This is a genomic window from Leptospira venezuelensis, from assembly GCF_002150035.1.
GTDB classification, from domain to species: Bacteria; Spirochaetota; Leptospiria; order Leptospirales; family Leptospiraceae; genus Leptospira_B; species Leptospira_B venezuelensis.
This window is the reverse complement of the sequence record NZ_NETS01000007.1, coordinates 57,672-115,342: the sequence shown is the minus strand read 5'-3', so window position 1 is coordinate 115,342 and position 57,671 is coordinate 57,672. Positions and strand designations below refer to the sequence as shown.

Here is a 57,671-nt window from a genome sequence, read left to right as displayed (position 1 = left end):
CTGCAAACAAACAAATCCAGTTCCGATTTCAAATGGATTATTTTAATACTAGCTCTTCCAAAGTGATCATGGATATTTTGGACAATCTCCAGAAATATCATGACAAAGGCGGAAAGGTAGAAGTCGAGTGGCTTTATAAAGAAGACGACGAAGACATGCAGGAAACCGGAGAGGAATTCTCATCTGATTTGTCCCTGCCTTTCAAAATGAAATCTTATAAATAAGATTTCTTTCGTGCGGAACAAGTGGAAAAGAACGAACCTTCGAAAGAACAGAATACTTTTTTCGAGCAGGAATTTAAACTTCTCTCGGATGCTCAGTCTTTTTTAGAAGATTCGAATACCAAAGAGGATCCTAAACAAAAATTAAAAGCCATTGTAGGATCCTACGAGTCCCTTCTTAAACAATCTTCAAAGATCATGAAGATTGGGGACTCTACTCAGCATAGACTTCTCAAAACCCAAGAAGCATTAACCGATTCTAATATAATGTTAGAGGCCGCTTATATGGACCTCAAACTTGTAACAGAGATCGGAAAGATCATCACTTCTTCTCTCGAACCTAAAGTTATCATACAATCTGTTTATGAAAATACTAAATCCATCGTTCCGATGGATGTTCTCGCGTTCGGAACCTACGACGAAGAGAAGAAAGAGATCAAATATAAGTTTTGCGTAATAGATGGAAGATATGTACCGGCTCCTTCTGTGGATTCTTTGGAAGAGGATAACCCTTCTTCCTATTGTGTAAAACAACAGAAAGAGCTGATCACTTTAGATTTAGAAAAAGACTTTCCGAATTATTTAGCAGATATCAGAAAACATTTCGGAGAGAATTCCCAATCTGCATTATATTTCCCGCTCAAAGTAGAAGAACGTTTGATCGGGATACTCACGGTCCATAGTTATTCTAAAAATGCATTTCAACCGAACCAGCTGAACATTCTAAGAACTTTGGCAAACTATGTGGCAATCGGCGTGGATAACGCGGACGCATATAGAACTCTTTCCAAAAGAAACAAAGAACTAAAAGACTCTTTGGAAAAGATCGAAGTATTAAATAAGAGCATAGAAGAAGAAAGGCAGAAGTCCGAAAATCTTCTATTGAACATTCTTCCCAGAAGTATCGCAGACCGTTTAAAAGGAGGAGAAGGTGTTATTGCAGATTATTTCCCTTCTTCGACCGTACTATTTGCCGATATAGTCGGATTTTCTAAGTTAACCACCAAGATCCAGACTCCAACTAGACTTGTAGAGATCTTAAATCGTATTTTTACAGAATTCGACGTGATCGCCGACAAATATAAATTAGAAAAAATTAAAACAATAGGCGATTGTTATATGTTAGCGGGTGGAATTCCTGTCCCAACGGAAGACCACGCGCATAAAGCGGCTCAGGCAGCACTCGACATGATACATCGTTTGAACGAATTAAAACCTGAGTTAGAATTCGAGTTTAATGTTCGTATAGGACTTCATACTGGCGAGGTCGTTGCCGGAGTGATCGGAAAGAATAAATTCGTATATGATCTTTGGGGCGATTCAGTCAATACTGCTTCTCGTATGGAGTCTCATGGAACCACAGGAAGAATCCATGTTTCAGAATCCGTCTATCTTGCCTTAAAAGATAAGTATAATTTCGAAGATAGGAATGTGATCGAGGTAAAAGGAAAAGGCCCGATGCACACTTACTTTCTAGAAGGTATTAAATAATTCAGATATAAAAAAGGATCTCCTAAGAGATCCTTTTTTTCGATCTTCAGCCTAATGCTTCGATCACTTCTTTAGGAGCTTGGACAAGCTCTACAAGAACTCCCTCTCCGCAAAGTGGAAATTCTTCATTTCCTTTCGGATGAATAAAAGTCACATCATGACCGCCGGCACCTTTACGGATACCGCCTGGAGTAAAACGAACTCCTTGAGCGCTTAACCATCCTACAGCTTTATGGATATCATCTACCCAAAGTCCGATGTGATTTAGTTTTGGATCATTCACTTTTGGACTTTTACTTGGATCTACCGGTTCCATGATATCCACTTCTACAGCGTAAGGACCCTTTCCCATCTGTAGGATATCCTCATCTACGTTCTCTTTTTCACTTCTAAAAGAACCAATGTTTTGCAATCCGAGAGTATCCACCCAAAATTTTTTGAGTTTATCCTTACTGTCTCCGCCGACTGCGATCTGCTGCACTCCCAGAATTTTAAACGGTCTCATAATGCCCTATCTTTCGTTTTTTTCCAAATTCTTGCACTTATAGAAAAGAGCAAGGATTTGTCCGATCGGATTAACGAGATTCCAGGGAGAAGGTCCCCTCTAAAGGAAGATGATCGCTTGATTCAATGGCCTCCCCTTCTTTTAAAACGTTATATTCTTTCTTAGTTAAACCCTTAGAATAGAACATATAATCAATGGTCCTATCGGGTTTTGCGATTTGAGGATCGTTCGGAACATGGGTATAAAATTTTTCCTGATTAGGTCCGTTCAATTCTTCTAAGCTTGCTGTAGAATTCCATTTATTGAATAGAGGTGAAATTTCCTCATCGTCGCTATAATAATAAGCTCCGTTAGGATGTAATTGTTTTCTGGAAAATCCCGGAGGAAGAAGATTAAAATCCCCTGCTAAAACCCATTCCGATTTTTCTGAATCTAGTTTTTCCAATAAATCAACAATGAATGCAACCTGTCGTTGCATTGTGTCTGTCCCCATAGAGAATGCATCCAAATGTGTATTCAAAAGGACCAAAGGTTTTTTATCTTTTACATCTATCGAAGCTTCTAAGATTGCACGTTTTAACTGCAATTGTTTGGTAATAGGATCCGCGGGAGGAGTAGGAAGCTGATGGCGAGAAGCAGAAAGAATTTTATATTTACTGAATATAGTAAGTTTCATTCCAACAGATCCCATTATCTTTGGATGAGGAACAAAACCTGCCTTCCAATAAAATGCTTCCGTTTTGCAGGGATATTTGTCTGAAAGTAAAGGAAGAATTCTTTCCGACTGATTTTCAGAATAAGTTTTTTTAGCTCCGTCATCTACTTCTTGGAATAATACAAAATCGGGATCTCTTTCTAAAATAACATTCGCTACTTTTTTGAGAGTAGATTCTATTTCTTCTCTGGACGGTCCGGTATCTGGCCCTGTTTCATCCGGAACATCATACCAAAATACACGATTCCTACCTGCGAAATATTGTATATTCCAAGAGAATACCTTGATCGGTTTAGTGGACTCCAAGCTCGGAGCACCTTCTTCACATTTTACTTGTACTGATTCCAAGTCGGATGGATGGAATGTAGAAAAGTAAACTAACAGAAGTAATAATGCGAAAACACTTAGCAAAACCAGAAGGATTCTTTTGAATAATTTCAAGGCGGCCTCTTTCTATTTATATCACTCTTGGCCTTCCTTTCTAACGAAATTCCCCACATTCGTCCACAATTTTAGAGTTTTCGGATACAAGAATCAAGACGGAAAGACTTTCCCTTTTTCAGGGGATAAGAAACATTGGAATCGGTCCCATGCAGAATAAATTTCTAATCCTATTCTTTTCTCTTTTTATATGTTTTAGCCTATCTCCCTTGTTTGGGGAGGAACTTGAACTACAGATTGTCCTCAAAAACGGAAGCACAGGCGGACCAGGCTCCGCAGAAGGGATCCGTCTTTTCGCTTTGGAAAGACAGATGATGCCTTTACCTCTTCCTGACCAGGGTCCAGTAAGAGGAAGTTTCAAACTTCCTAAGATCAATGCTCCAGATGGATTACCGATCCTTCTCCAAGTGACTTATAATGGAGTAAATTATAATAAGATGATCCCTCCGGTACCTATGATGAGGTCCCGCCCCCAAGAGGTCACAGTCTATGATAAAACATTAGATCGTTCAGTAGTTAAAACAAAGTCCCTTCTTCAAGTAGTAAGAGAAAAAGAAGCATTAGTAATTTCTAAAGTATCTATTCTTACTAATAATACAATCCCGCCTAAAAGTTTTCAAAATCCTAATGATCCTTTGGAAGTTTATGTTCCAGAGGGAGCGTTAGAAGTAAGCGCTCAGTTGACACAAAGTACCAATAAGATGGCGATCCCTATCCAATTGACTAAAGGGAAAAACGGTTGGGTGATCGATAGGGCAATTCTTCCGGGAACTTCTCAACTATTCGTGAGTTATGTGATCCCTTCTAATAATTTATCTCCTACTCAATTTAAGGATAGATTATTATTCGAGAACCAAGAAGGAGAGAAGGTAATCTTTTCTAAACCTAAGGATATGCAGGTTTCTTTTATTGGCCAGAAGGGAACACGCCCTGTTTCTGTAGACGCTCCGCCTGATGTAAATTCGAATATAGTCAGTTATGCGGGTCCTCAGTATGAGATCACTCTTTCAGTGATCGGAGGAGAACCAATTAACGAGACAGCAAACCAAGAAAGAGAGATCAATAATGGCAGCATATTCGTTTCGACTGAAAAAACGATTTATGGCGTAATCGGGATACTTTCTTTCTTATTCTTCCTTTCGTTTACGATCACTTATAGATTGAGAAAGGAATAAATAAGAAAGCCTGGTGCACACCAGGCTTGGATTTGTTCATTTGATGGATGTTGGAACTCCAACATCCGACCAAAATTACTTTTTCTTTGCGACTGCCTTCTTTTTAGGAGAGGGTTTCGATTTGGCAGATTTCTTAGCGCTAGCCTTTTTGGGAGCAGACTTAGCTCTTTCCGGCACCAGAGAATCCATGAATTCTTTGATATCCTTTAGGACCTTCTCTCTTTCTCCAGCAGGTTCATTCATAAGTTCATGGTAAAAACCTTTATAGGTTTTCATTCTTTTATTCTTATAAACCAAATGATTATAAAATTCTAAACTTCCTGCAGGATCGGCGATCCCATCCGCTAAACCATGTAAAATTAAAATAGGAGTCCTTAAGATCCCGGCCTTTCTATTTGCAATTGCTCCTTGCTGGAACAATTCATAACCCATGGAGAATGAAACTTTACCGTGAACCATTGGATCATCGATATAGGCCTGAACAACTTCTGGATCTCTACTCACCAAATTTGTATCCAGGTTTGCATCCAAGGTGGTAGAAGGTGCAATCTTGCGTAAGAAGCCAGCCACAGAGATCTGGAATCTTTGGAATGGAGTAGTAGGAATTTTTAATGCAGAAGAGCAAGCTACCACACCATAGATATAATCTTGGTTGATACCTTCCAAGGCGTAGCGAATGACGACTACTCCTCCCATGGAATGTCCTAAAAGTAGGATCTTATCCCTATGTTCTCTTTTACGGACCTCTTGCACGAAGTCAGCTAAATCATCCACAAATGCTTCAAAACCGGATGCATGTCCTCTTTTACCTTCTGATTTTCCGTGACCTCTTAGGTCCAAACCGTAAAAATTAACATCACTATCTTTAAAATATTGGATGAGGTTAGAATACCTACCACTATGCTCTCCGAATCCATGACAAAAAACAATTACACGATTGGCTCCGGATTTGGTCCATGCTTGACCGTATAATTTGGTATTGTCTCTGGAAGATTGGAAGAAGAACTCTTTATGTTGGTAGGCCATGCTGTTTGGCTCCATCTAGGTTAGGGGCAATAGCCCTCGTAGTCGGACCGAAGCTATAGACAAGTAAACGTCGGGTCAAGTATTTATTCCAAAATGGAAGAAAGAGGATGTTCTAGGTCAAAATCGGACCTCTCTTTCTCTCAAACCTCCGACAGTAAAATCACATTTTCGTTGCCGATTCCTTTTCCCCTCACCAATCTGTCGCTTTACGTGCTTCTTATAGAAGCCGACATCAAACAGAAACATAGTGGAGAGAATTGGATGTCTCAACCGACCTCGGAAAAAAGCCTGCTTCGATATTTCGGATTAGGCGAACTTGCCGCCCATGGAGGAAACGCGATCCTCGCCTTTTGGATGATCATGGGAATGGCCTTCTTTCTATTCGCGGACCAAAACCTGATCGCACCGAATCTCAGAAATATTGCAGGCTCGTTCGGGATAACTGATCAACAAGAGATCGATTGGAAATTGGGAGGACTCATCCCAATCTGCTTCTTCGTTTTAGGAGGACTGGTTTCGGTTTATATGGGTTATCTTACTCAAAGATTTCCTAGAAAACCTTTGGTTATCGGAACTGTATTACTGGGAGAGATCCCTTGCCTACTTTCCGGATTCGCAAGAAACTACGAAGAATTTTTAATCCTCAGAACTCTAACAGGTTTCGGCTTAGGAGGAAGTTTCCCTCTTTTATTCTCCTTAGTGGCGGATTATTTTTCTGACAAGTCACGTTCCACCGCAGCGGGATATTTATCTCTTTCCATGGGATTAGGAGTCGGCCTAGGCCAAATGGTAGGAGGAACTTTCGGTACCTCTGATCCAATCAACGGATGGAGAGACAGTTTTATTTATATGGCTGCTCCTTCTTTCTTATTCATGTTAGTTTACGGATTATTCTGTAAAGAACCTGCAAGAGGGGGAAAAGAGAAGGAATTGGTGAATATATCCACCGACGTAAACTCAGAAACTGTTCGTTTAACATGGAAGGATATCAAAACTCTATTCTCCACCAAAACCAATATAGGTATCTTCATGCAAGGTATCCCAGGTTGTGTGCCTTGGGGGGTATTCTTTGTATTCTTGAATGATTATTATGAGTTCCATTATGGAATGCCTAAAGATTCTGCTTCCGCTATGGTGATCTTTGCGGCAGTAGGGATCTTTATAGGAACATTCTTTGGTGGGGTTGTTGGCCAAAAAATATACGACACTAATAAAACATTATTACCAATCTTCTGCGGTAGTATGATCCTTATCGGGATCCTTCCTACTGTGTATCTATTACACGCGGGAAGTGTTGCAGGAAGCTCTGCATTCATTTTCATTAATATACTAACGGGGATCATCATCTCTGTGACCGGACCGAACGTAAGAGCGCTGATCATGAATGTGAATCCTCCTAAAAGTAGATCGTCCATGTTTGCTCTTTATAATCTTACGGACAATTTAGGAAATGGGCTTGGACCTGCAATGGCAGCATTAATCCTTACAGTATTGCCGGATAGAACACAAGCATTTACGATCGCGATACTTTTCTGGATACCTTGCGGACTCGCATGGCTCTATATCCTGAAAAATTTCAAACACGACGAACAAAAAATGCATGAAGAATTGGCAGCAGAAGCTGGAAGGATCAAAAGGACTGCTTAATTGGAAAAAGAAAACACCGAGTTATATTTATTCGATATAGAGGGAACAACTACGCCGATTGAATTCGTGCATAAGGTTTTATTCCCCTACTCGGTCCAAAACTTCCAATCATTCTTCTCTGAAACCTCGGCGGAAACAGGCTTCGCCGAGGAACTCATTATTGCTTCTAAAAATGAGAAGGAATATACGGAAGAAGTTTCCGAATCTCCAGAATCACTTTCCAAATTTTGCAAATACCTAGTATCTAAAGATCGTAAATTAGGGATTTTGAAAGAGATCCAAGGAAGAATCTGGAAGAAAGGATATGAATCTGGGGAATTAAAGAGTACAATCTTCTCAGACGTCCCTCCCTTTTTAGAAAGGATCAAAAAATCAGGAAAACGTGCGGCAGTTTATTCTTCTGGAAGTGTAGAAGCCCAGGTCTTAATCTATAAATATTGTGAAGCAGGAGATCTTACTGTATATTTCGAAAATTATTTCGATACTGCAGTGGGAGGGAAAAAGGAAGCTTCAAGTTATATAAAAATAGCCGAAAAACTTTCTCTGTCACCAAGCTCTATCGTATTCTTCACAGACATAAAGGAAGAAGCAGATGCAGCAACCCAGGCGGGAGTCAGACCTATTATAGTTTCTCGTCCGGGGAACCATCCTCAAGCTGAACATAAGTATCAGGTGATCCAGGACTTTAGTCAGATATTAGCCTAAACTTAATTCTTATGCAGAAGCACAAAGACATGGAGGGGTTGAGATGTTGGAGTTCCTACATGAATTTGATGCAGAGGATTTCGTTGACGAAATAAGGATTTTATGATAGGCGTGTAAACGCTCTCCCACGAACCACTCCCCCCTCCCGAATCGTTTCTGTCCGACATGTTGCAGCTTGTTTGATTTAAACTTTAGCTTCGCTTTGCTCAGCTACCCTTTCGGGAATCCCACTTCCTATGGGTCGCGGGATTGGGTGGGGGCGATTTACAGCCAAAGTAGGAACTCCTACATTAGGAAAGTTTAATCAGCATCACTCGGGTCCCTGCGACAGCGATGCGCAGGGTTTAGTCCGAAGGACCGAAGCGAACGCGTAGCCCGTAGCAGCGCGGCCCGAACGTATGTGAGGGAGTTGCCCCAAACCTTAAATTTATAGATTGTATCTCAAATTAAAGATTCAATCTCCGTCGAAATAGTTTAAATTCTTATATTGGTCGGCTCCAATCCGGCCGAAAATAAAACCATGGCCCTAACCCGACCAGTAATCATTCTATTACTCTGCGCTTTTTCCTCTTCTATCTTCTCCAAAGAATTCGTGTATGCGTTCCGAGATATAGGAATGCCTAAAAACACGGGAAAAGATGGAATGCCCAGAAAAGAAAAAATGGTCTTAGTCGGGGAGACCATTATGTTCGATAAGGTAAAACCAATCGAATATGAAGGGAAATACAAAAGTTTCGAATTAGGATACGATACAAGACCAGATATAGTCACTGTAAAAGTGCATTACGATCCGGGAATTCGCCCGGGGCAAATTCTCTATTTGATCGAAAAAGATTTCGATCATGAGACATTCAAAGACGGAAGTATCGTAGGACAAATCGAAGTTAAATCCATCTTCCAAACTGCATTTACAGGAAAACAATTAAGAGGTGTCGGATATTTGGGGATGGCAAAGGAGAAGGTTCTTACCGTTGCCTATCCGGTCTCTTCGGAATTAAGCGGACCTGCATTAGTAGAACGTAAAACCGGAGATTATCATTTCACAAGAGATGAAATCCCAGAAGCGATCCAGTCTTTTCGCAAAGCAATTCGTTTAGATCCGATGTCTCCTGTACCACATTACAGATTAGGAATGTTGTATTTGAACGAGGCAGGAGTTGACTCCAAAGAACCAGTATGTTCAGGCATTCTGCCAATGAGCGCTGGAGCAGAATTTTCTTCCGCTTGGAAAAAAAGATCCAGGTTTGATTCAGACCAAGACTTTATTAGATTTTCCAGAGAATATGTTTCTTTCTTAAATTGTAAATCGGACCAAGCCCCAAGCTTTTCGAAAAACAGTTTTGTTCCGGAAGAATTGGAAAGAGCACAAGAAGTTGCTAGAGAAGGTTTCAGACTTTCCAAAACAGATTATGAACTTTTGATCAGAAGTGCGGAGACCTATTATAAACTATATGTTTCTTACTCTTCCAGCAAAAGACCTAAGGGAACTATCTCTCCAGAAGAAGAGCCAAAACTTAGAAATCGCCAAGAAAAATCTTGGGAGATTGCCGGGAAACTTTTGAAAGAAGCGGGCCTGGATAATATCACTGATTATAGACTTCATAGATTGACTTCACTTCTATACGGTAAGAGATATATGGAACTTTCAGGTGGAGCAAAGTCCACTACGATCAGTGAAGAAGCAAACTTCTTAAGAACAAAAGCAGTAGAATCCATTCAAGCCTATAAACTTCATAGACCTAAGAATGTTCCGGGGGATAAAGATCTTTTGATATTAGAGAAAGATCTAGGGCTTTAGGGAAGAAGTCGCTGAACTTGGCGCTTCGCTTAGTCCGCAATGTAGGAGCTCCTACATCAATCCTCTAACTTCAACTTACCGCTTTGGATACTTTCCTCGATCGCTCTAAAAGTATCTCCGTATTTTCCTACAATATTCCAGACAACAAAGCCATCACTATCGCTGTCGACGCTTGCTTCTATCTGGGCCTTAATATAATCTTTTAAAGATTTGCCGGAAGGACCAAGACTCATTCCAAAACCCTGGATCCAACCAACAACTTTCGTAGTAGATAAGGATCTTTTTCTAGTGTTCTTCAATCCATCATAAACAGTTTGGTACGGATTTGCTATACGACCTGGTTGGCCATAAAAATGCGAAGGATATAACATGGGATAGATCACATCTACAAGTTGGGCAAAGTTTTCAACCTTCTGCCCGATCTGATCGTCTCTATTAAAAGGAATTCTACCGAAGATATCCGCACCTAAGTATGGAAGCTTTTCACATTGGTTTGCTTCTCCGCGAATACGAGTTACAATCTCGCTGATATTACTATATTTTTCTTTCAAAGAAAGATCTATATCAGTAACATCCGCGTAGCGAATATAATCCAGCTGAACTTCCGGAAATCCGGAAAGACATGCTTTTCTAACATAACCCAAAATAGAATTTAATCTTTCAGGACTTGGATACTTAGTCTTGAGACCACCGTCGAAATTAACGAGCCTTCCCACCGGATAAAAGCCTAACTCCTTAATACGAGAGATCTCTTCCGGAGAAGGAGTTTTTGGCTGAAGATCGATCACTAAAACATTCACCCCATAGCCTGAAGCATCTTTTAATAAAGACTCCCATTCGTTCTTTCGGGACTTATCAGAGATCAAAGAATTATTCACATAAAGGCCACGATAGAATTTAGGGCGATCTCCATAGCTGCCCTTGTTGGCAGGTCTTGTAAAAAACTTTTTAAGTTTCTCTTTAGGAGCTTCCTTTTCGCTTTCCTCTGAAACGTTTCTAGAAGAAAGTCGTATCTCCTTCTTCTCCTTCTCTTTAGAAGCTGATTGGAGTTTGGTTTTACTATTTGGAGAAGATTCTAAAACGGGAATTTCCTTCTTAGACGAATTTTCTGGATAAGGTAAAGTGAACTCTGCACAGACCGGAAAAGCGGTAAGAACTAAGATAGGAAAAAGTGAAAACGGTTTGCGCACAAATTTACTCCGGAACTACTATATAATATCGAACCGGAGACCTAGTTACTTGTCCTCTTTGTAGGACTTCCAACAAAAAACGGGAGAAGAAAATGAAACTCGGCTACGCCTATGACGATACGTTTTTATTGCATGATACCGGAACATTCCACCCCGAATCACCCCAAAGATTGGAATCCATACTCAATCGACTACATAAGACCTCCTACTTTAAGGACTTACATTGGATCAAACCTAACAGACTACCATTAGAATTGATCGAATCCGTACATAATCATAGACATAGAGAAAGATTTTCAGTCATTCAAGGCAAAAGAGGAAGTTTCGACGGAGACACACCCTATTCAGAATCCAGTTTTGATGCCGCACTTTTAGCGGCAGGAAGCGGAGTAGATCTCGTAAATAAAATAAGATCCAATGAAATAGAATCAGGGATCGCACTTGTAAGACCACCAGGACATCATGCAGAAACAGGAAGATCCATGGGTTTCTGTTTGCTGAATAATATTGCAATCACTGCAGGCTATCTACTTACCCAAGGAACAGAAAGAGTTTATATACTGGATTGGGATGTTCACCATGGAAACGGAACCCAAGAAATATTTTACGACTCAGACAAAGTATTCTTCACTTCACTTCACCAATATCCATATTATCCCGGAACAGGTTCAGTCCATGAAAAAGGAGAAGGCAAAGGAGAAAACTTTACATTAAACATCCCATTACCAATGGGTTCAGGGGATAAAGAATACTTACATTATTTCCAAGAAACAGTAGTTCCTTCCATATTGGAATTCCAACCTGAGTATGTATTAATTTCCGCTGGATTTGATGGACACAGACGAGATCCGTTAGCAGGTATGAACCTAAGCACACACGCATTCGCGGAATTCACACGACTCATATTATCCGCAACAAAACAGATCGGCGCCAAAACAATATCCTTCTTAGAAGGAGGCTATGACCTAGACGCTTTAGCCGAAAGTGTAGAAGCCCATGTAGCTGTCCTTGCGGGTTAACCACCGAATTTCTTTTTTATTTCAGGCCGAAAATTCCTAGAAAAAATGCCTCTTCAAGCTTCCGCCAGCCGATATGAAAATCATGCAGGAACTTTCCTCAAACACCGACCTGGCCCTGCGATTCAGAAACTACGTGATCCTATTGGACCGACTGATGAGAGAGGTCGAAGAGGAACTCCAACAAAACCAATCTGTCCGAAACGAATGGTCCGAATGGCATTCCAATTGGAAAAACGTCTGGCTCACTCCCGCTAGCAACAACTCTTCTTCCAATCTAAAAGAAAGATTCTCAGTTAAAAGAAGACTCGGATAATTTTCGGGGCGGCTATGGCGTCTCCTCGCTTAAAGAGGACCGGGCTACTTCGGGTTCGCGCATTCGCGCTCATCCGGGCTTTACCCGGACTTCCGCCCTTCCGCATTGCCCCAGCTAAATTTCACTCAGAGCCGCGAAGACGCAAAGATTTGATTCTTCTGTCGCGGCAGCGATGCGTAGATCTTTAGTCCGGGACGCGAAAGCGTCACGGATGAGCGGAACGCAAAATCGAAGCAGCGCGACCCGCAAAGCGGGGGCCGCCCAAATGTAGGAGCTCCAACCATGAGTGCAAGACAAGCCCCACCCTTTGTGGGTGGGGGCCGGAGCGTAGCGGTGGAGAAAAATGGACATTTTCATAAAACGCTGATTTTTACAATCCGATTTATCACCTTCAAGCTTGTAGGAGCTCCTACAAAATCTTGGTCATTAATTGCTTGTAAGAACGACAAAACCATTATAGAAGGCCTGAAAAATAGGTTGAAATTATGTCTCTTAAGCGGTTCTATCGACAGAGAGGATTAGAATGGGGAGACGTACGCAAACAAGACTTTTTGTTTTAGTCCTACTCTTAGGAATTCTTACCCAATCCGGATGGTCCGAGCCCCTACCCAATTTCGGACTAAAAGAAAAAGAAGCCAAAACATTCTTCAAGCGAGGCCTTGCTTATTATAATAAGGGAGAATTCGCAGCGGCGAGAGAAAATTTCGTCCGGTCTCTTTCCATCAAACCAGATTTCGTTCATCCTAAATTCTTTCTTTCGGAAGCATATTATTTGAGTGGCGACTGGCAGGAAAGTCTTTCCGAATTGGAACAATTAGAATCTTCTAATAAACTCAATTTGATCAGCAAGAATCGTTTAGACGCCCTTAGATATAGATTGGGCGGCGGAAATAGAAAGGATAATTTAGAATATTATAAATCAATTTTCGGAGATGACCTAAGAAGATTCCGTTTCAGAAACCCTGCAGACTTAGCAGTAGACGAAGAAGGATATCTTTACGTTGTAAGTTTCGATACAGCTAACGTAGTGAAATTTGATGCGAACGGTTTTCCAGTCGAAAATTTCAAAGGTTCTTTCGGAAGAAATTTAGAAGGACCAGTCGGGATAAGTATCCGCGGTAAATCAATCTTCATTGCAGATTATGCCGGAGATAAAATTTACGAATTCGATACTAGAGGTACTTACCTAAACCGTTTTGGTTCTACCGGAAAAGACCCTGGAAGTTTTCACGGACCAGCGGGACTTTATTTCACAAAAGAAGGATTTTTGTATGTTTCCGATATGGGCAATAATCGAATCCAAAAACTTTCCAGAACCGGAGAAGCTCTTCAAGAAATTGGTGTTGGCATATTAAAACAACCTGCAGGTATCAAGGTCAACAATCGTGGGGAAATTTTCGTAGCTGATCGAGGAAACAAAAGAATTGTCGTATTCGATCATGAAGGAAATTTTTTAAAAGAGATCAATAACCCTTCTTTCAAAAGGCCACGAAATCTTTCTATCAAAGATAATAAGTTAGTCGTCGCAGACGAAACCGCAGGGCTTTTTATTTATGATTCCGTTTCTAAAAATTGGTCAGGCTTTGATAACTTTAAGGATTCAAAAAATACAGTTCGAAATTTTGACCAAGCATTTTCAGTTACTTTTGATTATACTGGATCGATGTTTGTTGCTGATTTTAATAGACATCGAATCGAATCTTTTTCTCCGAAAGGACAACTCTCTTCCAACTTAGATCTGATTGTAGAAAGAACTATCAGTTCTGATTATCCTGATATCTCCTTAGTTCTTCATGCAAAAGACAGACATGGAGTTCCGGTAAAGGCAATCCCTCGGGATTCTTTCCGTATCTATGAGATGGATAATCTTTCTCCGTTGATCGGTTTGACAGATATGAAAAAGTATAATAATCGAGTGAGCGTTTCTATCATTGCAGAAAACTCTCAAATCGTATCTGAATCTTATGCTACAATCGAGAAAGCAATCCGTCCGTTTTTGTCAGAGATCAGAGTAGACGATAAAATCCAACTTCTCCGTTCGGGAAGAGACACTCAAATCGCCTACCCTTTCGGAAAAAGTATGTATGATATTCTGAAAGCGTTACGCTCTTTTGTTCCGGAAGAAGAATCTCAGATTGGAAAATCTCTCCAAAGAGGGATCACGGATCTATTAGATAGTTTAGGTCCAAGAGCAATCGTTGCAATCGTTTCCGGAAAAGATTCTAAAGCAGCTTTCACACAATTTTCTCCTACAAAGATCATTCGTTTCGCCGTTGCTCATGATATCCCAATCTACTTCCTATGTTTAGGAGAAAATGGAGAATCAGTTTCTGTATATAAAGAGATCGCGGAAAAAACGGGAGGAAAATTTCTAACAATTCCTTCCGGTGGAACTGAGAAGAATCTAAGAAGCTGGATAGATTCTAAAAAAGACAGAAGGTATCTTCTTTCTTTCAAAAGCAGAATAAATCCAGACGAAATGGATGTCTATGTCCCCGTTGTAGTAGAAGCTATTTTCAGAAACTCTAATGGAAAAGCGGAGACCGGGTTTTTTACACCATGATATTCGGATCCAAAATCTCAAATAAACATCTAAACTTGAAATTTCTTTTTAGGAAGTTTGCGATTCTTTTTGTTTTATGTTTTTCCTTATCAATTTTCTCCAAACAAACTATAGATTGGATCAAAGAAGGAGAAGGCGCGTTAGCTTCCAGAAATTATCCTGCTGCTTATGATTCCTTTAGAGAAGCAGTAAACTTAAATCCACTTTCCGTGCGTTCCAGATTAGGACTTGCAGATGCCGCATTAAAACTTCATAAAGAAAAAGAAGCATTACAATCGTTGGATAAGGTTCTCGAGTTAGAACCGAAAAATAAAAAAGCGGTCCGCGAGAAAGCAATTACACTCGCAAAATTAGGCCGCTATGAAGAAGCATTTTTAATCTTAAAACCTTTCTTAGAAGAAGACAGATACGATTCTGATTTATTTCCAATCTATATAGAAGTACAACTAGCTTCCGGGAAAACCCAGAAAGCAAGTTTCGAATTCCATTCCGCCTACTCCAGAATTCCTAAAAACAAAGAAGTAAAAACCTTGGAGGCAAAGGTAGAAGCTTTCGACGGCAATTTCACAAAAGCTGCGTCGCTTAGAAATCAATTGGAAGCAGAAAGCTCCGATGATCCAGGGATATTCTTAGAGTCGGGAAAATTTTTATTAATCTGGGCAGAAAAATCCACAGGAAGTAAACGCGATTCTAAAATTGCGGAAGCTGCTGAGAAATTCGAAAGATCCGTATCTTTACATCCTAACGAAGAAGAAGCACTTAAACTTTTAGCAAAGACTCGGATCTACTTCGGAAGATACCAAGAAGCAGAAGAATATCTAAATCGTTTATTAGGCCTGTTCCCAAATTCAACGGAATATTTATACCTACGCTCCTATTCAAGATTGAAAAAAGATCCTGCTTCCAAAGAGGCCCGAACTGATTTAGAAAAATTAATCTCCTTGGATGATCTTGATCCGATCGCAAGAAATCGCTCAGAATTATACGCGTTGGAGAACCTACCAGAAGGTAATTCACTCAGAAGAACCTTGGGAGAATATAGGCTCCAAAGATATAGAGCGAATAAAAATGCATTCTTATATGATTTAGCCTGGTACCATTTAATCCGAGCCAAAGAACTTCTCCCCAACCGCCCAGAAATCTTAGTCCTTACATTAGAAGAATATAAAAGAAGAGGTTTTTTCCCAAGCTACTTTAACTTACTTCTACTTTTAAGAGATAAATTCCCTGATAATAAGAAATACGGTTATTCCGTAGAGAATAACTTAGAAGGCTTTAAGACCTCCTTAAGCTATCGAGAGGGATTAGTAAAAATTGGAGAGTTCGGTATCCAGGAAGATTACGGCAGGACTCCACCTGAAGTCCTTGTGTTCGATCCAGATGGAGAAGATTTCTTAGCAAAACATACAGATCTTCCCGCGTTAGCCGGAAAAGTTCTTCGCCATTTCTTGAATTCTGATCCAAGAATTCGCAGTATCGATCTAGATAATATTAGAAAATCCGAAAGTTTAGAGTCGGAACCCTATTCAGGAGCCATTCACAAAACGGAAAGAAACTATTCTTCTATCAAGAATTCGAGAGGAGAAAACATTCGTTTCGTTGTTAGTGGAAAAATTTCCTTTCAAGACAATAACTTACGCTTGGAATGGAGCCTCAGGGATCATAAAGAAGAGAAAATTTTAGGGAAGTTTAGGATCTACGCAAAAGGTAGAGATGCTCTCGCAGAAGCTACCTTACGAGCAAGAGATAAGATCTTAGCATTAATCCCTGCAAGCGGGAAAGTGCATAGAGTAAAAGAAGACTCGCTGATTGTAAACGCAGGTACTATCGACGGACTCAAAAAAGGAACTACTGTTTACTTCTTTAACTCAGCAACCCAATTAGGCGAAGGAACAGTAACCGAAGCTGATCTTTATACGGCCAAAGTTGTCCCGAAAAATCAAGACGCTGTTTTAAGAAATATCGCAGTCGGAAATAAAGCCTATTGGAAAAAGACGGAAAGCCCATCTACCAATTGATTACAATCTGATTTATTAATATTTTAGGAAGTCTTGTGATATTCATCTGTCGTTCTGAATTCGATTGTAAGGTTTCCGAGTTATTTGGATTTCATGCTGGTCCAGATGGATTTGCCTCTCTCGTAGGCTCCTCTAAAAGAGCTGAAGTCATTTCCTTTCCCTCATCTTTGGAACCAGGCTCAAAAGCTGTTGTAAGAGTGAAAATTTTTCCAGGAATTTCTTTTCAATGGATAGCTTTACATACTGAGCTAGATCCACAAAAACGTTTCGTTGATATCCAGGAATCCGGACCTTTCGCGAAATTTCAGCATGAACATATTTTTATCCAGACCGAGAAAAATACTTCGATCTTGGAAGATAGGATCACTTGTATTCCTCCTTGGTATGTGAATCACAGTTTGTTTGAATTCCTACTTGAGAAAATCATGAAGAATGAATTTCATACTCGGCATAGAATTACTGCAAAACAAATAGGATGCCAATACAGGACCGAGTTCAGTGGGAGAGTAAAAGGGCCCCCACCCTGAGTTCGGGTGGGGGGTGGGTTTGTGGGAAAGCTAAATCCGCTATATCAGAAAACTTGATTTTCTTCAACTCTATTATATTATATAAATCTGTTGGACCTCCTACAAAATCTTCTATATATATTTGTTGTGTTATGCGCTCATCTGTGGTAAGGAAATTTTTCCGATGGGTATCGGGTACCACCGCACCGGCCCCCACCCAATGAGGGTGGGGACTTCCTTTTCCTTCAATTATTGCCCTGTACCAAAAACAAATCCCTTTTCAGAATCCGCCAAGGATACGAAGGGCTTTAGTCCCGCAGGGACGAGGGCAAATGCCCGAGCCCGTAGTAGCCTAATCCTTGCTTTGCAAGGAGGCGGCCAAAAAAAGAACTTGCTTATTAATAACGATTTATCATTATTGAAAAAATGAGATCCTGGGCAGGAAGACACAAAAATGGGCTTAGGTCCCTCTTTGCGTTGTTCGCATTTTGCGGCGGACTTTTGCTTACCAGTGCCCACTCACATTTGGATATATCCGAAAAGGGAATATTTTCAAAACACTCTCCGAAAATTTCCTCGGATTCCTGCCTCGTTTGTATTCATACTCAAATAAATTCCGGAGCGGACTTCGCTCAAGGCCTAAGGTCGGAACAACCCGTTCTGGAATATAATGAATTTATAATTTTACATCTCACCTTCATTCAAATTTTTCTTTCAGGAATTGCAAGAGGAAGAGCCCCTCCCTCTTTCTCCTAATCTATCTACATCTACTATTTTCAGCGGATGACATTTGCGATCCGTTTTGAATTCTATTTTGTATATGAAGAACCCGACCCCTGAGCGGTCTGGAGTTTAGGAAGAATGAAAAGTATTTTATATAAACTTAATTTATTACCTGTTTTTATTGGCTTATTTTTGCCTTTTTCAGAAGTTTTTTCCCTGGATGTAAATGTCCGAGGAATCCTTAAAGATTCAGAAGGACGTCCCGTTTCGGGTGCCAAACTTTTCCTTACGGAAAACAAGTTCGTGTCCAGATCAGGCAAGGATGGTGGTTTCGAATTCCAACACGTTTCTCCTGGGAACTACACGTTAGTAGTCTCTGCTCCAAACTATGAATTGAAAACGGAAAGATTCGAAGTGAAAGACTTGGACAAAATTTTAGATATCGTTTTAAAACCATCTCTCTTAGAAGGTATAGCAATCAATGTTACTGCCAAGACCTTAGCTTCTGATTTTTTATCAACTCCACAACCAACAACGGTTTTAGAAGGGAGACAATTACAAAGAATGAGGGGACAGAACGTTATGTCCGCCTTAGAAAACACTCCGGGAACTGCGACATTAACTACCGGTGCGGGAACTTCTAAACCTGTGATCCGAGGTTTAACAGGCCAAAGAGTTTTGGTGATGACCGATGGAGTAAGGCAAGAAGAACAACAATTCGGCGACGATCATACTGTGGACTTAGATGCATTTAACGTGGATAAAATGGAAATTGTCAGAGGTCCTGGATCGGTTCTTTACGGTTCCGATGCTCTAGGAGGTGTGATAAATGTAATTCGCTCCAAAGCACCTACTGCAAAGGATGGTGCTCCCCTTTTAGGAGGGACGATTTCCACGAATAGTTTCACTAATAATAAACAAGACGCAGGAGCTATCTCTCTCTTCGGTTATCATAAGGATACCAACTTTGGTTATAGAGTGCAAACTGATACTCGTAAGGCTGGCAGGATCAGTACTCCAAAAGGAACTCTACCTAATACCGGCTTTCATGAAAGAAACGTAAATGCTTCTTTAGGGACGGATGGTTCTTGGGGAAACTTCTACGTGGATTCCTTCCAAAGATACCAAGAACAAGACTTATATGATAATCCAAATGAATCTCCCGGAGCAAGCGCCTACCAAACAGTTCTTCATCAGAAAACTCATGTGCACGCATTCTTCATTCTCCCTTTCGTGAATGTTGAATTGGATGCAGCCTATCAAAGAAACAATCGTAGAGAAATTGAAGATAAAAATAGATATATGCCTATCAAGGACACTCTATTGGATCCTTCTATCGATTCTTTTACCAAGGCAGCTTCTGCTTATCAAGTGACTAAATATGATTATAAGCAAGGTCTAAATCTCTCCTTAGATACCACGACAGCCGATGCAAAAATACACCATAAAGAATGGAAAGGTCTAAAAGGCACAGCTGGCATTTCCGGTATGCAGCAAAGAAGTAATACGATCGGAACTGAACCTTTAATTCCAGGTTACGGTCTGAGCAATATTGGATTTTTCTTATTTGAAGAATGGAAACTAGGAGACTTCAGTTTTTCTGCGGGAGCTCGAACTGATAAAAGAAGTATGGATATACGAGCCAACGCTGACCTAGGAAATCTGGAACAAACCAGAAATTATTCTGCTAGTACTGGAACTCTCGGAACTGTTTGGAGATTCGCAAAAGATTTCTCTTTGGCTCTGAATGCAGGCAGAGGCTTTAGGGCTCCGACTCCATTCGAATTATTCGCCAACGGAGTTCATGAAGGAAGCGGCAGATTCGAGATCGGTAAAGATAGCTTAAGACCTGAAACTTCTCTGAACTATGATGCTTCTGTACGTTTTGCTAATGATAAGTTCCAAGCAGAGCTTAGCGTTTTCAGAAATAAGATAGATAATTATATTTATTCCGTAAGTGCTGGCGCGCTTGATTCCGATTCAGGCCTTCCTGTTTACAGATACAGACAAGATGCTGCAAAGTTAGAAGGTGGAGAATTCAGTTTTCAAGCTCAGGCCACTTCCTGGTTAGTGCTCACTGGTGGTATCGATATCCTCAGAGCGACCATCCAAAAAAATATTCCTCCGGAAATCGCTCTGAATCCAGGCGGGACAGATCCTAATTCAGTATATTCTGATATTCGAAATAAATATCTTCCGAGAATGACTCCGAATCGTGCACGTTTCGGACTTAGACTCACTACGGATAAACTTTTCGGAATTTCAAAACCCTATTTTTCCCTAAACGGCACTTTTGTTCAGTCCCAGTATAAAGTGGATAAATTGGAAACGCCGACCCAAGGTTATAATTTATATGATCTTGGTTTTGGTGGAGAAATTCCCGGACTAACGAATGGAACTGAATCTGCAACTTTCGACGTTGCTGTTTTGAATATTTTCGACAAGGAATATGTTAATCACCTAAGTCGTTATAAAGAATACGCCTTAAATCCAGGGACTAATATCACTTTTAAAACTACTATCCCGTTTACCTTAATCACTGAATGAGGAATTTTATGAATTTTAGATACTTTACACTTTATATTATCATAATATTATTATATTCTTCCTGTACCTATGATCCGCAAACAAAAAAGGAGAAGGAAGATTATCAAAATCAGTCCTTGATCTCTGCGGCATTAAATGGGAATCAAAAGTCCGATTGCGTTTATTGTTCGGATACTAGGGCTTTCGAAGGAAATTGTTCCTGCTATAAGCAGATCCCCGTTTTCTCCTGCGCAGGAATTCCATCCGGTAAGGGCAAATCGAATTCTTATAAAATATCCTGCGATGAATTAGTGAAATTGGGGACTTGGACCCAGGCTTCTTCCGATTCCTATTCCTGCAGCTATTTGACCTGCCCTCCAGAAGCATATAGGGCAGCGTTTACAGAAGAAGGCGAATAACTTAGTAAATCGGAAGTCCCGTATTATAATCAATGGTGGTCTTTTTATAAGAACTTGCAAGAAGGTCAGAAGAGATTAAATAATCAGCTGACCTTCTATTATTCGCAATTGGAATATTATAAAGTACTGCAATTCTCAGAAGAGCTTTAACATCCGGATCATGAGGCTGAGCAGTCAGCGGGTCCCAAAAGAAGATAACTACGTCGATCTCTCCATCTACGATTTTCGCCCCAATCTGCTGGTCTCCTCCGAGTGGTCCGGATAGGAATCTATGAACTGGCAGGTCCGTTTTCTCATGGACTATTTTTCCTGTAGTACCAGTAGCATAAAGGTGATGTTTGGATAATATATCCTTATGGAGCTGCACCCATTCCACTAAATCTTCTTTTTTATTATCATGTGCGATAAGCACGATACGTTTCGTTTTCGGCACTTCCGGACTTTGCATATTCTGTTCCTAAATCAAATTCATCCGGAGGCTTTCCGAATGAAACCATTTTTATGGTTTATCTCTCGAAGTAGTTTCCCGATTCTAGTGCTAATGAAACTCGTTAAGCTTCCATGCTTAAGAACTTTGATTCTATTGATATTGATCCCCTCTTCTTCTTATCTGTTTCCCCAAGAAGATCCCCACGATCGCCCCAAGAAGCTGGAGATATTGATCCCTGAATCTGCAAAAGATGGTCCTTGGAGCGACGATCCGAACGAATTTAAGGACATCGATTTCTTGGGAGATTTTTCAGAAGGAAATTCAAAACAAGCTTTAGAAAAGACCGAAGAGTATTTCTCTGCTGCATTGGATGGTTTCAGAAAAGTTTCGGATAATATTAAAGCCAAGAGAGAAAAAGAAGAAGGCAAGATTCTTGATTCTGAAAGATTTCCATGGCAAAGAAAGACTCGATTAGAAAATGCAGAAAGGGTCTGGAATAGAGAATTGACCAAAGCAAGACTTGATTCGGTTAAAAATCTTTCACTTGCTATGAAAAATCTAGATAAGATAGCAAACCCAAACATTAGAAAATCTGAATCTTTTCTCGAATTACAAGCCGGAGTTTTTAGAGAATTTATAAAGCATCAATACGCTCTTAAAAACTTCAACCAATCAGCAGAGTTCTTGGAGAAGTATATCTCATTAGATCCAAAATTTAACGACGAAGCGGAACCTCATCGAATTCTATCTCATTGTTACGAGAGACTCTACCTTTCAGCTAAAAAATCTGGTCATCCAGAAGGTATGGACTTTTATAAGGATAGAAGAAAGAAACATGGGATCTTATACGCTGAAAAAGCATATGGTAGGAACTCCTACGAATTCAAAAAAGTTTTAGAATTATTTGCAAGAGAGTAAAGGTGAAGAGTAAGCAGGAACTCCTACAAGTGAATTCAACGTTTGCTTGTTGGAATTCCAACAAGGATTTTGCAGTCGAAAATTCTGTTGCAAGTTTTAGGGAAATATGATATTGGGAAATGAGCTCTCCCACGGGCCACTCCCCCCTCCCTAAACAGGGCGGGGGCGCCCTTTAAAACCTCACGTAGGAGTTCCAACACTCAGTTCTAATTATTCTCAGGAAGTCCTAGTTCTTTTCTAAGACGTTTGTTTTCCTCAACTAGATCTTTGATCTCTTGTTCAGTGTATTCAAACAGTTTCGTATGCGCCTCTAGGATATTCTTCATTTCAATCTCTTCTATACTAGAATACTCCAAAGCTCTTTCTGTAGCTTTTTTCAATTCAAGCGCGTGTTTTAATTCCATTGTCTTGAGATTATCTATAATCTCAGAAACTTTCAATCTTTCATGAAGAGTCAATAGCTCTTGGTTCTTGAGCTCGTTCACTCTCTCAATTGCTTTGTTAATATCTTCGTTGTTCTTCTTGATCTTTGCTTCAAATTCAAGGATTGCATGAAGTGCAGCATTTGCTTTGTGAGTATCTTTATATTCTTTATTTGCGAGTTCGAAAACTCCCTCAAAAAATCCCACGTTAGCAAGACAACTATTCCCGATCTCGTTTGCCACCATCTTGAAAAACTCAGTCTGGATCACTCTATCTAAAATAATCCTTAAAGACCTTGGCTGAACTGGATTTTCTAAAACTTCAGTTTTACCTTTAGGAGAAAGTTTATTATAAATTTCTTCGGCTTCGGGAGAAGCAATAATGGTAAGTGCAACGAACGGATGAAGTTCAAAACGTTTTAGGAAGTCTTCCTTAATTTCTGACCATTCTTTCAAGTTAGTATTCACATAGAATACATTGATATCCTGAGCATCCAATTCTATCGATCTGTAGTCCTTTAACTGGACCTTACGTAATTCGATATTAATTCTCGGATGTTTCCATATATGTACGGGGAATTCAGCTCCGGAAGTTATGTGCCAAATATTCGCGGTTTTCAAAGCCGACTCTCCCCCTTACTCAACGCCATAAATAAGACGTCGAAAGCCGATCCCGTCCTTCTAAAAAACGGAAATCAGTATCGATTTTCTCGATTTCTCCATAAGGATAATTTTTTGAGTCCCTCTGTCAATTTTGTTTTTAGGGAAGAAAGAGGTCCTTCTATCCGGGCAAAAACGCGGGCAACGGGGGAAAAGAACTTAGCTAAGATCTGAAAGAAATTTACTACAGCGGGCGGAAAACGCATATCGGTTCGTTTTAACATAACGACTGAACCAATGATCGCGATCGCTATGTTTCCACTCCAAGGTCCAAGCCAAACCGGAAACTTAGAATTTTCGGAAATATTCGATCCGAATGTAAAAAGTGCCCAATACACAATGATCAAAACCACAGCCATCGTGAAACTCATCCCTTTTCCAGATCGTTTTACTACGAGCCCCAAGGGTAAGGATACTAAGGAAAAAATAATACAAGAGACAGGGATTGCGTATCTTCTCTGGATCTCCACATCGAATTGAGAGACTCTTTTTTTAGCCTCTTTCAGTAAAGTAGTCAGCTGAAGGACGATAGTAACACTCTGAGATTTCTGAGCATCAGAAATTTTAGGGTCACTCATTATATTTGGGAGTTCCAATTGAAGCCTCAGAACTCTATCTTTCAGATTTTCTGATCCATCAGAAGGAATTCCCATCTCTTGCAAAATTTCAAGTCCAGGAATCCTCTCTAATCTTCCAGCCTTGATATTATTTCTAATATCGATCAGAGTCAAAAGAGTGAAAGAACCTGGATCCACATTGATAACCAGGCTTTTTTTCTCCTCGGTTTTTGGAATATTATAATCCATCTCCCCTTTTCGAAGATCTCCGACTGAAAATTGCTGCTTGGCTCTATCCCATTCTAAGATCCATGCATCCTTCAATCGGATAGATTTTTCAAACTCACCGTCAGGCCCCTTCTTCTCCACTAACGTTCCTTTTTTAGCGGAGATGATTTGTGTAATATAAGATTCTCCTAATTGAACAGGACGACTCGCAGCACCCAAGGATAGAAGGAACGGATCTTGGTTCTGCGGAATAAATACTGTCCACTCTCGGATTTGAACTCCAGAAAGTTCTCCGGTTTTCGCGTTCACTCCTTCCGTATACATCGCGATCGCCTTTTCAGAGCCAGCATTCTGAACTTGGTCACCAGCAAACTGTCCAGGAGTTAATGCAAGAAGGGGATTATAAGCCAAAACCCATTTATTAAACTCTGTCATTTTTCGAGTATTAATAGGAGAAAGATAGAAGCATAGGTATGCAACGATAGCAGCTAAGAATATACCGAACCCGACAAATACCACGTAAATCCGGGAAAATCCTATACCTGCAGAACGTATCGCAGTAATCTCAGAGTCGCCAGAAAGTCTTCCCGCCGCCATCACACCACTCATCAAACAAGCAAGAGGTGCCGTTGTAGGAAGAATATTCCCGAGTAGATAACCAAAATAATCCAATAGTCGGAAAGGATCCACACCCTTCCCTACAAAAAGACCAATCATACTTTTAAGCGCGATGGCCATATAGATACTTGTAAAAAATAAAAGTGCTACTAAGAAAGAAGGAATGATTTCGGAAAGAATGTAACGATCCAAGATGGGAAGCCATCTCCAGAATTTTTCCCTATCAGTATGGACAAAAAAACCAGGGGGAAGGTCTGCAACGTTATGCACCCTTACTGAACGTAAATCTTTCCCGTCTGCTACTTTTCCTGCAGCTTCCGTTCCGAAACCTGTAGTATCAGTCCGATGAACAGCCTCGGTCTTTTTTTTCTTAGGAGAGGAATCGCCTCCCGAAGTACGGGAGTTTTTTTTCACTCTACTACCTCTCCTTTGAGAGTGGCACTAGTTGCAAAATTGATCTTAACAGAAACAGTTTTCCCGATCAGAGAATCTACATTAACATTCTCCGGTAATTTAAAAACTGTCATTCTTCCGCAAGGAGTACGACCACACGCTTCCTTGGAAGATTTTTTAGAAGCCCCTTCTACCAAAATTGGAAATATTTTACCAACTCTTGATTTATTCTGTTCCGCGGAGATAGAAGTTTGAAGATCGACTAACTTAGTCAGGCGTTCTCCTTTTACTTCCTCAGGTACATCGTCAGGATATCTTTTCTGAGCGATAGTACCTTCTCTCTCCGAATACTTAAACATGAATGCCATGTCAAAGCCAACTTTGCGGACCATGTCTAAGGTATCTTCAAACTGCTCTTCTGTCTCTCCAGGGAAACCTACTATAATATCTGTCGTAAGTCCAACATTCGGAACAATCGATTTGATCTGATCGACTACTTCCAAAAATTCCTCTTTGGAATAAGTTCTTTTCATATTCTCGAGCACATCGGTATTTCCGGACTGTAATGGAAGATGAATATTAGGACAGAACCTGGGATTTTCCGCCATAAGTTCCAAAAGATGCATAGGAAAATCTTTAGGATGCGGAGAAGTAAAACGAATTCTTTCTATATCAGTTTCTTCTAATAGAAGTCGAACAAGCCCTGCGAAGTCGACACCTTCTGACTTATAAGAGTTTACATTCTGTCCAAGTAAAGTGAGTTGTTTTACACCTTGTGCAACCAAATCGCGAGTTTCTCTTACAATCGAATGAGGATCTCTACTTCTCTCTCTTCCTCTTGTATAAGGGACAACGCAGAATGTGCAGAAATTATTGCAACCCCTCATGATTGTGACGAACGCCTGAATACCATTTACAACTCTAGGCTCTATCTCATCATAAGTTTCAATCTTAGAAAGACGTGTTAAAGAAACAGGTTGTTTATCTGAACGAATTGTTTGGATAAGTTCAGGTAGAGTTCTATAATTATCAGGACCTACAACCAAATCCAAAGGCAATTCCTGATGAAAAAGATCGTCTCCCAGGTTCTGGGCCATACATCCAAGAACTCCAATTACCAGGTCAGGATTTCTTTTTTTCAAATATCCGAGACCTTGAAGCCTTGCGTAAATTTTTGCGTGAGCATTTTCACGGATTGCACAAGTATTTAAGAAAATAACATCAGACAGTTCCGGATCGGAAACCGTCTCAAACTGAGCGCCTTGCATCAAACTGGACACGATACCCGAATCGTATTCGTTCATCTGGCAACCATAGGTCTCTATATAAACCTTACCGGCCTTTTTTTCTACTTCAAGCACGCTCATAGGTCCAGTTTTGGAGAAGGAAAGGCCCTGTCAACCCGCTCGAAACCTTAAAAAAAGTTTCCTTTCCTGCTGAGATAGGATCATAATCAGAATTCTTCTAAAGACGAATAAGATGAATCGATTCGGAACAGGACTCAGTCGTAAAACTGACTATTATGTATTATTTGGCCTTTCCAGAGATGCCTCTCCTCGAGCCGTGGAAGAAGCATTTCATCAATATGTACAGAATCTAAAAGAATATTCTTGGGTACCCTGGAAAGAGGCGGAATTGAGAGAAGGAGCAGAGGCATACTATCATCTCTCGGACCCACTCAGACGAAAACGTTATGATGCTTCCTTAGATTACGAATTAGTGCTTCCAGATCCGGAAGGAGTCCCGGAAGAATTTGAAAAGTATTTTGAAGTTCAAAGAATTTCCACACCTAAGGAATACGAGAGACTATACAAACAATTCCTAATGTTAAAATACGAACGAGAAGATAAACTTTGGATCTTCCGGACAACTGTATATTTTATATTAGCCTGCTTTTCAATATTGGTAATTTCTTCTCTCGTTTTTGTAGTATTCCAGAAAAACGGCTGGCTCTCCACAAGCGCCGACCTTTTCTATCGTAGATGGGGACTCTTGTTTTCCTGTACGTTTATGGGGACAGCCTATACACTGTTCCGAATATTCTATCTGGAAAGAGTGATCTCAGCAAGAGAGAAAAAAAGAGAAATAGAGCAGAATGAAGAAGTCACGGACATCGGACCCTAAGGCCTTAACAGAGGACGAAATACAATATTATTATACACTTCTTCAAGAAGAAGTCACAGAATATAATTGTGGAAGTTTATGTGCTCCTTCCAACGGCGGGATCCCGGTTTGTTGCCAAGCAGATAATGCACTACCCGCATTATATAAAGCGGAATATGAAATGTTATCCAAAAGAACAGACTTGTGGAAAGCATATGTTCCGATGACCAGAGAAGAAAAAAAAGAATTTGCGGTATACGATCATAGGAAAATTACATTTTGTGAATGTAAAGGAGTGGCACATTGTGAAAGAGAGAACCGCTCTATCAGTTGTAGAACTTTTCCATTAGAACCTTATTTAGATACAAGAGGGGTTTTGGTTGGTTTAGTATTTATGCAAGAATTCCAAACCAAATGTCCTTTAACTTCCAGAGCAAAAGATGTGCGACAAGAGTTTATAGATAATCATTTCCTATTTTGGGAAAAACTATTATTCAGAGTAGAATCAGAATACGAGGTCTATACCGATTCTAGTAAAGCGTATCGCAGAAAGAGAAAGCGCACTGGAGTGGAATTTCCTATCTTATATCCGAGCCATCTAAAAGGGAAAGAATATCTAAAGCAGTATATTTGATCGAGATGTAGGAGCTCCAACAAGATTTAGTGCAAGGAAATTTTGTTGTAAGTTTTAGGGAAATATGATAGTTGAGTGAAAGCTCTCCCACGGGCCACTCCCCCCTCCCAATGCAGGGCGGGGGCGCCCTTCAAACCCCATGTAGGAGCTCCAACACACAACTTAGTATTCGAACAAGAACCTAAATGTAAAAAGTTCATAACCTAAGATTTGAACCTCTAACGAATTCGGGCCCTTTTGAAAACAGGATTCCGGAAATGCTGCTAAGACCTTTTTGATTTCTTCTTCATAAGAATTTTTATGCTTCAATTTTGTTGGCGAAGAAGAAGGTTTAGAATTTTCGAATTTGTGTTTTGTGATCTGGTTTTTGCCATCCCTTCCCCCTCCATTCTCTACAGGGAAAAAATAATATGTATAGGGAAATTCGACCTTATCTTTACCTTCACATTCCCCTAAACGGATCCCGATCTCTCCCAAAGTGTCCACGGGGCGATATATCGTATTAGGGCGAATATCTACTAAAAACACTCGTTTCCCTTTGGGATCCCAGCCCAAATCTGAATCCAACAAACTTTCTTTGGATGTAGATATAGTAGAATTATTATTAGGATCTTCTAATATACCTTTTAAAACCTCTCCTCTGACTTCCCATGCCCGTACATCATAAGCGACTCTTTCTCTATTCGAACGTTCCGCCCTTCCTTCTTTTTTATCCCAAGAAGCTTCTGGCAAATATTTACGTTCTAAAGTGGTTTTGCAGGAGGCCGCTAATAATACAAAAAATAAAAGGATAACCCGCATTCTTAAAATCCTCCGCGACTCTCCGCCTCTGCGTGAGAATTCCCTGTGTCTCACTCCACTCTATGACTCTTTACTTAGAGACCTTAATAGAAATGATCTCTCGGACCGCTTTTTCCATTTCGGATTTTACTTCGGGAGTTTTTTCTATCACATAGGCATCGAACAATGCGGGCAAACATTCTGGATCGCCAATGATCCGAACAGTATCGATCGCTTGCAAACGAAGAGGAAGAAATTCTTTTTTATTATTAGAAGCGAAAGAGATGAGTGCCGGTACGGAAGTTTTGTCTTTCAACTCTCCCAATGCTTTTAAGAGGGAAAGTTTGACGTCGTTCACTTTTTCTTTTTCAAAAATACGCTTAAGTTCGCTAGTTCCAGGATTAAATCCTAATTTTCCCATAACTTCTGCAGCGCGAAAACGAAGGCCAGGATCCTTATCCAAATCCAGGACAGTAAGTAGTCCTTGCCCGCCCCCATGAGCACCAAGATCCAAAAGTAGATCGATCAATCTTGCTTTTAATCCAGGAACAGTTTCCTTTACCAATTGTTCAGAAACTGATTTAGCTCCTTGCTTATCATTTAAATAGAATAATGCTTCAGTGCATATTTTTCTGAGATCCGGATTCGGCTCTGTGATTCCTTTATAAAAAAGAGAAATATATTGGCGACTTTTTCTATTTTTTAAGATCTCCAAACCGTGTAGACGAACATCTTCATCCGGATCAGAAGCAGCCATGCGCGGAATATTACCACGATTATCTTGTATATTATTTTTATTTAATACTGTAAAAAACCTTCTACGAAGAGCAGGAATATCGTCAGTAGCAAATTTATTAATGAGGTTTTGCACCCTTTCGTCTTTAATCCATATAGCAGATTCCAAAAAATACTCTCGATAGACCGGATTATTGGAAACAGCAAGATCCAAGACATGAGGCATCGCACGGTCATCCTTGATCCCTTGCACATATCGATAAGAAGATTGCCTAACTTCAAAATCAGTATGAGTGAGTCCTGCAATCACTGCGTAGATCAGTCTTTTTTCTTTTTTACGATCTGCGAGTTCTAAGATCCTCGTTTGGATCTCTGTATTTCGGGTAGTTTTGAAAACTGTATCGAGCTCGTTTGCCCAATTTGGAGCAAGTGAGTCCAATTCTTCTAACTCAGAAAATAGTGCTAAAGAAGCGAAGATACTATCTTCTCTTGCGTCTGGTTCTGAAATAATTTTTGGAAGTTCTTTTACAAGATCCAAACGGTTTTTGGATTTGATCTCGGAGATAGCTCTGGATTGAGATCTTCCTTTGGAAAGAACGGACTCCTTAAATGGATCCTTTTGTTCTTCGGCGAAAATACTTCCGCCGAAATATAAAGTGAAGAATAGAACCAGACAAAAGAATGGAATTCTTTTCAGAAAAGACCGTCCCTCTTGGAGGAATCCTCCAATGCGGCCGTCGCGGCACGCTTATTATCGTAAGCTTCCGTATTGGACGGATCTAAGTCTATTGCATTTTGGAAGGCACGAACCGCCTTTTTATATTCTCCGTTCTTGTAAAATGCAACCCCCAGATAATTATAGGCTGTGGATGTAGTTTTAGGTTTTACTTCTGATTTTACAATCGCTGTCAATTCTTCGATCGCTTTTTCTCGATCCAAAACAGAATTGGAATCCAAAAGAATTTTAGAAAGAACCAACCGCCCTTCATAATCTTCCGGATCCATATGAGCGGAGCGATATGCTTCGTCTTTGGCCTTGTTTTTCAGATCAGGATCTTTTGACTTATTGTATAGAAGTGCAAGTTTCTTATGAGCCTGCTTGATCTCATTTGAATTTCTGGATCTGTTCAACACTTGCAGAAGTATTTTTTCTGCACTGGAAGATTCTCCTGTGCCCATATATGCTTCCGCAAGTTTTAAGGCTACCTTATAGTAATCTTCTTTTTGTTTAAAGAGTATGGAATATTCTTCTATCGCTTCCCTATAAAATTTATTTTCCAAATAATAATCACCCAACGCTTCCTTAGGTTTGATATCATCCGGATCCAAATAAGATGCTTTGCGGAAATTCTCGATTGCTTGGGTGCCGTTACCTGTGTGCTTATAAACAAGGCCTAAATTATAATATGCTTTTGCATTTTTAGGATTTAGATCCAGGACACGATTCAAATACGTAATCGCTTCCCCATATCTTTCCATCTGGTCCAGGACAACACCCAAGTTCAATAATGCTGTTTCCGTAAAACTGTCACCCGGAGTGGAATCTACAATCCTTCTGTAAGTTTCTTCTGCGGCGAGAAGGTTCCCTTTATTATAATATGTTTCTGCAAGTTGGAATAATAGATCCAAATTGTTTGGATTATATTTCAGACCTTTCTGGAGGGCATTGATAGATTGCTCACCTTGATTTAACTGCTCGAAACCTTCTGCAATCGATCTAAATAATTCCGGATCATTAGAACCTGCTTGGTTGGCTAGTTCCAAATATTTTACAGATTCTTCTAATTTACCATTCTTCTTCAAAACAATAGAAAGGTTATATAATGCCTTTGCATCGTTAGGAGTTATTGTTGCTGCTTCTCTAAAATAATGTTCTGCAGAAACATAATCCCCTCTATTGTAAGAAATATTTCCTAAATATGAATTGGAAATTGCCGCGAGTTTTCCACCTCTCGCCCTCATCACTACAAGCTTAAATTGTTCTTCCGCTTGTGGGATCTCTCCCTTTTTAAAGTAACTCAATGCAAGGTTATAAGTTAGATAAGGATCATCTGGAGAAGAAGAAAGTCCCTGCTTATACGAGTCTATCGCAGCATCTGGATCATCAATCTCATTGAAAAGATTCCCCGCCATTAAAGCAATACGAGGATCATTAGGCGCAATCTCTCTTGCTTTTAATGCTGTATTTCTTGCAGCAGTTTTTTGACCGCTATGAGCATACGCTAAAGTTAAATTATAATATGCGTATATATTATTCCCATCCAGAGTTATCGCCTTCTGCAGCGAATCGATAGCCTGAGGAAATCTTTCGTTTTCATAATAGATCACGCCAAGAATGGTCAAAGCGAGAGACTTTTCTTGGTCGGTAACAGGGCCTGTCAAAAACTCGGTACAATAATCGAATGCTTGTTTAACATGGTTCTGTTTATATAAAGAAATACACTTCGTTAAAAGGGGATTATTCGTGCCATCAGGTAAATAAGGTCTTTGGTATTCTTTGGCAAGACTTCCCTTTGGCATATAAGGAGATTTACCATCTACAACTCCATTCCCGCCAAAACCTGGGCCACCTTCTCTGAAGAAAGAATACCAAATTGCAAGACCGATCAAAAGAAGAAGAGAAGCAGCTAAGGCACCCCAAGCAAACGCAGTCGGATTATAATGACGTCTGGGACGAAACTCTTCCGGTTCGTCCCCATAATAGTAGGAGGGTTTAGGTTCTTCCGTCTCCAGGAAGATTCGGTTCTTGCGGATCGGGTTTTCCATGTCGGTTCGTCTCGTACTGAAGGATGGAATCCAAGATCCCGTTAATAAAAGGGACCGAATTCTCGCTTTCAAATTCCTTAGTCAACTCGACTGCTTCGTCGATGGTGACCCTGGGCGGAATTTCCTTGGAATGCAATATCCCATAAATGGACAAACGTAGAATACATTTGTTCACTGGGGAGATTCTAGCAAAATCCCAATTCCTCGAGTATTTCTTGATGAGAGTATCGATTGTTTCCGCGTTTTTCACAACACCATTTATGATAGAAACTGCAAAATCCCTTTCTTCAGTTTCTATCTTTTTGTCATACCAACGGAACTTTAGGACCTCCGACAATGCGGAATTCACCAGCTCCAACTGGTATAATGCCATTACTGCGATTTCGCGGGACTTCCTTCTGGAAGAAGACATAGATTAGAGAAGCTTAAGGAGATTCGTCATTTCCACCGCAGTCAAAGCAGCTTCGTAGCCCTTATTACCTGCCTTGGTACCGGCTCTTTCGATTGCCTGCTCAATAGTGTCTGTGGTCAAAACTCCGAAAATCACAGGCACTGAATGTTGCACTCCAATAGAACCTACTTTTGCAGATTCACCGGCAACAAAATCAAAATGAGCGGTAGCTCCTCGGATCACGGCACCCAAACAAATGATAGAATCGTATTTTTTACTTTGAGCGGCTTTGGATACAACGATCGGAAGCTCGTATGCCCCAGGGATCCTTACCACAGTAATATCTTTATCTTCGACTCCTGTCATATGGAGTCCATCGATTGAACCTTTCAAAAGGCTTTCGACTATGAATTCGTTAAAACGGGAGACTATAATACAATGTTTTTGTCCCTTTCCGTCCAGCTTGGCTTTCAATTCTTGAGGCATCTGTTTCCTGGTTGCTTCTTATATCGAGAAAACACAAGTTACCCTGAGTGGCAACCGGAAAAGAAGCTTCCAAATCTAAATTCTGCATATTCCTGATCTTGTTAGGTATCCAGTTTTTCGCCCTTACTTCCTGTGAGACCATTAGATCTTTCTGGAAACCAAAAGACGCATTCATAAAAAGTTTAGATTTACCAGATTGGGTTCTTGAATCCTCTATCAAGCTCCGAATATTCAATGATTCTCCTAATGTCATCAACCCCGAAGACGCAATGCCAGAAGATGATATCGCTTCTTATGGAAACCAGCTGAGAGTATTACTAGCAGTTTCGCCTGCAGCGATGAGAGACATATACGAGATGGCAGGATGTTTAGATGGAAGTGATCTAATCAAAGTCCGCGGAAACAAAATGACAGATAGTGGAGAAGATATCTGGTTCGGGATGTGCAAGAGCGGAGCCCAAGATGCAATCGTGTTCAGAGTATTGGAGATGGGAAACAACCAACTTTACTACTTATATGAAGAGGAGCTGATCAAAACCTGGGACGAATCCAAGAAGAATGCAAGAACAAATCCTGATAAATCAATGAGGCTCGCCACAAAAATCATCGAACATGAACCTGCTCATCCGGGCGCCAGAAGATTATTAGGAAGTTTATATTTAAAAAACGGATATTGTCCTGGAGCAGTTCGTAACTATAGGATCTATCTTAGGATACTTCCCCACTCTGCTGAAAAATCTAAAATAGATTCCTTAATCAAAAAAAGCTGCGGAGAAACTTTGGTCCCCAAAAAACCGGAGCCAAAAGAATTTTCCGACGATCTTCCTACGTTAGAGGAATCCGCGCCTTAGGGACGCAGAGATCTTGGGAGTCGCTGAGTTTTTTCGCACGCAGAGACGCGAAGACGCAGATTTTTTTATAAAAGTACAAACAAGATTTCATATTAAAGACCTGCAAATTGAAGAGGTCCCAAAATGAATCAATTAGATCAAATTACTTCAGAGATCATAGATTCTGCTCTTAAAATCCATAAAAAGATAGGCCCAGGACTATTGGAATCGGTGTATGAAATGATTCTATTCCAAGAGCTTACAAAACGTAAACTTCAAGTCGTGAATCAAAAATATATCTCTTTTGAATATGAAGGCACAATTTTTAAAAACGCATTTAAAGTGGATTTATTAGTAGAAGAAAACGTTATTATTGAAATTAAATCCACAGAAAAGACGTTACCAGTCCATTGTAAACAAGTCCTGACTTATCTTAAGTTAATGAATTTGCCTGTTGGATTACTATTAAACTTCGGAACTGCTTTGATGAAAGAAGGGATTTCTCGAATTGTAAACCATTATGATCCATAGTCCCTTAGCGGCTCCGCGCCTCTGCGTGAATTAAAACGCTGCGTCTCAACTTTCTCCGCGGCTTAATCCTTAACTCGTAACACGAGGGTGATTTTGCCGTCTGCTTTTTCCACTACTTCGAAACCTTCTTCCCTGAGAGTTTTTTTGATCCGATAAAATCCAAGGTTAACGACTTTAGGTGGGTCGGATTTGCGGGAAGAAGAAGGGAAATGTTTCGCAGAAGCATCCATCACTATTTAGTTTCGGCTTCGAGAAGGTCCGTCTTGACCTTGACAGAAAGAAAACCTTTTCCTAAATGAGAAAGAGATGAGGCGATTTCTTGCTCTCGCATTATTTTTAATCCTATTGGTCTTGGGAGGCTCAGCCTTTTATTTTCAGGAATGGTTTGATTCCCCGGGATTCCGCTGGGTTATCTCCAAGTTTTCCTTTTGGGTTTTTCTATCCGTACTGATACTTTCAGCCTTGGCAATGCTAAGGATTTTCAGAAGAGCCAAAAAGGCGATCCATACCCAAAGACAGGCCATCGAAAAACATCTAAGTGGAATTTTAGAAGAACTGGTCCAGGATTCCCAAGCATTAAGTGAATTCCTAAAAATAGACCTTCCTAATATGGAAGAACGTATCAAGGTTTCCAAAGACAAACTTCCTAAAGAGATCTATTCTGGTTATACTGCAAACTGGACAAAAATCAGAACAGATGCAGAAGCTTCCCTGAGAGATCTGGAAACACTTCCTTTAGAGCCAGATTTCGGAGAAGAAAAAAAGCGCGCTGTCCCAGAATATAAAGACCTTCTAAACAAACATACTAAAGCCAAATCCATTTTAGAAAGAGTCAGGTCGGACCTTTCATTATTAAAAGAAAAACTAACGGAGAAAGGATGTTGAGAACTGTCCTTCTATTACTCATTGTCTTTATTATATCTAATTGTTCTTCACTTCCGGAGACAAACTTGTCAATTGCAGAGCTTGCCTCTCCAATTTATCCGATCTCTCAGTTATTGCCTAAGGACAAAAGTACAACTTCTCTTTCTACTCTTCGCAAAAAAACAAAGGTAAGTGGAATATTGCTCCATCATACCAAGGGGCTTTCCAGCGAAGAATATATTACAAAAAGTGCAAATTCCGGATGGTTAGTACATTATATCGTAGATAAAAAAGGTAAGATCTATGGGGTAGAAGATCCTGGATCTTCTCTCATCAAGGCTGCGCCAAAAACAGATACAAGTATGATCCATATTTCTTGGGAAGGAGATAAGGAAGACATACTCAAACGCCCTCATCAGAAAAAATCACTACTCTATACAATTGCAAAGACTTCCCAAGAATTCGGAATACCGGTCACAAATTTTGATGTCGGCGGGCGCTCTGGAATATTTACACATAGCCAGGCAAAAAAGAAATTCGGCGGCTTCTTGAATGGAAGCGATTGTGGGAATGAGAATGTTCTTAAAGCACTATTGGAAGAATTAAAAGGTTCTTATTTCTCCGAAATGGAATGGAAGGATAGATATGGAGAATGGGTGCTTAGAAAAGAAAAACCTTTTGTTGGACAAAACGGAGAAGTCAAAGACCCAAGCTACGATAAAGGCCGTGGAGTCACCCCTACACCTAAAGCAGAATTGGAAAGTATCGAAAAAACTGCAGACGGACTTCTTCCGGAAGAAAAAAGACTGAAATACAATTACAGAGGAGCAATCACCGCTGATTGTGTAGTATTACACTTCACTGCAATCAACGATTACGATGGAACTCTAAGAGTATTAGAAAAACGGAATTTAGCTGCTACATTCCTTGCGGATAAAGACGGAAAAATCTACCAATTGCTGGATTCTCCACTTCATATGGCCGCAGCCGCAACAGGCACAAACCGAAATTGTTTCCAAATAGAGATCGTGGGCAAGGATACAGAGATGTTACTTGCAAATCCTGCACAAACCGCTGCTGTTTCTAAACTTGTTCATGAACTTTGCCAAAAATATGAGATCCCATTAAACAACCAAAGGATCGAAGCCCTAAAAGGAGTATTCTCCCATACACAAGCTAAGAAAAAATGGGGAGGCTCTATTTTTCTGGACGCTCAGGACTTTGATCCAGGCGAACCATATATGAAAAAAGTAATAGAGACTTTGGGGGGAACTTATTACCCAGAAAAAGATTGGTATGACAGAAATGGAGAAGAATGGATACTTCTCTTTACCGATTTTCAGCCTTGATCGGGCGATTTCTTACAGAAATTCGATCTGAATCTCCCAATTCCACCATACCACCCAGGCCTTTTCCTAAAGGAGGCACTCCTGTACGAGCAGTATGTATTTTCTGTTTTTCAGGAAGTTCCGATTTCTTCTGACGAAGTTGTGTAGGCGTTTTGCCAGTTACCTTTCTAAACGCATCGTTAAAAGAGGATTTGGAATTGAATCCTACAAAATAACAGATAGAAAGAATGTCCTGGTCTAACTTTTCTTCCAGAAGTTTGACTGCTTCTTCTATCCTAAATCCGTTGATATAATTATGAAATCCGGTTTGTAAATGTTCATTTAGAAATTCCGTTAACTGATATGGTTTGATCCCCAAGTCTTCTGATAATGAGTGAAGAGTCAGCTCTGGATCTCGATAGAGTTTATCTTCTCTCATCAATTCTTGGATCCTAAGCTCTAATAAGTTTAGATCTAAACCAATCAAAAGAGATTTTTCATACTTCTTCTTTCTTACTTCTCTCGTTAAAGGAGCAAAAAAATCCGGATACCTAGAAGGAGCCAAGAATAGAAGAGCCACAATCCCAGTTACAAGAAGCCCACCCACTCTAAACAAAACATCCAGGCCGAACATGAATCCGAATACAAGAGAATACATAGCAAACACTGTGATAGTTGCTAGAATAAAAATAAATCTGATCTGGGACTTTAGCTCAGGGATTGAGATCACAGTTAATAACATTCTATATCTAAATCCGAAGTACGCGGTCGTAAGCGCAGTTGTTAGAAAAAATCCCCAAGAAAGATAATGTTTATATCTGATATTTCTAAAATCTCCTAGATCGGAGATGATAGAATCCCAAGGCCTTCCAAAAAAAAGTAATTCACCTAATAAAAAAAGACCAGGAACGAGAAAGTGAAGTCGTATGTCCCTGTATAAAGTTTGGTTTGGATATATCAAAGAATGTGTATATAGCAAAGATAAGGGCCCGATAGCCGAAAAAGAAGTGAGCAATAAGAAGATTGCATGCGGGTAAGTCCTGTCTATTTCTAAGACAACATTTGCAACTGTAAATAGTATGATCCCCAACGAAAGAAACAGAAGTGCTCCAATCCTGTCTTCTCTGCGTTTTATAGGTGGAATTAACTTTTGGACCACCAATAAAAAGGAAAGGCCACTTCCGAAGTAGAATAAAGGAGTGACCACTTCGGGATTTAACATAGGCGGTATATTAAGAAAATACCAAGGCTTGTCAAGTGTTCTCATCCGAAACAAAGAATAGAACTATTTGAGATCCAATAAAATAAGTGAAAAATTTTTATTTCGAACACTTGCATTTTCCGTCCTTTCCAGAAATCAAATCTACGCTTCTCTTATATTTTACTTATTTTCTAAATCTTGATTTTTACACAACTGTTCGAATAATGAAACTCGAACGTTCGAATTCTGTCGCTCGGACGACCCTTTTTTTATTATGGAGTATTCTTCTCCGCCAGAACTGATCCGGGATCTTTGTATGCCGGACTAGGGAGCGGAAAAATGGAAATGCAAAGAATACGTGCCGCAAAACGTTATTTGCGGTACTCCTTGTTAGGAATGGCTGTTTTAGCTGCGGGTTGCCCCGTAGGAATTTTTACAGAATTCCCGAACCAGGAAGAAGTATGTAAATTTGATCCGATCCGAGAAGGAATTCGTGCGGTGTCCGCATCTTCCTTCCCGGAGCCGGTACTACAATCGGTGTTGGTAAATGGAAATCTTGTATGGCAGACTGTAACGGATGGGCCGGCTTACCCGACTCCTTCTTTCAGCCCTGGCCAAACAATCACACTCAGAGGAACGGGTTTTGGATCCGGACCTGAAATCGACTTTTCTAAAATTATGATCGGTAATACCAGAATCCTGGAAACCGATCTGAGAATGTTCGAACAAAGACTGGATATCACCAAACAGGTGAACTTCGAAGTGGATGAATCGTTGGATAGTTGGAGTAAGTATATTCTTGCTTGGACAGATAATCAGATCCAATTCAAGGTTCCTGAACACACAACCTCAGGACCTCTTGTTGTTCAGATCCAAAAAAGAGTCGGATATAACGATTCTTTACTTCATCCAGGACAACCGCATAACGTTATTGATGCTCAAACTCGCAGGGTAACTGACGAAGACTTCAAACATAAATGTGACGTTGTTTCTATCTTAAGTGACGCAAAAGGGACTGTTCCGTTACAAGTAAACGTTAATAACCCTGGATTCTCATCAATACTCGCGTTAGGCGAAAAGATTTTCTGGTCTTATGATTTCAATATCGGAGTGGCTCACGCGATCCGAAATCTGGATTGGAAGAAAATTTTTGCGTACCAAGCAAAAGATCCTGTAACCGGATACACTGCAGATCCACTTCTACTATTTGGTGCTTACCAAACAGTTTCAGGTCAAGTACCGTCTGCAGCGATCGATACCGTATACTTCGATCGTTATCCTCAGCCAACTCCAATTCCTGGATACTTAGGCGGGGACCAATTGTTCAAAGGGAATACCAAGAACAGCGGTTGGGCAGGTTATAGATATGCGGAAGCTTCTCATCCATATACCGGAAAAGGTGAATGGATTGGATTCAACTGTGCTTCTTGTCACGGATACAAAATCACTTATGAAGCTTCCCCTGGAAACACTGTAACTAAAGTAATTCCGGGACTTCCTAACCCTAAATGGTCTATGAAATGGTCTCTATTAGGAGATTTTAAAGGAATAAAGGAAAGCGAGCCTGGACCAAGTTTCGATTCTTCTTCCAAAGATGTAGATAAAACGATGTTGATCTACGTTATGCCTCAAGGAGCTGGGGAACATTCTTTGATCCGAATCAAAGGAGAAGGAAGCGAAACCGATAACGATTACGAGTTTTCTCCAATCGCAATTCCAAACGTTACCAACTACATGGGAGTCAGAAGATCTCTTTCTCATACAGAATCTTACGTAGGATTCGAAGGTTCTTATATCCATTCAGAAGAACCAGATGGCGCTACAGGTGCAATGTATGCGAAAGAACTACAAGCTCTTACTGCTTATATGACTAAGTTGGACGGGAACGATAAGGCTCTAAGACAAGTCGGAATGTATCGTTGGTTAAAGTCCAAAGGTAAACTGATCGCTCAAGTGGGCGCAGATTCAGGTGAAGGAGCTTTCGTTCAAGCTGGATGGGAAAACCAACCTGGCATTACAGCAGCAGTTGCAAGAGGAAAGGCAACCTTTCAAAGAGATTGTGGATCTTGTCATAATGATAAGGTGGGCTTGAACTCTAACGAAAAGATGTTTAAGATAAATGAAGTGGGAAGATTTTTCGCACCAACCATCTATCATAAACAGCAACAATCAGTTCGTGCTACTTTCTTAAGAGATATGTATTGGGTGCAACATAGAGGTTTATTAAGCGACGGTCACGTTCGTAACTTAGAAGACCTAGTCAACCCTGCTCGATGCACGGAAGGATCAGCTCTTTACAACCAATATTATACTCTTCACGCACCTGTGTCTCCTGCCTTAGGAGGACCGGATCATCCGGAACCTTATCCTCCTCAAAACAGAAAGTCAGACGTGTTTAGAGCATTCAAATCTCCAAATAATGATGCAGGAACAAAAAGAAACAGATTCATCGAAAGGCATAAGTATTTCGTAACTGTTCCTTGGGATCCGGATTGGTATTATTGGGATTATCAGAAGATGAGAAGAGAATACGGTGTTCAAGAGTTGGGAACTTCTCAGCCTATCGGAATGCCAGCTGCTCCTCATCCATGGTGTTCTGCCTCGGCTTCTGAGGTGGACGATCTAGTGGAGTATATCCTCACTCTCTAACTCTCTACAGCCCGGGGAGAAAGATCGAATACCAGGTCGATCTCTCCGGGTTCTTATTTCGGGGAATTTTCCCCGAAATATTTACTTTTCAGAATATTCTAAAATTCTACTCCAACATACTTCTCAGCATCCAAGCAGTCTTTTCATGGATCTCTAATCTTTGGGTAAGAAGGTCAGTGGTCACTTCATCTCCACCTGAATCAGCAGAAGGAAGGATCGCTCTTGCAGTTCGGATCACTGCTTCATGCCCATCTACAAGATTTTTAAGCATGTCTTCCGCTTTAGGAACTCCATCTTCTTCTTTTAATGAAGTTAAAGAAGAGAATGCCTTGTAAGTTCCAGGCGCAGGATAACCAAGAGAACGAATTCTTTCCGCCACCAGATCCAAGGCATTCCAAAGCTCAGTGTACTGAGTCATGAACATCAAATGTAATGTGTTAAATAAGGGTCCGGTAACGTTCCAATGATAGTTGTGAGTCTTTAAATATAAAAAATACGTATCTGCTAAGAGTTTCTGTAATCCTTGGTTGATCGCTTCCCTATCTTTTTCCGGAATTCCTATATTCGGCTTCATAAGTTTCTCCTGCTTTACATATTTAGAATCATTCTAAATATAATGATTAGACACTGGCAATACATTTCTATCGGAATACTTATGATTTTTTACGGATTTTGGCGAGAAAGAAAACGGTTCAGAATGAAAAGAAAATCTAGGTAAATCGAAGAAAGGATTTAGTTCGATTCTGAACTGCCTGTTATTAATTAGAAAAAAATGTAATTTCTTCGAAATTACGACAATTTTCGCTTAGCTTCACAGTTGTTAAAGAATCAAAAAAATTTAGATAGGAAAACTTTTCCATATCGGAGATACAATGGTCCACTTTTGTCTTATCATAGTATTTTAAATCATCCAGATCCAACGAGAAGGCAACAATCAGAGAATTTGTAACAGATATATTAGTGACTAAACCGCTATAGCCACCATATTTTTTTTCGTAGTAGATCCCATCGGCATTAAAGGCGGTATTTCGGATCTTCTCTCTTGCCTCGGAACCTTTGTATGCATTATCTACTACTCCTAACGACTCCCCAACTGTACAATTTACAGCGAAAATAGTAAAAATATATAATATACCGATAATCTTTTTCATGAGAAAGAAATCCTTTTGGTTAATATTCATTATCCTGAAGTTCAATCGAACAGCCAATAAATGAACCTTTTTTTACTAAGTTAAGTAACGCAGATTACGGGTAAATTCTTTGCGTTAGGCATCCTTTATAATTTTTCTCCCTTTTAGGATACGAAATATGATACATACTTCTTTTGGGTTAAAATAAAGTTATAAAGGAGCCTTTAATTTTCTAAAAAGTTTACTTTTTGTATTCCTTTATCGCAGCAAAAACCTCTTCCAACTCAGAATCAGTCATGTATGGGAATAAAGGAAAATTTAATATTGAATCACAGATCTTTCCAGTTCTATGTTCTTTTCCGAACTTACCTATGATATAAGGTTTTGCACCCGGTTGATCGCTCATTGCTCCTGGATAAATCACTGCAGAACCAATCCCTTTTGCTTTTAGGACTTCCTGGATTTTTGGTCTTTCTGCAGGATCAAAAAGAGTAACGTTACAATATCCGTTTTCTTGAAAATCTTTCGGAGGATGAATTACATTCACTCCTAAACCCGGAAGAACTTGGTAATATTTTTCAGCAGCTTTTCTGCGAGATACAATCCTTGCATCTAAATAAGGAATATTCAAATTTAAGAATGCAGCTTGTAGGGTGTCCATTCTAGAATTCCAACCTACATCACCGTATCCGTAATGAGAAGTTCTGCCATGGTTTCCGAGCATTCTAACCTTACTAGCAAGCTCTTCGTCGTTTGTAAAAACTGCTCCTCCGTCTCCTGCTCCACCTAAAACTTTTGCAGGATAGAAAGAGGTAGTTGTAATCAATGCGTCTTGGTAGATAGGTTTTCCCTTATACAAAACTCCAAAAGATTGAGCTCCGTCTTCTAATAAGAAAACTCCCTTTTCCTTACAAAGTTTACGGTAATCTTCTAATTTTGAACTTCCCCAACCGTAAAGGTGAACTATGATCGCAGCCTTTGGTTTAACTTCTTCCAAAGCTTTCTTGAATTCTTCGAAATCCATTTGTAAATCGTCTGGATTTGTATCTACTGTAGCAGGGTCAGCACCTACGTTCACTACGGATTCGAATGTCGCCCAGAAGGTAGAATCAGGAACTAATACCTTATCTCCCTTCCCTACTCCTAGGGCTCTTAGCGCCAATTGAAGTGCATCTGTTCCGTTTGCACATGCGATCGAATATTTGGTCCCGGCAGTTGTTGCCAGATTTTTTTCTAATAATGCGACTTCTTCTCCTCCGATAAAGGAGGCGTTCTTGCTGAGAGTTTTTACTTTATCTTCCCAAGCTTCTAGTAATCCCGGCTCGAATCTTTTGATATCTATGAAAGGTACGCCCATTATGGTCTCCTCCGAACAGCGTCCGAAAGGTGTCCTAAAAAGCAAATTATTTTGGGGCGACTTAGAACTCGCCCACCAAGCAAATTCTAGGCCTTATTTCTTCTTACGGGTAACTGACTTCTTTTTAGGAGAAGGTTTTGTCTTCTTAGCAACTGCTACATGCTCTGTTTTAGGTTTTAAAATCCCATCTATCGTTTTCGGCTCGAACAAAATTTTAGCAACCTCTTCGAATCTAGTAACTGGAAAAAATTCCATTCCTTTCTTCACATAATCAGGTATTTCGTCTAACTGAGGTCTATTGTCCGATGGAAAAATGATCTTATGAACGCCGACTCTTTTTGCAGCCACGATCTTTTCTCTTAAGCCACCGATTGCTAAAACCTCACCAGTAAGAGTCAATTCTCCAGTCATACCAAATCCGAGTTTGATCCTTTTGTTCAGCACTAAGGAAAGAATGGTGGTTGCCATTGTAATCCCAGCGCTTGGTCCGTCTTTTGGAGTCGCACCATCCGGAACATGAAGATGGATTGTTTTTTCAGTAAATAACTCTTCGCTACCTAATAAATTCTTAATATAGCTAAGGGCAATACTGGAAGATTCTTCCATGGATTTTCCTATCATTCCAGTAAGAAGAATCCCACCCTTCCCTTTTACGAAAACAGCCTCTATGAGTAATGTTGCACCTCCCACAGAAGTCCAAGCAAGACCCAAAGCAGTTCCGGGAACGGTAGGTTTGATCATCCTATCATCCGTATATTTGGGAACTCCCAGAAGTTTTTCCACATCGGAAGGTTCTATATGTTTTGGATATGACTCTCCTTTTACGATATGCAGGGCGAGTTTTCTTGCTAACTTATCAGATTGTTTTTCAAGGCCCCTTACCCCTGACTCTCTGGAGTAATGATCAATTAAAGAGACAACGGCCTTTTTATCTATTTGGATACCGTACGGCTCTATACCATTTTTCTCCAGGACCTTCTTCCATAAATGTTTATTGAAGATCTGAACTTTCTCATCTGTAATATAACCTGAAAGATTAATTACTTCCATCCGGTCCAAAAGTATTCTACTAATAGAATCTAAAGTGTTCGCTGTTGCGACAAAGAACACGGAAGAAAGATCAAAAGGAAGATCCAAATAATGATCTCTAAAAGTTTTGTTTTGCTCCGGATCTAAAACTTCTAATAATGCAGCGGCAGGATCTCCCTGCATTCCAAGTCCAAGCTTGTCTATCTCATCTAAAAGGATCACTGAATCTTTCTCTTTAGTAATTCTTAATGCAGTGATGATCTTACCAGGCATTGCACCTATATAAGTCCTACGATGTCCTTTGATCTCTGCCTCATCCCTCATTCCACCGACGGAAAATCTAAAAAACTTTCTGCCCATAGCTTCAGCGATAGATTTAGCGATAGAAGTTTTTCCAACCCCAGGAGGTCCTACTAAAAGTAGAATAGAACCCTTTTCGGACGGCTTTAACTTCTTCACGGCCAAAAATTCTAAGATTCGCTCCTTTACATCATCCAGTTTATAATGATCGCGATCTAAAGTTTTTCTGGCCTTATCCAAATCAATTTCTCGCGAAGGAGCTGCTTCCCAAGGAAGACTTTCCATAATATCTAAATAATTTCGGATAACGTTATAATCTGCAGTATTTTGGTCAGTATAGAAGAACTTATCCATTTCACGTTCTACTTCTTCTATCACTTCCGGATCTGCGGGAATAGCCTTTAGCCTTTCTAAGAATTTTTCATACTTCTTCTCGTATTTACCTTCTTTCTGACCAAGCTCAGCCTGTATGGCCTTCAATTGTTCTCTTAGGAAAAATTGTCTCTGCTGCTTATCTATTTTGTCCTGGATATTTTCTTGGATCTCTCTCTGGAGACTAACTAGATCAATTTCCTTCTTTAAATAGAGCAGAACCTTTTCAATCCTGTCTTTCAAGTTTACTGACTCTATTACAGATTGATAATCTTCTTTTTCAATATTCAAAATACTGCATACGAAATCAGCCATCTTACCGGGCTCGTTCACATTCAGCATTGTAAGCTTCATCTCTTCCGTGAAAAGAGGATTATTCTGAGCGAGTTCCCTTGTCATGATGAGCAGGGTCCTCATCATAGCCTTGATCGTATTCTTAGAAGCCCCAGGCTCTTCTTCCGGATAATGTACTTTTGCGATTAATAGCGGTTCTACAGAAGTAAAAGATTCCACTTTAAATCTACGAACGGTATTGATCAGAATATTAACAGCACCATCAGGAAGATTCACCTTCTTCAGGATCTTAGCGACTACTCCGAAATCGTAAATATTCTCTTCTGTCTTTTTTTCATTTTCTTCATCTTTAAGAAGAACCAGGCCAATGAAAGAATTTCCTTTTAAGGCTTCATCTACAGCTTTTGCAAATTTCCCTCCCGGAACAATAAGAGGAGTGATGATCCCGGGAAATACCGGTCTGGTTTTGATAGGCACCAAAAATAATTCGGGAGGAAGAATGGAGTCTACCGGTATGATACTTCCTTCTACTTCATCCATATTATCAAAAAGATCCACGGTTTCACCTTCGGTTTAAAAAATAATTAGACCAATTCCAGTTTCTGGGCTCGCTCCTAGTACTCAAATCTTTCTTTTTCCGCGATAACGAAAAGGGCTTGAATCTTTGGCGAAAAGCGTCAGTCTAAATACGAAATACATAAACATTTCGACTGTTTTCTTGAACGGGGATGAAACGAATGCAGGCTAAAAACCTATCTCTTCTATTTTTAATTTCGGTATTAATTTTTATCGGATGTAAAAAGGACGAACCGGATAATACAAAGGCTCTTACTGGAGCAGTTTTAGGCGAAATTCTTTATAACCCTTACGAAAGGATCACCCCTCCCTCAAACGATACTATAATAATCCCAAATTCAAATGCTAACTACGAAGCAGGTAGACCATATTCCCCAAAATGTTTTGGAAATGCGGGAAATACTAATTTTTATTTCTTCCGAAAATCCGTTACTGCGAATAATAAAAAATTGCTCATAAACTTTATGGGAGGGGGAGCTTGCTGGAGTAACAATAATTGTTTTGGAAAGAATACGACTACATTCTTCAATTTCCTAAATGATGTCCCGGATCTTTTTATTAAGATTGCTTTTAAAGGGATTTTGGACTCGGAAAATTCATCAAATCCATTAAGAAATTATGATGTTCTATTTATTCCATATTGCACAGGAGATCTCCATATGGGCTCCAAAGATGTGAATACTTATGACGACCCGTATGTTACATCAGACCCTGCTGCTTATAGTCATAGAGGACATGATAATGTTCTTTCTGTATTAAAATATATCCAGTCGCATTATACTCAAGTTACCGATGTGGTGGTCGCCGGACAGAGCGCCGGTGGTTACGGAGCAGTATTAAATTATCCTCATATTCGCCAAGTGTTCGCCGATAATACAAAATTTCCGAACTTCAACAAGATGAGTTTAGTGGCGGATGCTTCTAACGGAGCAGTGATCGATGGATTTTTTTCTGGTATTGTAGACACTCAATGGGGAAGCGGACCGAATATTCCGGATTGGGTGGTAGGTGCTAACTATTTAACGACTGGCACTCCTTCTATTAAAGATTATATCAGCAAGATTGCAGTCGCTTATCCAAACGACGTTATAGGACAATACACTGCGGCATTCGATTCCACCCAAAGATGGTTCTTTAATGTAATGGGGATCATCGACTTAGGCACTCCTTCTTATTCTGATTCCAGTTCTTATTTCGGACCTGGGGATGCTAGGGACGTGCCGGATCTTCCTGATAATGGTTCCAATACTCCTTCCAATTGTAACTGGGCAATCAATGCAAATACAGCGATGAATAATACTGCAACTCCAGGTGCTAAATATTATTTTTATAGAGCTCCAGGAGATATCCATACAATCACTACAAGTGATACAATGTATGGGCTCGTAAGTAATGGAGTAAATTTTAATACCTGGCTGAAATCTATAGTTTTGAATGTAGGAACTCCTACGGACGTCGATTGTGCTGATGGTTCCGGATCTCATCCATGCACTGACAAAAATTTTGGGGCAACTACTTTAAACAATACACTAGGTAGAGCGACCTCACAGGACTCATTTGATGCGAATAAAGATCTGTACGAGACCTGCTTCGGGCCTTGACATTCTGTAAAGTCGGAATAAAATATAGCTGATATTTCCTTTTTCAGGAAGTATCAGGCTTTTATGAAAATCCGATATTTTATAATCTTCTTATTATTCTCTCTAATATTCTGCACTAAAGAAAAAGACAATAACCAGGAACTTCTAACAACTGCATTAATTGTAGATCTGGTCACAAGCCCATTTGCAAGGATCACTCCCGAACCGGGAATATTCACCACTCAGGTGGACCATGGAGCCACTCCTTATACTTATACTGCGACCTTTGATCCGAAATGCAGTGGAACCGAAGGGAATGTGAACTTTTATTTTTTCAGAAAAACTGTGGCGGCTAATAATAGGAAATTACTGATCAATTTTATGGGAGGAGGAGCTTGCTGGGATAATGCGAACTGCTTCGGAAGTAATACAGTCACATATTTCAACCAGTTAAATATTGTTCCTGATTTTGCTTTAGATCTTTTATTTAAAGGTGTAATAGACCAATCTGTGGCCGCAAATCCATTCAAAGATTATGATATAATATTTGTCCCTTATTGCACTGGAGATCTGCACGTAGGAAGTAAAGACAAAACATATACAAGTGGAACCATTAAACACCATGGCTATGATAATGTGATCTCTGTTCTAAAATTTGTACAAAATCACTATCCTCAACTGGATCGAGTTTTCGTGACTGGCCAAAGTGCGGGAGGTTACGGGGCCATATTAAATTATCCGATTATTCGAGAAACAGTAGCTACTATCGACTCAGGTGTCCAGGTAAGAATGTTATCTGACGCTTCGAATGCAGTAGTGCCTACATCAGCATACGCTTTGACTAATCCGGCATTCTTTCCATTACTTGAAAGTTCTTGGGGAGTAGAAACAAATGGGATTGGAAGTGGAACTGGCTTCTCTTCCTCTAATCTTCCTATCTGGGTAAATGGAATAACCGCAAGTTATACAACTACAGGCTCCCCTTCTATAAATGATTTCTTCAAAAAAGTAGCTACTGAATATTCTGGGGACGTTCTCGGGCAATACACAGCTTTGTTCGACGGCAACCAAAGATTCTTTTATCATACGATGGGGCAAATCAACAAGATCAATAATTCAATGTTGAGTTATTCGACTGCTACTACTCCGGATCCTTACCAAGCTGGAAAATCTTATTCTGTCATTTACGGGGATAGTGACGGAAGTTCAGTGCCTGATGGAAATTCTTCCAGCTCAAATGATTACACTACTTGTGATTGGTCCAAACAGGCAGTTTTTAAAATGAAGGATGCGGCTTCTAAGACCAACTATAGATATTATATTGCCCCCGGAGATGTTCATACAATCACCACCTATAATGATATGTATTCTTTAAAAAGTGGAGGAGTTAATTTTGCTACATGGCTCAATACTTTGGCAAATGGTGCAAGTCCTCCCGCGAATGTTCAATGTAATGATTCGTCCGGATCTTGTGTGAGTAGAAACCTATTCGAAAGCACAATCAATGGAAATTTAGGAAAGGCAACATCTGACGAATCCTATGCGTTAAATCCAAAACAGGATATATATACCACCTGCGGAGAAGCAGCCGGAATTGGCCTGTAAGATCTCAGAAAGAAGAAATTCCTTCCTTATAGCTTATTCCTGATTGATTTAGAATTTTCTCATATAGATCCTTTGTTTCTTGATCAAAACAAACAAAGATCACCTTTCTCGGAAATTGGCTTTGGTGTTCCAAAATAGTTCGGATCGCGATTGGAGCAGCCAATTCTCTTGGATACGCATATATCCCTGTACTAATGCTTGGGATCGCAATCGATTCAAATGCACGATCCGAGGACAATTGTAGTATGTTTCTATAACATGTTTCTAATAGAGAAGCCTCTTGATAATCTCCTCCTTTCCAAACCGGTCCCACCGCATGGATCACGTATTTGGCAGAAAGTTGTCCCCCAGAAGTTAGAACACATTGACCTGTAGGAAGACCATTCGGATATTTTTTGATCTTTAATATCCTACACTCTTCCATGATCTTTGGTCCACCCACTCTATGAATAGCCCCATCTACACCGCCTCCTCCCGATAAAGAAGAATTAGCGGCATTTACCACCACATCCGTTTGAATGGACGTGATATCGCCTTTCCAAACAAAAATTTCCATCTCTACTTAAAGAGACCATAAACAGACCTCTTGCAAGTAGAATTTATATTTTATTTTCATAATTCGTTTAATAATATGAAACGATATAGTGATTGTTTGGCGGGGATTCCAAGCGACTTTATATAAATTCAGGAGAAGTTTACTGCTTATCCGAATCTTCGCCCATGCACGAAAACACATGTGTATATCCGAACGTTCGCCAAACCACACAACGCCTAATCCCACTTGACAATCTCGATATCAAAGAATCGTAAATGAGCTGCTTGCTCCCTTCTCTAAATTGTTGCCAAACGTTCTAAAACTATTATCATGGGTTAGAACTTATACAAATTCACAAAGTTCGAATTAGAGGGATCGAAAATGGAAAAAGACTTTTGGATAAATAGATGGAAAGAAAACAATATCCCCTTCCATGAAAGTGAAACAAATCCGCTTCTGCTCAAATATTTCCCAGAACTTTCTTTGCCAAAAGATAGCCGCATTTTTATTCCTCTTTGCGGAAAAACCTTAGACATAGCCTGGCTTCTATCTCAAGGATACAGAGTCGCTGGAGCTGAGATAGTAGAAATGGCGATCCAACAGTTATTTCAAGAATTAGGTGTTGAACCTAAAGTATCAGTATTAGACAAACTTGTTTTATACAGTGCAAACGGTATCGATATTTTTGTAGGAGATATATTCGATTTATCTAAAGAATTATTAGGACCAGTAGATGCTGTTTACGATAGGGCTGCCTTAGTGGCACTCCCTCAAGAAACTCGAATTCGTTATTCTTCACATTTAGCTCAGATTACAAATCTGGCGCCTCAGCTCCTAGTTACATTCGAGTATGACCAAACTAAAATGGCAGGTCCTCCTTTTTCTATTTCAACAGAAGAAGTGAATCTACATTATAAAAATTCTTTTACCATAAAGAATCTTTTAAGCCAGGAAATGAAGGGTGGATTGAAAGGGCATTCTGCAAAAGAGAATGTTTGGAAATTATCTTAATATCAGAAGGTCGATACTCGCATATGAACATGCGAGTATCTAAAAATTTTATCTTATTGGATTTCTTTGCGTCTAGACTGGGCGATTGCAAGAATGATAGGAAGTAAAATCTCAGGAGTTAAATAGCCGATCCAAAGTCCTGCAGGTTCAGGTAAACCTACGATCGAAATCGAAAGTATTCTTCCTAACGCTGCAATAAAAATTCCCAGAGCAATCAAATAGACCAATGATCTTTGAGCGCGAATTGTATAAGCAGCCCAAAAACAAATCAACCCCATTGATAAATAGATCCCTGCCATGAATCTGTGTATATTGTCTAACCTAGGGCTAACGGTAGGTTCTCCCAAAAACATCTGTAAACTTCCGCCAAAAATTGCAATGGCGGCCGCTAAAAACAAACAGACTTGCACTATACGAGTGCTAATAGATACGGATTGATTTGTTTGCATAATTCACACAATCGGATCGAATAAATCCCGATCCGTAAAGTGTTAAATTCCTTTTAATAATAGATCGATTGTTTTGGAAAGAACCGCTCTAATATCATCCTTCGCATCTTCATCAGGAAGAACCTTATGGTTCCAAATCTTTAATCCGAATCTAATAAAGAAATTATCCAAAAATTCAGTTTCGATATGTGTCTTCATGGTCGTTCGAGAAGAGTCTCTATCCCATCGCAGTACGATACTAGTTCCTTTTCCATTATTTGCTTTTACTAAAGTTTCAGTAAATTCATAGATAATGGACTGAAGATTTCCAGGTATAAATATATTGATGGCCCAGGAAGGTGCGAAATATCCGAAAGCACCACTTACATCAAATTCTTCTATCTTGGTTAATTTTAAATTCAGAATACCGGAAGTTGAAGTGTTGGAGAACCTACCAAGCAACTGAACATCGTTGTTTTCCAGCATCAAGCCATATAGATTCGCTTCTAAACTTGCTTTTACTACGAAAGGGAATTCGGAGAGAGAGCTAAGTGTAAATGCTTCCTGAGGATAAAAATTTCCCTTAGTATCATAAGGAATAACTTTGCCGTTCAGTGTGAAAAACTTGAAACGGATCTCTCTTGTTTTAGATTCGATTGCAAATTCTGCTAATGATCTTCCCGAAACGTTCGTAATTCTTAACTTAATAAAACCTAAATATTTAATATCATCCAGATAATCGCCTAAATCCGGATAATCTCTCATTAAAGTTTGTTCAATATTTCCTTCGAATGTAAAGGCCGTCACTCCAGGAAGTTTGCCATCTTGTTGGACCTTCAACAAAGAATCCAAACCGAAATAGTAACCCATGAACTTTGCTAGAGCAGGGAATGATTCAGTAAAATCGTTAATTGCCTTTCTTGCTTCCGGATCTTTAATCTTTTTGAAAGAAGTAGTTTCAGGTGCATTGATAGATTTTAGATTATTTGCATCTAAAAAATGTAATCCTGAATCCATTGCGCTTAGTCCATGTTTATGAGTGAATGGACCTAAATGAGTCAGAACGTCTAGATTTCCTGAGTAAGAATTCCCGCCATACGTAGGATTAGGATTATGTTTTAATGCGAACTCAGCAGTAAAATCACCGAAGCTAGGGATCGGAACATCCTTCATACGAATGGTTTCAAGACTTACCTTATACCCATCATTCGCAAATCTTCCTCTATAGGTAACATAATGTTGCCCATTATCATCCTTATTCATGTATTCAGAATTAAATAGATTTTTTAATTCGAATCTCTCCAAGGAACGGTCTAGGTATTTATGAAAACCTTCTGCCCTTCCATCATACTTGTTTTTGATAATTGCTGTTTTCAAAAATTGGAAGAATTGTCTGGAGATATTTCTTCCATCAGGACCAATGGAGTCCGGAATTTGTTTCAAAGAAAACGCTGCGGATAAGGAGAGTGCAGAGCCGCTGATCGCAAACGCGAGGATCAGTGAACGGAGTAGCAGTTTCCCGGATTTTTTTTCTCTTTCTATTTTTTGTTTCAGAAGGCTCATTACCGCCTCTCCCTTTTTATAACGTTCGTATTATATAAAGCCAGGGGGCTTGATCTCCGAAATTAGCTGCTAATCCGAACCTGTCAAGCCTATAGCAATCGCTACAATAAACCAAGCAGAGACAAATCAGATTTCTAACATTTGTTTCATTCTAGTAAATTATATTTCGTATACTGAAATCGATTTTGTCTATATGCGAAGAAGATGCCATCCTCTGGAAAATAAATTCTTCGTCAAAAAATCATTTAGTTGGTGGAAGCGTTCTAATTTGCTCGATTTAAATTGCGTTCTATGTTACACTCCCCGGCCGGAGTGTTTTCATGAAATGGTATTTGCGATTAAGCTTAAAATCCAAACTTGCGATCTTGTTCTCTTCTGTATTAATTCCTTTTTTAATCATACTGGCTCTTTCCCTTATCAACTCGGCTTCTAGGATCAACGATATAGAAACCATCCGCAACGATAGATTAATTCCCTTAAAACAATTAAAAACAATCTCGGATCATTATGCAATTTCCATCGTGGACTGTGTTCACAAGACGAGAAGTGGAACTTTCACGTATGAAGAAGGGATCGAAAATTTAGACAAGGCAATGAAAGGAATTAAGTCTGAATGGAATGCATACCTCCAAACCCACTTGGTAGAAGAAGAAACAGTCCTTATCGATAAACTAAAACCTCTTTTCGACGATGCTGACAAAAGTGTAGAAGAAGCTAAAGCACTTATGCTTGCCAAAGACAGGGAAGGTTTGGGAAATTTTGCAGATTATAAGATGTATTCCATGATAGATCCAGTTGCGGAGAATATAGAAAAGTTGATCTCTGTACAGTTACTTATTTCCGAAAGGATCTACCAAAGAGCTGAAACAGAATACGCACTTAGTCTTACAGTTTTTCTTTCACTTTCTGCACTTACACTCGCTTACATTCTGTATGCATCTATCAAATTCTCTATCCGACTCGTTAAGGGATTAAATCGAGTAAGGATATCCATCCGAGACGCAGATTTTAGTAACCCGATAGAAGTAGACGAAGATATTTTAAACCTAGACGAACTTTACCTTCTGTCCTTGGTGTTCCGGAACTTTCAGGCAAAAGTTAAGGATATGCTCTCTTCTATTCTGACCTTTTCGGAATCTATCTTGGTGGCAGCGGAACAACTTTCAAAATCCAGCGAATACCTTTCCGAAAATGCACAAAGTGAATCTGCCTCTGTCGAAGAAATTTCCGCTTCGGTTGAAGAGATCAGTGCAGGTATGGAACAAGTTACTACAAATGCAGAAGGTCAGTATAAGCTTATCCTTTCTTTCTCAGGAGAAATGAAAGAACTGGATAGTTTGATCACTAGGGTAGGCGATTCAGTTTCTGATTCATTGGGAAAAATTTCGGATATGTATTCCAAAACGGAGGCGGGTAAAAAAACAATGGGAAGCCTCTCCGAGAGTATGATAAAAATCGAATCTAGCTCCGGAGAGATGAGATCTATCACTGCGATCATTCAGGAAATTTCAGAAAAAGTAAACCTTCTCGCATTAAACGCAGCGATAGAGGCAGCAAGAGCCGGAGAACATGGAAAAGGATTCGCCGTAGTCGCAACCGAGATTACAAGACTTGCTGAACAAACGGATCAAAGCACAAAAACGATCGAAAGTCTGATCCGCACAAGTAATCAGGAAATTGAATCTGGAAAAAACTTCGTAGATAGTTGTGTGAAAGTTTACGCAGAAATCCTAGAGGGACTTGCCTTTATTAAACTTTCTTCAGATACCATAGTCTCCACTATGAAAGTACAACAAGAGAAGAAGGCGACAATCATCACTGCAGTCAATGACGTGGATTCGAAATCTGAGGAGATCAGAACTTCTGTTAAAGAACAAAAAGTGGCGATCTCAGAGACTGCAAATGCAGTTTCAAATATTTCTGTTACTGTTCAGAATAGTGCCGCAAACTCGGAAGAAATTGCAGGAAGTGCTACTGGATTATTGAACATTGCAAAAAGTTTAAGAGATACTATGAGTTTTTTAAAAGCTTAGGAATTCTCGGAAACTTCAGTGGTCTTCTTCTCTGTACGAATTAAATAATAAGTCGGATATTGTAGAAAAATATCCGAGGTAAGCATAAAGAAGAAGATCACAATCAGCAAAATCTGTCCGAATACAGAGACCATAATCTCTTCCGAATTAGACACAAGAGAAATCAAAAGATCCGGAACGAACATAATTACAAAAGGTGTCCAAGCTGCGACTATATAGTCGGAACGTTTAACCGCATTTGGTAATTCTTTCAATCCTTGGATCAGACTTAACTTTGCAAAAAGTACCGGTAGGATCAGATGGAGAACAAGTCCCAATACGAATGAGAATATGAGATAGAATCGAACGAATTCAGCAGGAAGCGGAGTATTCGGTTCTGTACTCTGCTTTTTCAGAAAATCTTGCAACTGCGTTCCCAAAAAAGGTTCTATCAATCTAGCAACTATCAAAAAGAAAAGAATTAAGAACAAAGCTAAGATAAGTAAGAATATAAAGTATTTTGAAAATTCTACAGGCTTTTCAGGGTCCATTCCGGATCGGATTACAAACCCGTTTACTACGTAAGTCCCGATTAAACCCAAAATGATCAGAACTCCACCAAGAGCAACTGCTCCTCCCGCTTGCATCGCAGGAATTGCGCTAAATACTAATAAAAATAAAACGGATCGAACTAGTACGATGAACCGTATTTGTCCTCTGGAAAGTACGTATTGTAAATATTCTTTAAACATTAGCTATCTATCTGTTAGAATTTAAGAAGGGGATACGATAGCAAGCAAAGTTCGTTTTCAGAATAATTAAGGAGAAATCACAAATCGTATCGGATTTCCTTTTCTTTCTTCCAGGTCCTCTAGGCTTTTGTTAATGTCCTCTAATTTTCTCACATCCGTAATCGATCTGCTTAGATTCAATTTTCCTTGCACATAAAGATCTATCAATTCAGGGATAGCACGTCTGTCGGACCCGTAAGAACCTGCGATAGTGATCTGTTTTTCAATAATGGAGAATGGGATGGAAAACTTTAAAGGTTCTCTTCCGATACCTACGAGCACCATTCTTCCTCCAGGATTCATTGCACGAAGTGACTCTTCTATATTTGTCATTCTTCCTGAGAAATCTGCGAGAAGGTCCACTCCCCCTTTGCATATTTCTTTTAAGGTCTTCCCTGGATTTTTTATCTCTCTTAGATTTACTACTTCGTCTGCACCGTAAGCGGTTGCATTTTCAAGCGCTCCCCTATCCACATCTAAGGCGATCACTTTCCCTTTGGTCAATGCCCTTGCGATCACTACTCCGTGAATTCCAAGTCCACCACATCCGAAAACAGCAACATTATCTCCATCTTGGATCTTTCCTCTGAACTTAATCGCATTATAAGGAGTGGAAACTGCGTCAGCTAAGATTGCACCCTGTTCGAATGGAACTGAGTCGGGCAAAGGATATAGATAACGTTCTTCTACTATATTATATTCTGCAAAACTACCTTCTCTATCAAAACCGAATACTCCGATCTCTTTGCAAAGATTTTCTCTTCCTGCAAGACAATGAGAACATATACCACAACTTGTTCCTGCAGCGATCACTACTCTATCTCCTTTTTTGATACGAGTGACTTTTTCTCCCACTTCTTCCACTACGCCAGAAGCTTCATGTCCGGGAATTTGAGGGTAATGTTTACATTTTAAGGTTCCATGTAATACTAAATGTAAATCCGAACCGCAGATACCGCAAGCTTTGATCCTTACCTTAGCTTGTTCCGGTCCAAGTTGCGGGATCGGAACCTCTTTAATGATTAAATTTCTTTTTCCGGATTCTAATACTGCGGCCTTCATCATTCATTCCTCAACGGAAATGAAATTATAAACTGGCAAGAATCGGTCAAGGGATTTGAAGAAGAATATAAATCTTCTTCTTTGTCTGTTCGGGAACAAAACAAATACACTGTTCGTTACAGTTTTATCTCGAATTTCGTCCTTGTTCGGGATCTTTAAGATTTTTCCATGGTACTATAAACAGATGACTGCGGACGACATTTATAGACATATTAAGGCCAGCCAAAATGGACAAGACTGGCATCATAAGAATTGTTTCGGTTGCGGACCGGAAAATAAAAGAGGCTTACACGCAAGCTTTCCTTTTCATGAACCAAGCGGAGAAGTCCGTTTTACTTGGACTATAGAAAAAGATTTTGAGGGAGCACCTGGTTATGCCCATGGAGGAGCACTCGCTACTCTATTAGATGAGGCACAGGGTGTTTTATGTTTTCATTTAGGTCATTTTGTGATGACTGACCAATTGTATATGCGTTATTATAAAGCATGTCCCTTGGGCGAAGAATTAGAAGTTCGTTGTTGGGTCACCATGGTTAGACGCAGAAGACTTTACACAAAGGGAACTGTTCATCTTAAAAAGACAGGAGAACTTCTTCTTTCCTCTAAGGCTCGCTGGTACGATATGCCAGATCGAGTCTTTTCAAGAATGTTTCAAGGTACCGCATTTCCTGTGGATATCATTCTGAAAGTTCTGGAAGAGAATCAAAAACGAGGAAAAGAGATCAGGAAACGACTTAAAAAAGAGAAACTGAAGTCCGAGTAAGTTTTTTTTGCTCGCATTAATCTGATTCAAGTCTGATTCTATGCTCCGTCAATCTTTGGATCCAGGAGTGTAGAATGGAATCTTCTTGGCAGGTCTTTGCGATCGTTTCAGTTCTTCTGTTTCTAAAATTACTTTCCACTTCAATCGTTCAAGGTCTTGTCCGGATCAAAACCAAAACCTTCCGCTGGAAAGAAGATGCTGAATTTTTTACTAATTCGTTCCCAGCGACAGACGATCATACGATAGTCGCAACTGCAAATGGAGTGTTCAGGAATGATCTGGAAAATATTCCAATTTTCTTATTCTTACTAATAGGATATATCAACACTTACAGTTGGCATGAAGGTACAATCATCTATTCTGGAATATTTATAGCGTCTAGGATACTTCATGCAATATTCTATTTTCTTCATAAACAGCCTTGGAGAAATATCGCATACGATTTAGGAATTTTGAGCATGCTCCTTCTGTCCGGACATATCATACATTCAGTTTTTTTGGCCTGATCGTAAGAATTCGTCGCAAAAATAAAAAGGATTTGCTCTAAAAGAATTCTGCCAAGAGTCTAAAGAATAGAGTCCAAGTCATATCCGGAACTTTCAACTTTCCGGCCGAATCAAAGGAGAATCATTTGATCGAATTATATACCGCAGGAACGCCTAACGGGAAAAAAGCTTCCATCATGTTAGAAGAATTAGGGATTCCTTATACAGTACATCCAATAGACTTTAGCAAATT

53 protein-coding genes (2 of these 53 cut by a window edge) are annotated in these 57,671 nt (G+C 39.8%); 29 read left to right on the top strand and 24 right to left on the bottom strand.

Translation table 11 applies throughout. The annotated features are described in order from the left end of the window. Both B1C82_RS02530 and B1C82_RS02525 read left to right on the top strand, forming a co-directional pair. Positions 1-224, top strand: partial view of a DUF1987 domain-containing protein gene (locus tag B1C82_RS02530; protein ID WP_086446050.1) — the 3' portion only. It extends 151 nt beyond the left edge of the window; the window shows 224 of its 375 coding nt (coding positions 152-375); the start codon falls outside the window, past its left edge; it ends in the stop codon at positions 222-224. A 21-nt stretch (positions 225-245) separates the two neighbouring features. Next, positions 246-1,712, top strand: coding sequence for an adenylate/guanylate cyclase domain-containing protein (locus tag B1C82_RS02525; RefSeq protein ID WP_086446049.1), 1,467 nt, complete (start codon positions 246-248; stop codon positions 1,710-1,712). Between the two features lie 46 nt (positions 1,713-1,758). Here B1C82_RS02525 and B1C82_RS02520 read toward each other — a convergent pair whose 3' ends face one another. After that, positions 1,759-2,217, bottom strand: coding sequence for a VOC family protein (locus tag B1C82_RS02520; protein WP_086446048.1), 459 nt, complete (start codon positions 2,215-2,217; stop codon positions 1,759-1,761). A gap of 70 nt (positions 2,218-2,287) precedes the next feature. Next, positions 2,288-3,373: an endonuclease/exonuclease/phosphatase family protein gene (locus tag B1C82_RS02515; RefSeq protein WP_086446047.1), complete on the bottom strand. Its 1,086-nt coding sequence runs from the start codon at positions 3,371-3,373 to the stop codon at positions 2,288-2,290. Positions 3,374-3,522: 149 nt separating this feature from the next. Between B1C82_RS02515 and B1C82_RS02510 the strand changes: the two genes are divergently transcribed. Beyond that, a complete protein-coding gene (locus B1C82_RS02510) occupies positions 3,523-4,548 on the top strand; it encodes a hypothetical protein (protein WP_199775823.1) in 1,026 nt (341 codons plus the stop codon). Between the two features lie 75 nt (positions 4,549-4,623). Here B1C82_RS02510 and B1C82_RS02505 read toward each other — a convergent pair whose 3' ends face one another. After that, positions 4,624-5,574: an alpha/beta hydrolase gene (locus tag B1C82_RS02505; RefSeq protein ID WP_086446046.1), complete on the bottom strand. Its 951-nt coding sequence runs from the start codon at positions 5,572-5,574 to the stop codon at positions 4,624-4,626. A gap of 261 nt (positions 5,575-5,835) precedes the next feature. Between B1C82_RS02505 and B1C82_RS02500 the strand changes: the two genes are divergently transcribed. The 3 genes from B1C82_RS02500 (at position 5,836) to B1C82_RS02490 (ending at position 9,724) form a co-directional block, all read left to right on the top strand. Beyond that, positions 5,836-7,221, top strand: coding sequence for an MFS transporter (locus tag B1C82_RS02500; RefSeq protein ID WP_086446326.1), 1,386 nt, complete (start codon positions 5,836-5,838; stop codon positions 7,219-7,221). After that, a complete protein-coding gene (mtnC, locus tag B1C82_RS02495) occupies positions 7,222-7,926 on the top strand; it encodes an acireductone synthase (protein ID WP_086446045.1) in 705 nt (234 codons plus the stop codon). Between the two features lie 520 nt (positions 7,927-8,446). Then, positions 8,447-9,724 (top strand): tetratricopeptide repeat protein, encoded by a 1,278-nt coding sequence (locus B1C82_RS02490; protein WP_086446044.1) that lies wholly within the window; start codon positions 8,447-8,449, stop codon positions 9,722-9,724. Positions 9,725-9,780: 56 nt separating this feature from the next. On the opposite strand, the gene B1C82_RS02485 is transcribed toward B1C82_RS02490, so the two are convergent. Then, a complete protein-coding gene (locus B1C82_RS02485) occupies positions 9,781-10,914 on the bottom strand; it encodes a putative glycoside hydrolase (RefSeq protein ID WP_086446043.1) in 1,134 nt (377 codons plus the stop codon). Positions 10,915-11,006: 92 nt separating this feature from the next. Here B1C82_RS02485 and B1C82_RS02480 point away from each other — a divergent pair, with 92 nt between their 5' ends. From B1C82_RS02480 to B1C82_RS02435, 8 genes are all read left to right on the top strand, one after another. After that, complete coding sequence (locus B1C82_RS02480; RefSeq protein ID WP_086446042.1) at positions 11,007-11,933, top strand: histone deacetylase family protein; 927 nt, start codon at positions 11,007-11,009, stop codon at positions 11,931-11,933. 82 nt (positions 11,934-12,015) lie between these two features. Further along, a complete protein-coding gene (locus tag B1C82_RS02475) occupies positions 12,016-12,246 on the top strand; it encodes a hypothetical protein (protein ID WP_199775822.1) in 231 nt (76 codons plus the stop codon). A gap of 282 nt (positions 12,247-12,528) precedes the next feature. After that, positions 12,529-12,768, top strand: a complete 240-nt coding sequence (locus tag B1C82_RS02470) for a hypothetical protein (protein ID WP_086446040.1) — start codon at positions 12,529-12,531, stop codon at positions 12,766-12,768. Position 12,769: 1 nt separating this feature from the next. Then, positions 12,770-14,809: a 6-bladed beta-propeller gene (locus B1C82_RS02465; protein ID WP_086446039.1), complete on the top strand. Its 2,040-nt coding sequence runs from the start codon at positions 12,770-12,772 to the stop codon at positions 14,807-14,809. After that, entirely contained in the window at positions 14,806-16,827 is a 2,022-nt protein-coding gene (locus tag B1C82_RS02460) for a tetratricopeptide repeat protein (RefSeq protein WP_086446038.1), read from the top strand. Before B1C82_RS02465 ends, B1C82_RS02460 begins: the two co-directional genes overlap by 4 nt. 35 nt (positions 16,828-16,862) lie before the next feature. Beyond that, positions 16,863-17,354 (top strand): SRPBCC family protein, encoded by a 492-nt coding sequence (locus tag B1C82_RS02455; RefSeq protein WP_086446037.1) that lies wholly within the window; start codon positions 16,863-16,865, stop codon positions 17,352-17,354. An 840-nt stretch (positions 17,355-18,194) separates the two neighbouring features. Continuing rightward, positions 18,195-20,603 (top strand): TonB-dependent receptor, encoded by a 2,409-nt coding sequence (locus B1C82_RS02440; protein WP_086446034.1) that lies wholly within the window; start codon positions 18,195-18,197, stop codon positions 20,601-20,603. Between the two features lie 8 nt (positions 20,604-20,611). Beyond that, positions 20,612-21,001, top strand: coding sequence for a hypothetical protein (locus tag B1C82_RS02435; protein WP_086446033.1), 390 nt, complete (start codon positions 20,612-20,614; stop codon positions 20,999-21,001). 1 nt (position 21,002) lies between these two features. Here the strand turns inward: B1C82_RS02435 and B1C82_RS02430 are convergent, their stop codons facing one another. Next, complete coding sequence (locus B1C82_RS02430; RefSeq protein ID WP_086446032.1) at positions 21,003-21,449, bottom strand: methylglyoxal synthase; 447 nt, start codon at positions 21,447-21,449, stop codon at positions 21,003-21,005. Between the two features lie 93 nt (positions 21,450-21,542). On the opposite strand from B1C82_RS02430, the gene B1C82_RS02425 reads away from it, so the two are divergent. Then, the gene (locus tag B1C82_RS02425) at positions 21,543-22,349 is read left to right on the top strand and encodes an FcpA-related putative periplasmic flagellar protein (protein WP_234008510.1); all 807 of its coding nucleotides are present in this window, start codon (positions 21,543-21,545) and stop codon (positions 22,347-22,349) included. A gap of 206 nt (positions 22,350-22,555) precedes the next feature. Here B1C82_RS02425 and B1C82_RS02420 read toward each other — a convergent pair whose 3' ends face one another. The 3 genes from B1C82_RS02420 to miaB form a co-directional block, all read right to left on the bottom strand. Continuing rightward, on the bottom strand, positions 22,556-23,392 hold the full coding sequence (locus B1C82_RS02420; RefSeq protein ID WP_086446030.1) for a hypothetical protein: 837 nt from the start codon (positions 23,390-23,392) through the stop codon (positions 22,556-22,558). Between the two features lie 74 nt (positions 23,393-23,466). Continuing rightward, positions 23,467-25,248, bottom strand: coding sequence for an LptF/LptG family permease (locus B1C82_RS02415; protein ID WP_086446029.1), 1,782 nt, complete (start codon positions 25,246-25,248; stop codon positions 23,467-23,469). After that, complete coding sequence (gene miaB, locus B1C82_RS02410; protein ID WP_086446028.1) at positions 25,245-26,594, bottom strand: tRNA (N6-isopentenyl adenosine(37)-C2)-methylthiotransferase MiaB; 1,350 nt, start codon at positions 26,592-26,594, stop codon at positions 25,245-25,247. Before miaB ends, B1C82_RS02415 begins: the two co-directional genes overlap by 4 nt. Before the next feature lie 112 nt (positions 26,595-26,706). Between miaB and B1C82_RS02405 the strand changes: the two genes are divergently transcribed. Next, positions 26,707-27,351, top strand: a complete 645-nt coding sequence (locus tag B1C82_RS02405; RefSeq protein WP_086446027.1) for a J domain-containing protein — start codon at positions 26,707-26,709, stop codon at positions 27,349-27,351. Then, the gene (locus B1C82_RS02400) at positions 27,323-27,964 is read left to right on the top strand and encodes a hypothetical protein (RefSeq protein ID WP_086446026.1); all 642 of its coding nucleotides are present in this window, start codon (positions 27,323-27,325) and stop codon (positions 27,962-27,964) included. Before B1C82_RS02405 ends, B1C82_RS02400 begins: the two co-directional genes overlap by 29 nt. Before the next feature lie 162 nt (positions 27,965-28,126). Here the strand turns inward: B1C82_RS02400 and B1C82_RS02395 are convergent, their stop codons facing one another. The 5 genes from B1C82_RS02395 to ribH all read right to left on the bottom strand — a co-directional run bounded on the left by B1C82_RS02395 (position 28,127) and on the right by ribH (position 33,122). After that, on the bottom strand, positions 28,127-28,765 hold the full coding sequence (locus tag B1C82_RS02395; protein WP_086446025.1) for a hypothetical protein: 639 nt from the start codon (positions 28,763-28,765) through the stop codon (positions 28,127-28,129). 70 nt (positions 28,766-28,835) lie between these two features. After that, entirely contained in the window at positions 28,836-30,116 is a 1,281-nt protein-coding gene (locus B1C82_RS02390; RefSeq protein ID WP_199775844.1) for a HEAT repeat domain-containing protein, read from the bottom strand. A 56-nt stretch (positions 30,117-30,172) separates the two neighbouring features. After that, positions 30,173-32,245 (bottom strand): tetratricopeptide repeat protein, encoded by a 2,073-nt coding sequence (locus B1C82_RS02385; protein WP_162494907.1) that lies wholly within the window; start codon positions 32,243-32,245, stop codon positions 30,173-30,175. Further along, positions 32,193-32,657 carry a transcription antitermination factor NusB gene (nusB, locus tag B1C82_RS02380; RefSeq protein WP_086446023.1) on the bottom strand — a complete coding sequence of 155 codons (465 nt, stop codon included), beginning with the start codon at positions 32,655-32,657 and terminating at the stop codon, positions 32,193-32,195. Before nusB ends, B1C82_RS02385 begins: the two co-directional genes overlap by 53 nt. Positions 32,658-32,660: 3 nt before the next feature. Next, complete coding sequence (gene ribH / locus B1C82_RS02375; protein ID WP_086446022.1) at positions 32,661-33,122, bottom strand: 6,7-dimethyl-8-ribityllumazine synthase; 462 nt, start codon at positions 33,120-33,122, stop codon at positions 32,661-32,663. Positions 33,123-33,169: 47 nt separating this feature from the next. Here ribH and B1C82_RS02370 point away from each other — a divergent pair, with 47 nt between their 5' ends. Together B1C82_RS02370 and B1C82_RS02365 are read left to right on the top strand one after the other, a co-directional pair. Then, positions 33,170-33,973, top strand: a complete 804-nt coding sequence (locus B1C82_RS02370; RefSeq protein WP_086446021.1) for a tetratricopeptide repeat protein — start codon at positions 33,170-33,172, stop codon at positions 33,971-33,973. A 123-nt stretch (positions 33,974-34,096) separates the two neighbouring features. Further along, positions 34,097-34,483, top strand: coding sequence for a GxxExxY protein (locus B1C82_RS02365; protein WP_086446020.1), 387 nt, complete (start codon positions 34,097-34,099; stop codon positions 34,481-34,483). Positions 34,484-34,545: 62 nt separating this feature from the next. Here B1C82_RS02365 and B1C82_RS20630 read toward each other — a convergent pair whose 3' ends face one another. After that, positions 34,546-34,713: a hypothetical protein gene (locus B1C82_RS20630; protein ID WP_167373742.1), complete on the bottom strand. Its 168-nt coding sequence runs from the start codon at positions 34,711-34,713 to the stop codon at positions 34,546-34,548. Positions 34,714-34,789: 76 nt separating this feature from the next. Between B1C82_RS20630 and B1C82_RS02360 the strand changes: the two genes are divergently transcribed. Then, positions 34,790-35,368 (top strand): hypothetical protein, encoded by a 579-nt coding sequence (locus tag B1C82_RS02360; RefSeq protein WP_086446019.1) that lies wholly within the window; start codon positions 34,790-34,792, stop codon positions 35,366-35,368. Next, positions 35,362-36,696 carry a peptidoglycan recognition protein family protein gene (locus B1C82_RS02355; RefSeq protein WP_086446018.1) on the top strand — a complete coding sequence of 445 codons (1,335 nt, stop codon included), beginning with the start codon at positions 35,362-35,364 and terminating at the stop codon, positions 36,694-36,696. The genes B1C82_RS02360 and B1C82_RS02355 overlap by 7 nt, the downstream gene beginning before the upstream one ends. Here the strand turns inward: B1C82_RS02355 and B1C82_RS02350 are convergent. Further along, positions 36,677-37,897: a helix-turn-helix domain-containing protein gene (locus B1C82_RS02350; protein ID WP_086446017.1), complete on the bottom strand. Its 1,221-nt coding sequence runs from the start codon at positions 37,895-37,897 to the stop codon at positions 36,677-36,679. The genes B1C82_RS02355 and B1C82_RS02350 overlap by 20 nt on opposite strands. Positions 37,898-38,221: 324 nt before the next feature. Between B1C82_RS02350 and B1C82_RS02345 the strand changes: the two genes are divergently transcribed. Continuing rightward, positions 38,222-40,525, top strand: a complete 2,304-nt coding sequence (locus B1C82_RS02345) for a hypothetical protein (protein ID WP_086446016.1) — start codon at positions 38,222-38,224, stop codon at positions 40,523-40,525. 106 nt (positions 40,526-40,631) lie between these two features. On the opposite strand, the gene B1C82_RS02340 is transcribed toward B1C82_RS02345, so the two are convergent. From B1C82_RS02340 to lon, 4 genes are all read right to left on the bottom strand, one after another. Further along, positions 40,632-41,099: a Dps family protein gene (locus B1C82_RS02340; RefSeq protein ID WP_020771404.1), complete on the bottom strand. Its 468-nt coding sequence runs from the start codon at positions 41,097-41,099 to the stop codon at positions 40,632-40,634. Between the two features lie 184 nt (positions 41,100-41,283). Continuing rightward, positions 41,284-41,676, bottom strand: coding sequence for a TIGR04452 family lipoprotein (locus B1C82_RS02335; RefSeq protein ID WP_157894091.1), 393 nt, complete (start codon positions 41,674-41,676; stop codon positions 41,284-41,286). A 220-nt stretch (positions 41,677-41,896) separates the two neighbouring features. Further along, positions 41,897-43,012: a DegT/DnrJ/EryC1/StrS family aminotransferase gene (locus tag B1C82_RS02330; protein ID WP_086446014.1), complete on the bottom strand. Its 1,116-nt coding sequence runs from the start codon at positions 43,010-43,012 to the stop codon at positions 41,897-41,899. A gap of 93 nt (positions 43,013-43,105) precedes the next feature. After that, on the bottom strand, positions 43,106-45,547 hold the full coding sequence (gene lon / locus B1C82_RS02325; protein ID WP_086446324.1) for an endopeptidase La: 2,442 nt from the start codon (positions 45,545-45,547) through the stop codon (positions 43,106-43,108). 197 nt (positions 45,548-45,744) lie between these two features. Here lon and B1C82_RS02320 point away from each other — a divergent pair, with 197 nt between their 5' ends. Then, entirely contained in the window at positions 45,745-47,184 is a 1,440-nt protein-coding gene (locus tag B1C82_RS02320) for a pectin acetylesterase-family hydrolase (RefSeq protein ID WP_086446013.1), read from the top strand. A gap of 63 nt (positions 47,185-47,247) precedes the next feature. Continuing rightward, positions 47,248-48,768 carry a pectin acetylesterase-family hydrolase gene (locus B1C82_RS02315; RefSeq protein ID WP_086446012.1) on the top strand — a complete coding sequence of 507 codons (1,521 nt, stop codon included), beginning with the start codon at positions 47,248-47,250 and terminating at the stop codon, positions 48,766-48,768. A gap of 4 nt (positions 48,769-48,772) precedes the next feature. Here the strand turns inward: B1C82_RS02315 and B1C82_RS02310 are convergent, their stop codons facing one another. Next, on the bottom strand, positions 48,773-49,324 hold the full coding sequence (locus B1C82_RS02310; RefSeq protein ID WP_086446011.1) for an O-acetyl-ADP-ribose deacetylase: 552 nt from the start codon (positions 49,322-49,324) through the stop codon (positions 48,773-48,775). A gap of 360 nt (positions 49,325-49,684) precedes the next feature. Here B1C82_RS02310 and tmpT point away from each other — a divergent pair, with 360 nt between their 5' ends. After that, positions 49,685-50,314 (top strand): thiopurine S-methyltransferase, encoded by a 630-nt coding sequence (gene tmpT / locus B1C82_RS02305; RefSeq protein ID WP_086446010.1) that lies wholly within the window; start codon positions 49,685-49,687, stop codon positions 50,312-50,314. Positions 50,315-50,367: 53 nt separating this feature from the next. Here the strand turns inward: tmpT and B1C82_RS02300 are convergent, their stop codons facing one another. Both B1C82_RS02300 and B1C82_RS02295 read right to left on the bottom strand, forming a co-directional pair. Continuing rightward, on the bottom strand, positions 50,368-50,763 hold the full coding sequence (locus tag B1C82_RS02300) for a DUF4345 domain-containing protein (protein ID WP_086446009.1): 396 nt from the start codon (positions 50,761-50,763) through the stop codon (positions 50,368-50,370). 42 nt (positions 50,764-50,805) lie between these two features. After that, entirely contained in the window at positions 50,806-52,305 is a 1,500-nt protein-coding gene (locus B1C82_RS02295; RefSeq protein WP_086446008.1) for a hypothetical protein, read from the bottom strand. Between the two features lie 320 nt (positions 52,306-52,625). On the opposite strand from B1C82_RS02295, the gene B1C82_RS02290 reads away from it, so the two are divergent. Further along, positions 52,626-54,338, top strand: a complete 1,713-nt coding sequence (locus tag B1C82_RS02290) for a methyl-accepting chemotaxis protein (RefSeq protein WP_086446007.1) — start codon at positions 52,626-52,628, stop codon at positions 54,336-54,338. Here B1C82_RS02290 and B1C82_RS02285 read toward each other — a convergent pair. Both B1C82_RS02285 and B1C82_RS02280 read right to left on the bottom strand, forming a co-directional pair. Beyond that, positions 54,335-55,069, bottom strand: coding sequence for a hypothetical protein (locus B1C82_RS02285; RefSeq protein ID WP_086446006.1), 735 nt, complete (start codon positions 55,067-55,069; stop codon positions 54,335-54,337). The two genes, B1C82_RS02290 and B1C82_RS02285, sit on opposite strands and share 4 nt — an antisense overlap. Positions 55,070-55,135: 66 nt before the next feature. Next, entirely contained in the window at positions 55,136-56,170 is a 1,035-nt protein-coding gene (locus B1C82_RS02280; RefSeq protein WP_086446005.1) for a zinc-binding dehydrogenase, read from the bottom strand. Between the two features lie 184 nt (positions 56,171-56,354). On the opposite strand from B1C82_RS02280, the gene B1C82_RS02275 reads away from it, so the two are divergent. From B1C82_RS02275 to B1C82_RS02265, 3 genes are all read left to right on the top strand, one after another. Then, positions 56,355-56,933: a PaaI family thioesterase gene (locus tag B1C82_RS02275; protein ID WP_086446323.1), complete on the top strand. Its 579-nt coding sequence runs from the start codon at positions 56,355-56,357 to the stop codon at positions 56,931-56,933. A 74-nt stretch (positions 56,934-57,007) separates the two neighbouring features. Next, positions 57,008-57,439, top strand: coding sequence for an MAPEG family protein (locus B1C82_RS02270; protein ID WP_086446004.1), 432 nt, complete (start codon positions 57,008-57,010; stop codon positions 57,437-57,439). Between the two features lie 125 nt (positions 57,440-57,564). Next, positions 57,565-57,671 carry the 5' end (the start) of a glutathione S-transferase family protein gene (locus B1C82_RS02265; RefSeq protein WP_086446003.1) on the top strand. It continues 511 nt past the right edge of the window, so the window shows 107 of its 618 coding nt (coding positions 1-107); it begins with the start codon at positions 57,565-57,567; its stop codon lies off the right edge, out of view.

Coding starts and splice junctions, on each gene's coding strand:
- B1C82_RS02440 (WP_086446034.1), top strand. CDS start 18,195: ATGAAAAGTATTTTATATAAACTTAATTTATTACCTGTTTTTATTGGC.
- B1C82_RS02285 (WP_086446006.1), bottom strand. CDS start 55,069: ATGTTTAAAGAATATTTACAATACGTACTTTCCAGAGGACAAATACGG.
- B1C82_RS02310 (WP_086446011.1), bottom strand. CDS start 49,324: ATGGAAATTTTTGTTTGGAAAGGCGATATCACGTCCATTCAAACGGAT.
- B1C82_RS20630 (WP_167373742.1), bottom strand. CDS start 34,713: ATGGATGCTTCTGCGAAACATTTCCCTTCTTCTTCCCGCAAATCCGAC.
- B1C82_RS02315 (WP_086446012.1), top strand. CDS start 47,248: ATGAAAATCCGATATTTTATAATCTTCTTATTATTCTCTCTAATATTC.
- B1C82_RS02275 (WP_086446323.1), top strand. CDS start 56,355: ATGACTGCGGACGACATTTATAGACATATTAAGGCCAGCCAAAATGGA.
- B1C82_RS02290 (WP_086446007.1), top strand. CDS start 52,626: ATGAAATGGTATTTGCGATTAAGCTTAAAATCCAAACTTGCGATCTTG.
- B1C82_RS02435 (WP_086446033.1), top strand. CDS start 20,612: ATGAATTTTAGATACTTTACACTTTATATTATCATAATATTATTATAT.
- B1C82_RS02270 (WP_086446004.1), top strand. CDS start 57,008: ATGGAATCTTCTTGGCAGGTCTTTGCGATCGTTTCAGTTCTTCTGTTT.
- B1C82_RS02400 (WP_086446026.1), top strand. CDS start 27,323: ATGAAGAAGTCACGGACATCGGACCCTAAGGCCTTAACAGAGGACGAA.
- ribH (WP_086446022.1), bottom strand. CDS start 33,122: ATGCCTCAAGAATTGAAAGCCAAGCTGGACGGAAAGGGACAAAAACAT.
- B1C82_RS02395 (WP_086446025.1), bottom strand. CDS start 28,765: ATGCGGGTTATCCTTTTATTTTTTGTATTATTAGCGGCCTCCTGCAAA.
- B1C82_RS02300 (WP_086446009.1), bottom strand. CDS start 50,763: ATGCAAACAAATCAATCCGTATCTATTAGCACTCGTATAGTGCAAGTC.
- B1C82_RS02340 (WP_020771404.1), bottom strand. CDS start 41,099: ATGAAGCCGAATATAGGAATTCCGGAAAAAGATAGGGAAGCGATCAAC.
- B1C82_RS02480 (WP_086446042.1), top strand. CDS start 11,007: ATGAAACTCGGCTACGCCTATGACGATACGTTTTTATTGCATGATACC.
- B1C82_RS02470 (WP_086446040.1), top strand. CDS start 12,529: ATGAGTGCAAGACAAGCCCCACCCTTTGTGGGTGGGGGCCGGAGCGTA.
- B1C82_RS02425 (WP_234008510.1), top strand. CDS start 21,543: ATGAAACTCGTTAAGCTTCCATGCTTAAGAACTTTGATTCTATTGATA.
- B1C82_RS02335 (WP_157894091.1), bottom strand. CDS start 41,676: ATGAAAAAGATTATCGGTATATTATATATTTTTACTATTTTCGCTGTA.
- B1C82_RS02360 (WP_086446019.1), top strand. CDS start 34,790: ATGAGGCGATTTCTTGCTCTCGCATTATTTTTAATCCTATTGGTCTTG.
- B1C82_RS02280 (WP_086446005.1), bottom strand. CDS start 56,170: ATGAAGGCCGCAGTATTAGAATCCGGAAAAAGAAATTTAATCATTAAA.
- B1C82_RS02350 (WP_086446017.1), bottom strand. CDS start 37,897: ATGTTAAATCCCGAAGTGGTCACTCCTTTATTCTACTTCGGAAGTGGC.
- B1C82_RS02430 (WP_086446032.1), bottom strand. CDS start 21,449: ATGCAAAGTCCGGAAGTGCCGAAAACGAAACGTATCGTGCTTATCGCA.
- miaB (WP_086446028.1), bottom strand. CDS start 26,594: ATGAGCGTGCTTGAAGTAGAAAAAAAGGCCGGTAAGGTTTATATAGAG.
- B1C82_RS02320 (WP_086446013.1), top strand. CDS start 45,745: ATGCAGGCTAAAAACCTATCTCTTCTATTTTTAATTTCGGTATTAATT.
- B1C82_RS02510 (WP_199775823.1), top strand. CDS start 3,523: ATGCAGAATAAATTTCTAATCCTATTCTTTTCTCTTTTTATATGTTTT.
- B1C82_RS02520 (WP_086446048.1), bottom strand. CDS start 2,217: ATGAGACCGTTTAAAATTCTGGGAGTGCAGCAGATCGCAGTCGGCGGA.
- lon (WP_086446324.1), bottom strand. CDS start 45,547: ATGGATGAAGTAGAAGGAAGTATCATACCGGTAGACTCCATTCTTCCT.
- B1C82_RS02355 (WP_086446018.1), top strand. CDS start 35,362: ATGTTGAGAACTGTCCTTCTATTACTCATTGTCTTTATTATATCTAAT.
- B1C82_RS02295 (WP_086446008.1), bottom strand. CDS start 52,305: ATGAGCCTTCTGAAACAAAAAATAGAAAGAGAAAAAAAATCCGGGAAA.
- B1C82_RS02490 (WP_086446044.1), top strand. CDS start 8,447: ATGGCCCTAACCCGACCAGTAATCATTCTATTACTCTGCGCTTTTTCC.
- nusB (WP_086446023.1), bottom strand. CDS start 32,657: ATGTCTTCTTCCAGAAGGAAGTCCCGCGAAATCGCAGTAATGGCATTA.
- tmpT (WP_086446010.1), top strand. CDS start 49,685: ATGGAAAAAGACTTTTGGATAAATAGATGGAAAGAAAACAATATCCCC.
- B1C82_RS02465 (WP_086446039.1), top strand. CDS start 12,770: ATGGGGAGACGTACGCAAACAAGACTTTTTGTTTTAGTCCTACTCTTA.
- B1C82_RS02365 (WP_086446020.1), top strand. CDS start 34,097: ATGAATCAATTAGATCAAATTACTTCAGAGATCATAGATTCTGCTCTT.
- B1C82_RS02500 (WP_086446326.1), top strand. CDS start 5,836: ATGTCTCAACCGACCTCGGAAAAAAGCCTGCTTCGATATTTCGGATTA.
- B1C82_RS02460 (WP_086446038.1), top strand. CDS start 14,806: ATGATATTCGGATCCAAAATCTCAAATAAACATCTAAACTTGAAATTT.
- B1C82_RS02475 (WP_199775822.1), top strand. CDS start 12,016: ATGCAGGAACTTTCCTCAAACACCGACCTGGCCCTGCGATTCAGAAAC.
- B1C82_RS02385 (WP_162494907.1), bottom strand. CDS start 32,245: ATGGAAAACCCGATCCGCAAGAACCGAATCTTCCTGGAGACGGAAGAA.
- B1C82_RS02505 (WP_086446046.1), bottom strand. CDS start 5,574: ATGGCCTACCAACATAAAGAGTTCTTCTTCCAATCTTCCAGAGACAAT.
- B1C82_RS02405 (WP_086446027.1), top strand. CDS start 26,707: ATGAATCGATTCGGAACAGGACTCAGTCGTAAAACTGACTATTATGTA.
- B1C82_RS02345 (WP_086446016.1), top strand. CDS start 38,222: ATGCAAAGAATACGTGCCGCAAAACGTTATTTGCGGTACTCCTTGTTA.
- B1C82_RS02330 (WP_086446014.1), bottom strand. CDS start 43,012: ATGGGCGTACCTTTCATAGATATCAAAAGATTCGAGCCGGGATTACTA.